At 45.9% G+C, this 40,535-nt stretch carries 39 protein-coding genes; 19 read left to right on the top strand and 20 right to left on the bottom strand.

The features are described from left to right. Nucleotides 1–407: 407 nt before the first annotated feature. Together JGK11_RS24350 and cas6 are read right to left on the bottom strand one after the other, a co-directional pair. The gene (locus JGK11_RS24350; protein WP_293213198.1) at nucleotides 408–2,156 is read right to left on the bottom strand and encodes a HAMP domain-containing sensor histidine kinase; all 1,749 of its coding nucleotides are present in this window, start codon (nucleotides 2,154–2,156) and stop codon (nucleotides 408–410) included. A gap of 351 nt (nucleotides 2,157–2,507) precedes the next feature. After that, a complete protein-coding gene (gene cas6 / locus JGK11_RS24355; protein WP_293213200.1) occupies nucleotides 2,508–3,632 on the bottom strand; it encodes a CRISPR-associated endoribonuclease Cas6 in 1,125 nt (374 codons plus the stop codon). Between the two features lie 299 nt (nucleotides 3,633–3,931). On the opposite strand from cas6, the gene JGK11_RS24360 reads away from it, so the two are divergent. The 7 genes from JGK11_RS24360 (at nucleotide 3,932) to JGK11_RS24390 (ending at nucleotide 9,900) form a co-directional block, all read left to right on the top strand. Continuing rightward, nucleotides 3,932–4,294, top strand: coding sequence for a ferredoxin-thioredoxin reductase catalytic domain-containing protein (locus JGK11_RS24360; RefSeq protein ID WP_293157224.1), 363 nt, complete (start codon nucleotides 3,932–3,934; stop codon nucleotides 4,292–4,294). A 307-nt stretch (nucleotides 4,295–4,601) separates the two neighbouring features. After that, nucleotides 4,602–5,015 (top strand): DUF309 domain-containing protein, encoded by a 414-nt coding sequence (locus JGK11_RS24365; protein WP_293186444.1) that lies wholly within the window; start codon nucleotides 4,602–4,604, stop codon nucleotides 5,013–5,015. A 168-nt stretch (nucleotides 5,016–5,183) separates the two neighbouring features. After that, on the top strand, nucleotides 5,184–5,573 hold the full coding sequence (locus JGK11_RS24370; RefSeq protein ID WP_293186411.1) for a VOC family protein: 390 nt from the start codon (nucleotides 5,184–5,186) through the stop codon (nucleotides 5,571–5,573). A 206-nt stretch (nucleotides 5,574–5,779) separates the two neighbouring features. Beyond that, nucleotides 5,780–6,379: a class I SAM-dependent methyltransferase gene (locus tag JGK11_RS24375; protein ID WP_293186412.1), complete on the top strand. Its 600-nt coding sequence runs from the start codon at nucleotides 5,780–5,782 to the stop codon at nucleotides 6,377–6,379. Between the two features lie 504 nt (nucleotides 6,380–6,883). Beyond that, on the top strand, nucleotides 6,884–7,396 hold the full coding sequence (locus JGK11_RS24380; protein WP_293186414.1) for an LptA/OstA family protein: 513 nt from the start codon (nucleotides 6,884–6,886) through the stop codon (nucleotides 7,394–7,396). A gap of 409 nt (nucleotides 7,397–7,805) precedes the next feature. Further along, nucleotides 7,806–8,534, top strand: a complete 729-nt coding sequence (gene lptB, locus JGK11_RS24385) for an LPS export ABC transporter ATP-binding protein (protein WP_293186416.1) — start codon at nucleotides 7,806–7,808, stop codon at nucleotides 8,532–8,534. A 199-nt stretch (nucleotides 8,535–8,733) separates the two neighbouring features. Beyond that, nucleotides 8,734–9,900: an LptF/LptG family permease gene (locus tag JGK11_RS24390; RefSeq protein WP_293186417.1), complete on the top strand. Its 1,167-nt coding sequence runs from the start codon at nucleotides 8,734–8,736 to the stop codon at nucleotides 9,898–9,900. 445 nt (nucleotides 9,901–10,345) lie between these two features. Here JGK11_RS24390 and JGK11_RS24395 read toward each other — a convergent pair whose 3' ends face one another. The 3 genes from JGK11_RS24395 to tnpB all read right to left on the bottom strand — a co-directional run bounded on the left by JGK11_RS24395 (nucleotide 10,346) and on the right by tnpB (nucleotide 13,384). Further along, a complete protein-coding gene (locus JGK11_RS24395) occupies nucleotides 10,346–10,540 on the bottom strand; it encodes a hypothetical protein (protein ID WP_293213202.1) in 195 nt (64 codons plus the stop codon). Then, a complete protein-coding gene (locus tag JGK11_RS24400; RefSeq protein ID WP_293213204.1) occupies nucleotides 10,541–11,881 on the bottom strand; it encodes a hypothetical protein in 1,341 nt (446 codons plus the stop codon). It lies immediately after the preceding gene. A 327-nt stretch (nucleotides 11,882–12,208) separates the two neighbouring features. Next, the gene (gene tnpB, locus JGK11_RS24405; RefSeq protein WP_293191365.1) at nucleotides 12,209–13,384 is read right to left on the bottom strand and encodes an IS200/IS605 family element RNA-guided endonuclease TnpB; all 1,176 of its coding nucleotides are present in this window, start codon (nucleotides 13,382–13,384) and stop codon (nucleotides 12,209–12,211) included. Nucleotides 13,385–13,605: 221 nt separating this feature from the next. Between tnpB and pgl the strand changes: the two genes are divergently transcribed. From pgl to JGK11_RS24435, 6 genes are all read left to right on the top strand, one after another. Next, the gene (pgl, locus tag JGK11_RS24410; protein ID WP_293186421.1) at nucleotides 13,606–14,325 is read left to right on the top strand and encodes a 6-phosphogluconolactonase; all 720 of its coding nucleotides are present in this window, start codon (nucleotides 13,606–13,608) and stop codon (nucleotides 14,323–14,325) included. Between the two features lie 204 nt (nucleotides 14,326–14,529). Continuing rightward, the gene (locus JGK11_RS24415) at nucleotides 14,530–15,324 is read left to right on the top strand and encodes an FHA domain-containing protein (protein ID WP_293186423.1); all 795 of its coding nucleotides are present in this window, start codon (nucleotides 14,530–14,532) and stop codon (nucleotides 15,322–15,324) included. 82 nt (nucleotides 15,325–15,406) lie between these two features. Next, nucleotides 15,407–15,916, top strand: coding sequence for an FHA domain-containing protein (locus JGK11_RS24420; RefSeq protein WP_293186425.1), 510 nt, complete (start codon nucleotides 15,407–15,409; stop codon nucleotides 15,914–15,916). Nucleotides 15,917–15,973: 57 nt separating this feature from the next. After that, nucleotides 15,974–16,708 (top strand): PRC-barrel domain-containing protein, encoded by a 735-nt coding sequence (locus JGK11_RS24425; protein WP_293186427.1) that lies wholly within the window; start codon nucleotides 15,974–15,976, stop codon nucleotides 16,706–16,708. A gap of 167 nt (nucleotides 16,709–16,875) precedes the next feature. Continuing rightward, a complete protein-coding gene (locus JGK11_RS24430) occupies nucleotides 16,876–17,436 on the top strand; it encodes a hypothetical protein (protein ID WP_293191367.1) in 561 nt (186 codons plus the stop codon). Then, nucleotides 17,433–17,888, top strand: coding sequence for an FHA domain-containing protein (locus JGK11_RS24435; protein ID WP_293186431.1), 456 nt, complete (start codon nucleotides 17,433–17,435; stop codon nucleotides 17,886–17,888). The genes JGK11_RS24430 and JGK11_RS24435 overlap by 4 nt, the downstream gene beginning before the upstream one ends. Before the next feature lie 143 nt (nucleotides 17,889–18,031). Here the strand turns inward: JGK11_RS24435 and JGK11_RS24440 are convergent, their stop codons facing one another. Then, nucleotides 18,032–18,610 carry a DUF1997 domain-containing protein gene (locus JGK11_RS24440; RefSeq protein WP_293191369.1) on the bottom strand — a complete coding sequence of 193 codons (579 nt, stop codon included), beginning with the start codon at nucleotides 18,608–18,610 and terminating at the stop codon, nucleotides 18,032–18,034. A 212-nt stretch (nucleotides 18,611–18,822) separates the two neighbouring features. Here JGK11_RS24440 and pheA point away from each other — a divergent pair, with 212 nt between their 5' ends. Further along, entirely contained in the window at nucleotides 18,823–19,770 is a 948-nt protein-coding gene (pheA, locus tag JGK11_RS24445) for a prephenate dehydratase (protein WP_293208501.1), read from the top strand. A gap of 28 nt (nucleotides 19,771–19,798) precedes the next feature. Continuing rightward, on the top strand, nucleotides 19,799–20,443 hold the full coding sequence (locus JGK11_RS24450; protein WP_293186437.1) for a pentapeptide repeat-containing protein: 645 nt from the start codon (nucleotides 19,799–19,801) through the stop codon (nucleotides 20,441–20,443). A 33-nt stretch (nucleotides 20,444–20,476) separates the two neighbouring features. Here the strand turns inward: JGK11_RS24450 and JGK11_RS24455 are convergent, their stop codons facing one another. The 3 genes from JGK11_RS24455 to JGK11_RS24465 form a co-directional block, all read right to left on the bottom strand. Further along, nucleotides 20,477–21,409: a PspA/IM30 family protein gene (locus JGK11_RS24455; RefSeq protein ID WP_293213207.1), complete on the bottom strand. Its 933-nt coding sequence runs from the start codon at nucleotides 21,407–21,409 to the stop codon at nucleotides 20,477–20,479. Between the two features lie 199 nt (nucleotides 21,410–21,608). Continuing rightward, a complete protein-coding gene (locus JGK11_RS24460; protein WP_293213209.1) occupies nucleotides 21,609–22,250 on the bottom strand; it encodes an LON peptidase substrate-binding domain-containing protein in 642 nt (213 codons plus the stop codon). A 234-nt stretch (nucleotides 22,251–22,484) separates the two neighbouring features. After that, nucleotides 22,485–26,333: a leucine-rich repeat domain-containing protein gene (locus tag JGK11_RS24465; RefSeq protein WP_293186442.1), complete on the bottom strand. Its 3,849-nt coding sequence runs from the start codon at nucleotides 26,331–26,333 to the stop codon at nucleotides 22,485–22,487. Nucleotides 26,334–26,609: 276 nt separating this feature from the next. Here JGK11_RS24465 and JGK11_RS24470 point away from each other — a divergent pair, with 276 nt between their 5' ends. Then, nucleotides 26,610–26,843: a hypothetical protein gene (locus JGK11_RS24470; protein ID WP_293186443.1), complete on the top strand. Its 234-nt coding sequence runs from the start codon at nucleotides 26,610–26,612 to the stop codon at nucleotides 26,841–26,843. A gap of 6 nt (nucleotides 26,844–26,849) precedes the next feature. Beyond that, nucleotides 26,850–27,248, top strand: a complete 399-nt coding sequence (locus JGK11_RS24475; protein ID WP_293191373.1) for a PIN domain-containing protein — start codon at nucleotides 26,850–26,852, stop codon at nucleotides 27,246–27,248. A 170-nt stretch (nucleotides 27,249–27,418) separates the two neighbouring features. On the opposite strand, the gene rpsJ is transcribed toward JGK11_RS24475, so the two are convergent. The 5 genes from rpsJ to rpsL all read right to left on the bottom strand — a co-directional run bounded on the left by rpsJ (nucleotide 27,419) and on the right by rpsL (nucleotide 32,862). After that, nucleotides 27,419–27,727, bottom strand: a complete 309-nt coding sequence (gene rpsJ, locus JGK11_RS24480) for a 30S ribosomal protein S10 (protein WP_202798556.1) — start codon at nucleotides 27,725–27,727, stop codon at nucleotides 27,419–27,421. 268 nt (nucleotides 27,728–27,995) lie between these two features. Then, the gene (tuf, locus tag JGK11_RS24485; protein WP_293186979.1) at nucleotides 27,996–29,225 is read right to left on the bottom strand and encodes an elongation factor Tu; all 1,230 of its coding nucleotides are present in this window, start codon (nucleotides 29,223–29,225) and stop codon (nucleotides 27,996–27,998) included. Between the two features lie 101 nt (nucleotides 29,226–29,326). Beyond that, nucleotides 29,327–31,399 carry an elongation factor G gene (gene fusA / locus JGK11_RS24490; protein WP_293186980.1) on the bottom strand — a complete coding sequence of 691 codons (2,073 nt, stop codon included), beginning with the start codon at nucleotides 31,397–31,399 and terminating at the stop codon, nucleotides 29,327–29,329. A 339-nt stretch (nucleotides 31,400–31,738) separates the two neighbouring features. Continuing rightward, nucleotides 31,739–32,209, bottom strand: a complete 471-nt coding sequence (gene rpsG, locus JGK11_RS24495) for a 30S ribosomal protein S7 (protein WP_006632196.1) — start codon at nucleotides 32,207–32,209, stop codon at nucleotides 31,739–31,741. A 269-nt stretch (nucleotides 32,210–32,478) separates the two neighbouring features. Next, nucleotides 32,479–32,862 (bottom strand): 30S ribosomal protein S12, encoded by a 384-nt coding sequence (gene rpsL / locus JGK11_RS24500; RefSeq protein ID WP_106150480.1) that lies wholly within the window; start codon nucleotides 32,860–32,862, stop codon nucleotides 32,479–32,481. 457 nt (nucleotides 32,863–33,319) lie between these two features. On the opposite strand from rpsL, the gene JGK11_RS24505 reads away from it, so the two are divergent. Continuing rightward, entirely contained in the window at nucleotides 33,320–33,523 is a 204-nt protein-coding gene (locus JGK11_RS24505) for a hypothetical protein (RefSeq protein WP_293153605.1), read from the top strand. A gap of 176 nt (nucleotides 33,524–33,699) precedes the next feature. Next, nucleotides 33,700–34,551, top strand: coding sequence for an Npun_R2479 family HD domain-containing metalloprotein (locus tag JGK11_RS24510; RefSeq protein ID WP_293186982.1), 852 nt, complete (start codon nucleotides 33,700–33,702; stop codon nucleotides 34,549–34,551). Nucleotides 34,552–34,583: 32 nt separating this feature from the next. Here JGK11_RS24510 and JGK11_RS24515 read toward each other — a convergent pair whose 3' ends face one another. The 6 genes from JGK11_RS24515 to JGK11_RS24545 form a co-directional block, all read right to left on the bottom strand. Next, a complete protein-coding gene (locus JGK11_RS24515; RefSeq protein ID WP_293186983.1) occupies nucleotides 34,584–35,099 on the bottom strand; it encodes a transcriptional repressor in 516 nt (171 codons plus the stop codon). A gap of 84 nt (nucleotides 35,100–35,183) precedes the next feature. Beyond that, nucleotides 35,184–35,537 carry a hypothetical protein gene (locus JGK11_RS24520; protein WP_293186984.1) on the bottom strand — a complete coding sequence of 118 codons (354 nt, stop codon included), beginning with the start codon at nucleotides 35,535–35,537 and terminating at the stop codon, nucleotides 35,184–35,186. Nucleotides 35,538–35,643: 106 nt separating this feature from the next. Next, nucleotides 35,644–37,119 (bottom strand): chlorophyll a/b binding light-harvesting protein, encoded by a 1,476-nt coding sequence (locus JGK11_RS24530; protein ID WP_366054019.1) that lies wholly within the window; start codon nucleotides 37,117–37,119, stop codon nucleotides 35,644–35,646. Between the two features lie 129 nt (nucleotides 37,120–37,248). After that, nucleotides 37,249–38,286: a chlorophyll a/b binding light-harvesting protein gene (locus tag JGK11_RS24535; protein WP_293186985.1), complete on the bottom strand. Its 1,038-nt coding sequence runs from the start codon at nucleotides 38,284–38,286 to the stop codon at nucleotides 37,249–37,251. Between the two features lie 537 nt (nucleotides 38,287–38,823). After that, the gene (locus JGK11_RS24540) at nucleotides 38,824–39,576 is read right to left on the bottom strand and encodes a response regulator transcription factor (RefSeq protein WP_293186988.1); all 753 of its coding nucleotides are present in this window, start codon (nucleotides 39,574–39,576) and stop codon (nucleotides 38,824–38,826) included. 718 nt (nucleotides 39,577–40,294) lie between these two features. Further along, nucleotides 40,295–40,432, bottom strand: a complete 138-nt coding sequence (locus JGK11_RS24545) for a hypothetical protein (protein ID WP_293186986.1) — start codon at nucleotides 40,430–40,432, stop codon at nucleotides 40,295–40,297. Nucleotides 40,433–40,535: the final 103 nt, after the last annotated feature.

The following is a 40,535-nucleotide window of genomic DNA, read 5'->3' on the forward strand; positions in this document are numbered from 1 at the left end:
TTTTGGATTTAAAGGCTAATTCGTCAATTTCAACAAAACGATTCTCGGTGGATTTAATGATGTGCCTCTCTGCTAGTTGCATTCAGACTCTCCATTTTTTGACGATCGCAATAATTCTCTTGACGATTTTGACTAGATGATACTACTATTGCTTACTACTGCTTACAAACTTAATAAAGTTTTATAATACCAATTTAATGTGAACTTGCACATATCCCGATCTCCCCTAAGTTCCCCTGAATAAGCAGGCTGATTTTATTGTCATCATAGGTACGTAGTTGCGCTTTAGCGTTCTTTCCTAATATTATAAAGAGCGCTAAAGCGCAACTACGTACCTAATTTGTATTCGGATTCTATGCAGCCTCATAAAAAATTCGTATAACTCTGCTTTTGATTATTCATTAAAATTAACCAATAGGTAACTCAATCACAAACTCCGCTCCCTGTCCAGGTTGGGAATTGCAGTAGAGTTTCCCCCCATGCTTTTCCGTCACAATCTGGTGACTCATTGAGAGTCCTAGCCCGGTGCCTTTCCCGGCATCTTTGGTTGTAAAGAATGACTCAAATAAGCGTAATTTCAACGCTTCATCGATGCCTGAACCATTGTCAGCAATCCTAATTCTGACCCAATTATCTTCGATAATTTCAGTTTGAATTTGAATAGAAGGAATCAGCACGAGTTCAGAATTATCAGAATTTTTACTTCGATCCATTACATCATCTAGGGCATCAATACTATTGCCAATAATGTTCATAAATACTTGATTTAATTGTCCAGCGAAACATTTAATCTTTGGCAACTTGCCGTAATTTTTGGCAACAGTAATTTCCGAATAATTATTATTGGCTTTGAGTCTGTGTTTCAAAATTAATAGCGTGCTGTTGATGCCTTCGTGGATATCGAAAGCAATCTTTTGGGAAGAGTCTGCTCGTGCGAACAACCGCATGGAATAACTGATATCGCGGATACGTTCAGCACTCTGCTGAAGAGATGCCAGCATTAGGGGTATATCTTCTTCTACAAATTCTAGCTCAATGGCTTCAGCGTGTTCGATAATTTCTGACGCAGGTTCGGGGTAATGCTGCTGATAGATGTGCAAATGTTCTAGTAAGTCTTTTAGGTATCTGTCAGTATGGGTTAGGTTGCCGGCTATGGAATTAATTGGATTGTTAATGTCATGGGTTACTCCTGCAATCAACTGTCCCAAAGTCGCCATTTTTTCATGTTGAATTAGGCGTTCTGTGGATGCGGCTTGTTGTTCCTGTAGCAGTTGCTTGACTCGTCGAATCATTTGATTTAGGGCTGTTGCTAATATACCAATTTCATCTTGAGTGGTAACAGCAGCTTGTAAATCAAAATTGCCCGTTTGGGTTGCTTCCTGGGCAATATGGGTGACTTGCTGGAGGGGACGAGCGATCGCCCGACTGGTATAAATCGCGAGGAAAATGGCGATCGCCACTGACAAAATCATGCTCCCAGCAATAACCTGTACTCGTAGCACCTGTACATTTGCAAACTCAGTTTTTGCTTCTTTGTAATCTTTATACGCCCTTACCTTTAATTGCTCTATATCTTGTAAAAATTTCTTCAATTGCAGCGATGTAGGACTGCTACCAAAAGTCAAGAGCTGGCTGCGGAATATCTGAATTTCTGCGGGTGATAATTTAGCGGAATTAATTGCCTTTAATATCGCCTCTGTCTGCTGCAAGTAAGCCTCTGGAATCTCTTCATTGGCTTGCAGAAAACGTCTGACGGTATTTATTTCAGCAGGTGACTCGTCAACCTTATGATTTTTTGTATCCCCTTCCGAAGATTTAAACTCAGACCATTCTTTTTTGAATAGAGCCACATGGTTTAAAAAATAGGAATACTGTTGGTCTAGCAAATCTCGATTTTCCAATAGCATCAGGATCTGCTGTTGGTGGAGGAGAACTTGAACGAGCTGGATCTGCAATTCACTGATGAATTGAGTTTCTTCGATCGCATTTTGTTCGTGTCTAACAGCTTGTTGATGATATTGGTCAGCGATCGAGATTCCTGTAGCGGTTCCCAGAATTGCCACTCCCAGCGCCAGTCCATAGCCCACACTAATCTTTTGTCCTACCTTGAGACAACTGAACCAATGCTTCAGATGACGTAAACGCAACTTTCGCATAAATGAATGCTTTAAGAAATGGCTCTCATATAGATCTAATAAGAGACCAAGTTTAAATCTATTTTTAGGTTCGGGCATAGAACTCATGGTGGACACTGGATATATTATAATCACAATTACTTGTAAAAAACAAAAACCAGGAATGAAAATAAATCAACTAATTCGAGAATTTTCCTCAGGTCTCCTAATAGTAAATAGATCGGGCGCATCTGGCGCAAGGAAGAGGGCGAAGCATGACCGCATATAAGTTATTAGTTATAATCTCCTATTTTCTGCGGTCATGCTTCGCCCCTACAGATATATTTACCTTGCGCCAGATACACCCCTGTGCTTTTTCCTTCTGTGTCTGCTTCAATCCTCAACTTTCAAAGCTCTTCTTGCTAATTTTACATAAGTTTTCACAGTTTCATAAGGCATTTCCAAATCAGCAGCAATATCGAACAAAGATTCCCCCAATTCCCGGCGCGCTAAAATCGTCGCCCAAGTTTCCGCAATCTCACCAGCCCGACTCCCGCCTGTACGCTTTCTGTGCGCCATAAACTTCTCTGTCAATTCATCGATTCGCGCCGCCAATACGCTTTGGATAGAGACTTCGGGTAGGGATTCTGTCAACCATTGCGATCGCGTTTGTCCCAATCCAAAGGTTGTTTTGTGGCCCGTGCCGCAGTAAGGTGCTAATTGCCCCAAGGCATAAAATAATTGTACAAAATCAGGGCGCAATCCGGCCGATCGCCCGATCGCAAATTCCACAGCCCCAGTAAATCCCGTTACCATGCCTTTTTTGCCCGCCGCCACCTTTTGCGACTCCAACTTGTGGCGGCTAATAATTACATTTTCGTCAATCCAATTCAGAAATTCTGCTTGGTCAACATTCATACCCGAAAAGTTATTCCAGCGGCGCAAATAGCTGTGAAAAACATTTTCGGGAACTGGTAGCGGGAAGTGATGCCCTTTGCTGCGAAAGCTTGTAGGAGTTACAAAACTAAGTTTTATGTTTCTAGATAATGGATGTTCTGCTGTTAGCAATTGCTGGTAAGTTGTGGGAGAAAAAGCAATATCCCAAGAGCGAATTACCAGCGGAGCATTTCGCAAATCAATCTCTTGGGGCAAATTTTGCAGCCACTGACTCAGCCATTGTACTACTTGCTGGGACAGTCCTGTGACATACCAGCGGTAAATGCGATCGCCCAAAAGCTGAAATTCCTTACCGGCTGGAAGCAAATCACCCTCCAATCCCGAAATAGTAAAGGCTTTTTCTGACTGCGAGTCGTGCAAAATTTGCGATAATTCCGGGTCAGTTTCCTGAATTTGATGCAAAAACCAAGCGTGCAAACCTATAGCATACTGCGCGTACAGATAGCTAGCTGCGCGGGGGGTCAATTCAAACACTAATCCGACTAACTCGGTGTCAGCGGGCCAAATTAGCTTAGAGGAAGGAACTTTTTTGGTGCGGGTGGGATGCGGGGAAATTGCCATGAGATGCCGGAAACAGGGACAGCGGTCTCATATTTTATCTTTTTTTATCCCCGTTGGGGGATGTTTTTGTCTGGGCGGGCGATCGGTCAAATCTATTAGCAGCTCCAAAAACCGTGTCAACCGCCAGTTTCCCGAAATCGGAGGGATGCAGAAAAATCACCAAAAAACCGACAACCTAAAACTCAATTTTTGTCAAGTTTTTCCTCCTTGTAAGTAAAGAGAAATATCAAGTGTTTAAAATCACATTCTGGGGTACAATTGTCAAAAGCTCGTAGCATCCTCAACTCCGATCCTCAACTATGAACACAACAGAAAAATCCAAACTCTCCAACGAAAAAACTTTGGAGGCGATGAAGAATTTCTCCGAAACCTACGCCAAGCGCACCGGAACTTACTTTTGTTCCGAGCCTTCAGTCACTGCTGTCGTTATAGAAGGACTAGCAAAGCACAAAGATGAACTAGGTGCTCCCCTATGCCCTTGTCGCCATTACGAAGATAAAGAAGCCGAAGTCAAAGCCGCCTACTGGAACTGTCCTTGCATTCCCATGCGCGAGCGGAAAGAATGTCACTGTATGTTATTTCTGACGCCAGATAACGATTTTGCTGGAACTAATCAGGAAATTAGCATGGATCAGATTCAAGCAGTCAGAGAGACCATGTAATCGGTTAAGTAGGCGGTCTTCAGTTGACAGTTGACAGTTGACAGTTGACAGTTGACAGTTGACCGCTTGACAGTTGAGAGCTACCTCTACCTGAAAGAAAGAGGATTGGAGTAATGAATAGTCTTCTTTTAATTTTTCCCGATCGGGCTTGGGGCTTTAAACCAATTCTTTCTGGTAAAATTGGTAATTGTTGTGAAAATAGGTCGTAAATCAGTTGACAATTGACAGTTGACAGTTGACAGCGACCTCAACGATCGCCGCCTACTCTAACACGCATCCCCAATCCAAAATCCCAATCTCCAAGCGAATGACAGAGGAAATGCCGATCGAGTTTTGGCAAGGTATCGAACAGTTTAACAGCCAAGATTTTTACGCTTGTCACGATACCTTAGAGGCTTTGTGGATGGAAGCCGGCGAGCCGGACAAAAGATTTTATCAGGGAATATTGCAAATTTCTGTCGCGCTTTATCACCTAAGCAATCAAAACTGGCGCGGTGCAGTAATCTTGCTGGGAGAAGGCATAAATCGGCTCAATTATTATCAACCGAGTTATGCGGGAATTGCCGTTGAAGATTTGCTCGGACAAAGTGCTAAACTCTTGAGTGCTTTGCAGCAAGCTGGCCCGGAAAAAGTCGCTGAATTTGTACCGTTGTTAACAGGTGCAGAAGTTGCAGGCTTGCGATTGCCGCGAATTATCAAACTAGAACAAACTTCAATATGAGCAGGCTGGTACACCGAACTCGATCGATAAAAGGAGATTGCGATCTGGAGTAAGCAGGGGTTGATATACATGAGCGACCTGCGGTATTTTTATGCCATTTTATGTATTGTACCGCATTTGCTATATAATTAGCAGTTAGCTGGACTAAACCAATGATTAGGAAGACTCATGAGTTTTAGCCGCATTCTTACAAACATTTGCTCCGATCGACTTGCTGAAAGCCGAGATTTTTATGTGACCTTGCTTGGCTTTGATGTGAGCTACGATAGTGATTGGTATGTTCAACTTCGTAGTCCGTCTAATAAAGAACTAGAGTTTGGAATCATTCTTCGTAGTCATAGTTTAGTTCCACAAGAATATCAAACCGCTCCTTCAGGTATGTATGTAACTTTTGTGGTTCCCGAGGTTGATCTAGTCTACGAAAAAGCAGTAGCTATGGGGCTTCGCATAGTTCAAGAACTAAGAAACGAATTTTATGGGCAGCGTCGATTCTTAACTGTTGATCCGAATGGTTGCTTGATAGATATTTGCTCACCATTTAGTGAGTTGGAAAAATGAAGATTACATCTGTATTGAGTTCAAGTAGTTGCAATCAATTTTTTGCTTTGATTTAGGTAATGAGTATGCGCCAGCCAGCTAACAACCCCAATGCACACTGACCGCTGATAGGTTATCAGTTTGAGTTTGAGTGTATCTGCGGCGGGTGATTGGGAACGTTAGGTTGCTTCAGGTTAATGCTGAGACAGTCATAAGTAAGAATAAACATGGATACAGAGGATACAGCAGCCCGATACGATCGTATTGCCCACTGGTGGCAAACTCAGCATCAAGATTCGCTTTATGGTATCCCACAGTTGGAGCGTGCTATTCAATTCACCCATAAAAAGCAGGTAGCTCTTGATATAGGGTGTGGAAGCAGTGGACGCTTTATTAAAGTCCTAAGCGAACATGGATTTCAAGTGGAAGGACTTGATATTTCCTCAGAAATGATTGATTTAGCCAAACAACTGCATCCAAACATCGTCTTCTATCAAGCAGACATCTGCTGTTGGAATCCTCCCAAACCCTACAGCTTGATTGTTGCTTGGGACAGCACATTTCATCTGCCGCTAGATATGCAAGAATCTGTGATGAAAAAGCTATGCAATGCTCTTGAACCTGATGGTGTATTGATGTTCACGTGTGGGGGTGGGCATGAAGCAGGTGAAGTTTCTGGAACATTTCAAGGTCAAGACTTTGAGTACAGCACACTAGGTGTAAATGCTTTCCTAAAGATTCTGAGTGAGTCTCAATTTACATCCCTTCACCTTGAATACGATCAATATCCTGAGAATCATGTTTATATCATTGCTCAAAAGACTTGAGCGACGATTGGAATGGATTTGTACCAGCTTGGGTAGTTAATGTTGCCTATGGAAGTATGATGGCTGCAAAGCGCAGGCTAACAGTGCGTTGGAGCCGGGGCAAGCAATGGGAAATTCACAGCCGCACGCTGGATCGAACGGGACAATGTGGACTAATTGTTTCCAAAGATTCTGACTTTTATCAGCACAGTTGTAAGATTATCTTTTTGCGGACAGCTTATGCAATCTACCTTTGAGACTGCCCGAAACTTCCCGATCGCCCAAACCGTCAAAAAACTTGCTTTCTCCAGTAAATCATCCAAACAGGCGAAGAAAGGGCTATTGTCTTGCTAGGATAATTGGTTGACGCTCTCGGGCAGGTCGATCGACCTTACGGGAATTTTTCACGGCCGTTAAGATAAAATACCTAACCGATCGGGTGTGGTGGATCTAATCTCCATAGAGAAAAATCAGGGGTGAGATAATGCCCTTCAGCAATTTCAAAAATTTTGAGGCTTGCAAGCTATGATGCCCTCCGCTAAACTACTCAATTCCCGCCTATTCAAAGGATTATCGCTGCTGTTGCCGCTGACTCTGGCTGGCGCGATCGCCTCTCCTACCTACCCGCAAGCCGCACCGCCCCGCACTCTTTCCGTGCGATCGGACATCCAAGAAGCCGACTCCAAAACCGGCATCGTGACAGCCCGCGGCAACGTCCAAATCAACTACCCAGCCCGCCAAATACAAGCAACCGCAGCTCAAGCTCAATACTTCAGCCGCGAGCGCCGGATCATTCTCAGCGGTGACGTGTACGTATTGCAGCAGGGAAACAGCCTGCGCGGCGAAACCATCACATACCTGATTGACGAAGGGCGGTTTATTGCGCTCCCAGACAATCCAGGACAAGTAGAATCCGTCTATCTGGTGGCGCCAGAACAAGATGCAGCAGCCCAAAATTCGATCGGGCCCAAACCAGCTCCGGTTAATCCAAATCCCGCTGTTAAACCGCCCGCCCGTTCCCGAACAGCTCCTAAGTAACAGCCCCCGGTAGCAGCAAAATTTCGCATCGGCAAAAACATCAACTGTTGCATATCTACCTAAAACAATAATTTTTATTGCCATTCTTGTGGAACAGGCATCCTGCCTGTTCCGATCTCAAAGCTGAAATGCGCGACAATCGAGAACCCAGAATAGATGCGAATGACAGTTGACAGTTGACAGTTGACCAACTGATGACTGATGACTGATGACTGATGACTGATGACTGATGGGTGCATCTCAGTTTTGCTTTTAATAGTGCGAGCGTCCCCGCTCGCGTATTGTACAATACGCGAGCGGGGACGCTCGCACTCAAAGAAAAATGCTTTTTGCAAAAATGAGATGCTCCCTGACTGATGACTGATGACTAATGACTAATGACTTCTTCTTAAAAGTTGCCTCGACGAGCATGAAAATTGTACTCGAAAATATTCACAAATCCTACGGAAAACGCAATGTAGTCAGTCGCGTCAACCTTTCAGTAGCCCAAGGAGAAATCGTCGGACTCCTCGGCCCCAACGGTGCAGGCAAAACCACAACATTTTACATAGCTACCGGATTAGAAAAACCCAATCAAGGAACTGTTTGGCTCAACGATTTAGACATCACTAAATTGCCGATGCACAAACGAGCGGAGTTGGGAATAGGCTATCTCGCTCAAGAAGCCAGCATTTTTCGCAACATGAGCGTCCGCGACAACATTTTGTTAGTTTTAGAACAAACTCAAGTGCCACGCTGGGAATGGAAGCAGCGAGTCGATTTCCTGTTGCAAGAATTTCGCTTAGAAAAAATAGCATCCAGTTTGGGAATTCAAATCTCCGGGGGAGAAAGACGGCGGACTGAGCTAGCAAGAGCCTTAGCTGCTGGGCGAGACGGGCCGATGTTTCTATTTTTAGACGAACCGTTTGCAGGCGTCGATCCGATCGCAGTTGACGAAATTCAGACGATAATTGCCAAACTGCGCGATCGTAAAATCGGCATCCTGATCACCGATCACAACGTCCGAGAAACCCTCGAAATTACCGATCGAGCCTACATCATGCGAGACGGCCAAATTTTAGCCTCCGGGGCTGAAGAAGAACTCTACAGCAACCCTTTAGTGCGGCAGTATTACCTAGGCGACAACTTCGTGCGATAGTCTTTTAAAAGCACAAGACAGAAACAGGACTTACGCATTCAAAGTCCAAGAAACCGGGTTTTTTAGTTAATCTTTGGAATATAACGAAGGATTTTCGTAAAAAAACCCGGTTTCTGACCACCCCTGCGTAACTCCCAAGAAATTTAGAATTGAGAATTTAAATTTTAACTTAAGGAGCGATCGGCAAAAACGCCAAAGTATGAAAATAGCAACGTCCAAATCCTTCAATCCCCTCAACTGGCTGCCGAGAATTTCAGTAATGGACTGGTACATTACCAAAGAACTAATCGGCCCATTTCTGTTTGGCGTCGGACTATTTACATCAGTCGCCGTCACCGTGGGAGCGTTATTTGAATTAGTCCGCAGAGTAGCAGAATCAGGCCTCCCCTACGGCGCCGCCCTGGAAATTTTTCTGCTGCAAATTCCGTACTTTGTAGTATTAGCTTTCCCCATGTCAATGCTGCTAGCAACCTTAATGAGCTACAGCCGACTCTCCAGCGACAGCGAACTCATCGCCCTCCGCAGTTGCGGAGTTAGCGTTTACCGATTGATAATGCCCGCAGTCATTATGAGTTTAATCGTTGCCGGCTTCACCTTTGCTTTGCAAGAATTAGTTGTACCCGCCGCCAGTTACAGAGCCACTTTAACTTTAGACAGAGCCCTGAAGCGAGAAAAACCGACGTTTCAAGATCGAAATATTATCTACACAGAATTTCGCAAACCCGAAAAAGGTGGCGAAGAAATCCTGTCCCGCTTTTTTTATGCAGAACAGTTTGACGGCCAGCAAATGAAAGGTTTAACAATTATCGATCGCTCCGCCCCAGGCCTCAATCAAATTGTTTCTTCAGAATCAGCGACTTGGAATCCCTCAGAAAACACCTGGGATTTTTTCAACGGCACCGCTTATATAGTAGCTCCAGACGGCTCTTACCGTAATATAGTTAGGTTTCAACACCAGCAATTGCAACTCCCCCGCACGCCCTTAGATTTAGCTGCGAGAGTGCGAGATTTCAAGGAAATGAATATTGCTCAAGCTTTAGAGCGTTTGGAAATCATTAAAAACAGCGGCGATGCACCGCAAATTCGCAAACTCCGGGTGCGAATTCAAGAAAAATATGCTTTTCCCTTCGTGTGCTTGGTATTTGGTTTAGTGGGAGCCGCTTTGGGAACTCAACCGCGGCGATCGGGCAAAGGCACGAGTTTTGGTATTAGCGTAGTGGTGATTTTTACTTACTATGTATTTTCTTTCGTCACCAGTTCGATGGGCGTGAAAGCTGTTTTAACACCGATTCTATCGGCTTGGTTGCCGATCGCCTTTGGCTTAGGAATCGGCGGATTGTTGTTGGGAAGAGCCGCCTCTAGGTAAGTTTTACCAATCAAATTGGGAATTGAGAATTGGAAAAATTAACAGTCGTAGGGTGCGTCGCTCAAGAAAAATCTCTAACTCAATATCGACAATCTCATGGCGACGCACCTTATACCATTTCTCCAAATTTTTACTACAAAAAAGTGTTAGGTTTGTTTCTTCCATCCGTGTTTTTCAGGTGCGGATCTGTAAAAATGTCTGTCAAATTCCGGCATTGTCAAGGGCGACACACCCTACAATTCAACCGGGTTTTTCAGGTGCGGATCTGTAAAAATGTCTGTCAAATTCCGGCATTGTCAAGGGCGACACACCCTACAATTCAACCGGGTTTTTCAGGTGCGGATATGTGAAATTTTCTGTCAACTTCAGGGATTCTCAAGGGCGACACACCCTACAATTCAACTTCTTCCTTCGGGAGCATCTCATTTTTGCAAAAAACATTTTTTTACAGTGCGAGCTCGTATAGCTCGCGAGCGGGGACAGCACTACAGATGCAAAACTGAGATGCTCCCCTTCCTTCTTCCTTCTTCCTTCTTCCTTCTTCCTTCTTCCTTCTTCCTTCTTCCTTCTTCCTTCTTCCTTCTTCCTTCTTCCTTCTTCCTTCTTCCTTCTCCTTCTTCCTTCTTCCTTCTTCCTTCATTTAAGGATTAGCAAAAGTATTAATTTCGCCGCCACCAATATAGCGTCCCGGAGTCAAAGAGCGAGGTGTAGAAAAAGGTTGCGGTTGAATTGGCTGCCCGCCCTGATTGGTGTTTTGAGGAACTGCTCCAAAGTTAGGCTGGCTTGGCAAATTAATCTGACTTGGTTGAGGTTGTTGAAATTGAGAATTCGCTGAATTGGGAGAGAATTGAGGATTAATGATCTTGTTTACTCCCGTGCTAGGGGATTGCCCGAAATTCGGAATTAGCGGTATTGGTGAAGGTGTGGCGACAGGAAGCGCCACAGGTTGAACTTCCGGTATCAAGCCCGAGTCGGATAAATTAGTTTGATAGGGATTTTTGGGCAAAGCCACCGTTGGAACCTGTGGAGTAATTGTGGGGATGACTGATGCTTTGGAATTTAACCCGGTAAATGATTCAGGAAGTGTAGCTGCCGGGTTTAAAAATTGTTGAGAGTCGCTAATAATTGTATTAGTAGAAGCCGGAAGTGGGGAGATTGTCGCAGGAACATTCCCAGGATTTGCTTTTCCTTGAGCTGTAGCGACCGTTGGCAACAAATTTGCCGGATTTGTCCCAGATCCAAGGGAAGCCGGTCGATCGAGCAATTTAGGGGTGTTTGCACTTTTCAGAGCCGCCACCGTTGCTGAAGTATTAGCAGCGATGTATTTTTTCATGGCTGCTTGCAGCGGACTCAAAGGCAGAGGATTGTCGTTTTGTTTGCTGGAATTACCGCTACCTGATGCTTCCGGTGCACCCGCAGACTCAGGCTCGATCGCTCTTATGCCGGAAATGGTCGTCCCACTGCCAGATAAACTCAAATCAGATGTCGGGTTTGAACTTGGTAAGCTGGAATTTTGCGGGTTATTGTTGACTGTCCCAATCGCAGGATTTTGTAAATTTGACAGCGACACAAATGTGTTGATTGCCGCCGACTTTGGCTCTGAAGATGGCTTAGGCTTTTCTAAGCCGCGAGTGCGAATTTCGTCGAATAAACCTTTGCCTTTGACTGCTGATGAATTGAACAAGTTCAGTTCAGAATTGGAGCGATTGAACTGATTGACTAGCACCGGCAAGCTGTCGATTTCAGCAGCAATGGCACTATCTTCAGCAGACAGTCCGGGAATCGCATCTGGATTGTTTGAGTTTGCTGCTTCTTCTTCGCCATCTATGCTCAACCTTTCTGGATGTACGGAGACTTCCCAGATAAATAACCCCCCCGCACACAGCACGGCTAGCGGAGCCCAAACCGACGGTTGCGTCCAGTGGCGGAAACGCGCTATTAGATAGCGGACAGATGTAGGGAATTTCTTGAAATTTGACATAGTTTTGCTTCCATCCGAGCCTCGGGACCTAAAACTATTTTCCATAGTCTACCACATCAATCTTGATGATTTTTGCTGTCCCCAGGTAAGTGCGATCGCGATTTTGATTGCAAGTTGCGAAAAACATAATAGCAGAAGCAAGAACTATGAAGGAAGTTCCATTATATATATCTTGTGAAAAGTGCAATTAAGAACGTCCCTAACTCTCGGAAACGGTTGCTACAGATGTATCCAACAGGTGAAGCTCGATTGAGTACCGACCGAAATAAGTTTTGCCCAGCAAAATAAAGCAGACATAAGAATGTTGACACTCCCCGCCGTAAACGGCTAGGATTCTTCATTCACAGGGAGATGCCTTGTAAAAGCAGTGCCTTTACTCGGTCTTACTCTCCCTCCTGAAGCAGTAACGGTATGCCCTACCGCCAAAATTCGTAAACCTTCATCCCGAATATTCTTAGCAGCATTAATATCTCTATCATGGTTTTCTCCACATTTAGGACATTGCCAACTACGAATATCCAAACTCAAGCTATCCACGCGATTTAAACAGTTATTACAAGTCTTAGAACTGGGATAGAACCTATCTACTTCGATGTAGATTTTTCCTTCCCATTCCGACTTGTATTTCAGCATGGTACAAAAATCTCCCCAACCAGCATCACTAATTGATTTAGCTAGTTTGTGGTTTTTCACCATGTTTCTAACTGCTAGATTCTCTACAACTATGACTTGATTTTCGTCAACTAATTTACGACTTAGTTTGTGTATAAAATCTTCGCGACATCGGACAATCTTAGTGTGAACCTTGGCAACTTTAATCCTAGCTTTATGACGGTTATTAGAACCTTTAAGCTTACGGCTTAGTTGCTTTTGTCTCTTAGCTAACTTCTTTTCATATTTTCGATAATATTTAGGATTCCCATGCTTGGTTCCATCGGATGTAATAGCGTAATGGGTTAAACCAACGTCTATCCCAATCGCCTTTCCTTCTGATGATTTTTCAGGTAAATCTTTACCATCATCATAGAGGCAGGCTGCAAAATATTCCCCCGATGGATTAACTGAAACCGTGACAGATTTTAGAGTCCCTTCTGGTTGCCTTGAAACTTTACAATGAACATCACCAATTTTAGGCAATCTCAATATATCGTCTTTTAATTTACATCCTTGAGGAAATCTAATAGATTGTCTATTCCGCTTTTTCTTAAAGTTAGGATATTTAGCCCTACCTTCAAAAAAGTTAAGGAAAGCACTAGAAAGATTTAAGGCTGCTTGCTGCAGGGCTTGTGATGGTGCTTCTGTCAGCCATTCGTACTCTTTCTTAAGAGAAGGTAGAAGATTGATTATTTCATTTCTACTTAATCCTTTCCCTGTTTGCTTATAGGTTTCAGACGTTAGATTGAGCGTGTAGTTGTAAAACCATCTTGCACAGCCAAACGACTTCGCAAGCAAAATGGATTGCTCACTGGTAGGATATATTCTGTACTTGAAGGCTTTTAGCATTTTGCTTACCAAACTACTAATACTATGGTAACATAGAAAAAAATTAAATACAAAGCTGTCTTAAAAGACGGGGTTTAAAACCCATTCTTCTGATAAAATCTGACTTGACGCTGTGTAGAGCCTTCCAAGCGTATCAGCCGATCGACCTCAAAGCAAAATGTCAAGGCCGAATTTGGGTAATTGCCCAGCTCCAGACGAAGAGAAAAGTTGAGAGGAAATTAATGAAAAAAGTAGTAGAAGTATTAGCAAATCGGGAAGAACTCATAGAGCGATCGCTCGCGGTTGTCCTGTCCAAAATCCCAGCAGCGATCGCAGAACGTGGAGTTTGCACGATCGCCTTGGCGGGTGGCAGCACACCAGAACCGCTCTACAGAGCGATCGCCACCCAAGACCTGCCTTGGGACAAAATTCACGTTTTCTGGGGTGACGAACGCTACGTTGCGCCAGATCACCCGGACAGCAATCAAAAAATGGCGCGCCTCGCTTGGCTCGATCGAGTAAACATCCCCGCCAGCAACATCCACCCCATGCCCACAGGCGCGGCTGACCCCGCAGCCGACGCCTCGACGCACCAAACCGAATTGCAGCAATTCTTCAAAATATCCGACGGCGAGTTTCCCGCTTTCGACATCATCCTATTGGGCATAGGAGACGACGCCCACACAGCCTCTCTATTCCCCGGCACACCAGCCTTACAAGTCCGTGACTCCCTAATAACCGTCGGCAACAAAGACGGTCAACCCCGCATCACCTTTACATTCCCCTTAATCAACCGCGCCCGGTGCGTCATCTTCATGGTGGCAGGAGCCAGCAAACAACCCGCCCTCAGTCAAATTTTTGCCCCCGCAGCCGACTCCATGACCTATCCAGCCAGACTCATTCAACCAGAAGGCGAACTTTGGTGGCTGCTCGATGCTGCGGCAGGCGTTGCAGTAAAATAGCTGAGAGAGCCTCCAGAGTCAGCACTGTCAGCAGTATTACTAACTCAATCTTTTCCTTCGTTCCGAATGTCACGGCGCGAACTCAGTTGCTAGTATTAGCGAAGCAATATAAGAATTGTGGCGGTTAAAGTTAAAATTTGACCATATACACAACTATTTTTACGAGGCTGATTGGAAAATCTGGCCGATAGCAAGGAGAAATCGATGATTGTCTGTCCCAATTGCAATCACCAGAACCCCGACGGGGCCAGCCAGTGCGAGTCTTGTTACACGCCTTTACCCGTTACCGCCAGTTGCTCAAACTGCGGTGCAGCGGTTCAGACAGATGCAGCATTTTGCGGTCAGTGTGGCTTTAATTTGCGTCCTGGTTCCTACGTTCCAGAAGTTGAGGCGACAGTACCGTCCGTCTCGCCTGTGGGCCCCACAGTGGTATCGCCACTGGTGCCGGACTTAGGATCAACCGAACCGCCGACGATCGCAATGGAACCTCTAGTTACCCCACATCAGGGGCCGAACTTGGAAAAAACTCCCGCCAGCATTCCGACGATTCCAGATCCCTCGCCGTCGCTCTCGGTTCCTGTTACAACAGAATCGGTGACAACAGCACCAAATACCTCTCCCCCGGTTCCCGACCCACAGCCAGCGGGTGTGGCTAAAACTCAACTGCAACAGCAGTCGGCGCGACTGATACACGTTCAGACAAATACGCCGATGGAATTGCCTCACAATCTCGCTGTGATTCACATTGGCAAGCCAAATGACTTGGTGCCGCCAGATATTGATGTTTCGGGATTTGCTAATTCTGAGATAGTTTCTCGGGTACACGCAAATCTCCGGGTGGAGGGAGATGCTTGCTACCTAGAAGATGTAGGCAGTTCTAACGGCACTTACGTCAACAATACTCCCCTGCCCAAGGGAAACCGACATCGGTTGCGACCGGGAGACCGCATCTCTCTGGGAAAAGGAGACCTGGTTACGTTTCTATTTCAAATCTCTTAGATCGAGTTTGGATTGGGCGATCGAAAGTCTAAAATCTAAAATCGCATCTTGAGGCGCTCTACCAAAACTCAATGCTGCCAATGTGATTAAGCTGACCTTGCTACATCCACTCCAGTCTATTCCCGTCCGCAGTTGGATCTTTGAAGACGAAGAGGTCGTCCGGATCGGGCGATCGACGGAAAACCACGTCGTTCTTTTTAGCGCTGTGGTTTCTCGTCGCCACATCGAATTGCGACGCAGCGGCATTAATTGGGAACTGATCAATTTAGGTACCAACGGTACTTACCTCGATGGTAAGCCGATCGCTAAGGTTCCCGTTGTGGACGGTCTGATCGTTCACTTGGCTCGCTCGGGCCCGAAAATTCAAATCAACGTCGGTGGGAATCAGTCCTCAGCCCAGTTAGCACAAACTAGCGTCAAGTCAAGGGATGCTAAGGCAATTCACGCTCCCTCCGGGGGCGCACTGCTTAGCACGATTCCTATTCCCAGCCAAAAAGAAATTGGCACTTCCAGGGAAGAAGACGAGTTAACTGAGGCAGAAAATACTCCCCATTATTCGGAAGAAAAAGAAGAAGAAGAAGAAGAATATTAAATCGACATCTTTGGACGATCGACATTTTTCTTGCAGGCGGCACTCAGGAGTTTATTTATGAGTACATCACAACAGATTGTTAAGCGCAGCGAACTGATCAACCGCCGCACGATCGACCGCCGCACGGCGGAAGAGGTCGGCAGGGTAGATCGGCTTTGGCTCGATCCTCACTCCCAGCGGGCGATCGGCTTTACTTGCAAGTCGGGACTTTTGGGCAACAAAAAACGCTGGTTCGCTTGGGCGCAAGTTGATACGGTGGGCGAAAATGTTTTGGTGACGATTAACCCGGAACTTCCGGAATTGCATCAGCCGGAACAAGCTGTTTGTCCGATCGGCCTTGAGGTACTTACGGACGCAGGAAATAAGGCAGGTACGGTGGTTGACTACCTATTTGATGTCCGGACTGGTTCTGTTAGGGATTACCTGTTTAAATCTAGCGGCTGGCGCGGCGTTTTAGACGGGATTTACTTGTTGCCGGTGCAGGCGATTTCGACGATCGGCAGCAAGCGGGCGATCGTCTCTGAGGCTGCTGTATCCGAACCCGTGCAGTACGCGGAGGGACTGCACCATAAAGTCGGCATGGTAGCCGAGTTTTTACAGGAAGATCTTGACAGAACTCTTAAAAATGTGGCTGGCGTGAAGCGGAACGCTCAAAATCTGGCGGAAAAACTTCAAGATAAAGCTATAGAAGTCAGGGATGTAGCTCAAGAAAAAGTCGCAGAGTTGAAGCGCCAAAGGGATGAATCTGTACCGCCCGATCCGGTGGAACCGCCAGAGTCGGATTTGCCCTGAAGTGCGGCTTTCCCGATCGAGAAAGTAGCTGCTTGCCGATCGCATTTTTGGGGTGGCCGGCACCCGAAAGCTCGATCGGTACAGAGTACGCGAAATAGAGGCTTTCTGGGCGAGGAATTCTAGTGCTCAAAGCATTGTATTTTAAAGGTATCGCATCAATACGAAAAATGTTAGCAACCCTAAAAGACCTATGCTGTTTGAGAGAACCAACTCCTATTTTATCTAGAACCCGCAGCCTTAATAATTGGTTAACTTCTGTAGGGGCAAACAGCAATTCGCCGATCGTCGCAGACTGTCGCCCGATCGACAACTCGAATCAGCGGTGCAACCAGCACTCGTCTGAGTTGAATTCTCCGATCGATCTGTGGGAAAATGGTCACTCCACCGATCGATCGGCCCAGATGGGCGATCGGCCGGGTAGCTCCATCCGAGATTCAATCGATCGAGAACTTCGCACTGCTGTCAATCGCGGCCAAGTTCACCAGATTAATATCGTGTTTGGTGGCGATCGAGGACAGGCAAAGTTCGCACTTGGAGTCCAAGCCAACAATCAAAAGTTTGTTCAAATGCCTCAAGCAGTCAAAACTTCAACTTTTACGGCAAAGCGAGGGAGTAGCGGCGCACTGACAACGCCTTTAAGCATCAAATCTTTTGCGGTTTTATCGCAAAAATTGGTTCTTGAAGCATCCCCGTTTCAGTCATGCGGGGGAGTGTCAAAACATCAGTGATTACCTTAACTCTGCTACATCCTATTCAGTCTGTCCCAGTTCAAAGTTGGTGTTTTGAATCCGAATCTGTGGTTCGGATCGGTCGATCGAACGACAATGATGTAATTATTTACAGCGCTGTAGTTTCCCGCCACCACGTAGAGCTGTGGAATCATTCTTATGGCTGGGAAATTATTAATTTTGGCGCTAACGGCACTTATGTAGATGATAAACCGATCGCTCAGGTGTCAGTAGCGGACGGGATGACAATTCGCTTGGGCAATTCCGGACCAAAAATCCGAATCCGGGTGGGGGCGACGAATGTGCAACCGAGCCCAAAAACTCGGCCACCACAGCGCGAACTCACCGACAAAAAGGCCGAAGTTTCACAAGACAAATCAACAGCTTGGTCTGGGCCTAGGAGAATCATGGAAGACGATGATGGAGCGCTGACTCACATCGATTTTGAATGACCCGCTGCTATCTATGGGAGCTAGCAAATTTCAACAAAATTCAGGCTGCATTGCATTCGATCGTCTAGTCAGTTAATATAGCTGAATTTTCAAGTTACCCATTTTCATACCCTGATTAAGCAACGTCATTCTCTAATACCCGCTCAACCTTCAACCGATAAGATTTGAGGGATATCGCTCGATATTACTTCTGTTTCGCTGCTTGCCCAGCGGCGGTAATCTAAGAGCAATTGATACATCAATCGCTGTTTGACGCTTAGCAGTACACTCTTGAGCAAGCCGTTGCCCGTTGCTTCTAAAATTGGTTTGGGCGTCAGCCAAAACGGTGGCGGTAACTCGACTTGCACCTCTAAATCCGCTTTTCCCTTCAAGTACGCTACCCCACTATTTTGATGTACGTAAAGCTTTCCTTTAAGATTGAGAGCAAAGCGATCGTTTATATAATCCACACCAAGAATCGAGCAGGCGACTGACTCCAAATTGATTGCGCCCTCCGACTGCGCCCATACCCTCATGTCTACTGTGGGTTGAATGCTGAGCATCATAAATTGTAACGGTCGCATTTTCAGGCGGAAACAGTCATCGCTTAGTTGCTCTGTGCGAGTACGATCGACTAAAGCGTTTACCAATCGCCTCGGCTGGCGCAGATAATGTTGAATGGGAACCCGTTCATCTGGTACGGCGATCTCAACGGATTGGGAAGCATTAAAACGGGTATACATGAGAATATGTCAATATGTGGGATTCGTAAGGATATCTTAATAAACTATAACTTTTTTAAGGTGATTTGAGTCGCGCACTAACTCGCCCACTCGCCCCATCTCATCCGAGAAATAACGGATAAAAGCTTTTGGGACTCAGGCTAATTTTTTCATCATACTTGCTGGCTGATGAGAGTAAAGCAAACATTTGTAACGCAAAATTGCCGATTATTATGAAAATTTCCTTAGCAAAGCCCTCGAAGAGGATCGCACATCTCGGCCCTGTAGGTACCAATGCAGAAACAGCGGCTCAGGCTTATGTCAATTGGTTGAGCCGGGAAACTAACTCCGAATGCACCCTGTATCCTTATTCCACCATTTCTCAGGCACTAGAGGCATCTGCCTCCGGGCTGGTTGATTACTCAATTGTGCCGGTAGAAAATTCCATAGAAGGTAGCGTCACTGTCACCCTAGATACCCTGTGGCGGCTGGATGCACTGCGAATTAAACACGCCCTGGTTTTGCCGATTTCCCACGCACTGCTGTCAAATGCTCAAAATTTTAACCAGATTCAAAAAGTTTACTCTCACCCGCAAGCCCTAGCTCAGTGTCAATTGTGGTTGGCCGAGTTTATCCCACAGGCTCAGTTGATTCCGGCTAATTCAACGACGGAAGCGTTGCACTATCTAGAAGATAGCAGTATAGCGGCAATCTCTTCGCCAAGAGCCGCCGAACTCTACAAATTGCCCGTGCTAGCGAGCCCGATTAATGATTATCCCGACAATTACACTCGATTTTGGGTACTTGGCTCCGATGCAGGAAAATTAGGAAACTTCGCAGAATCCCACGAGTCATCAATGACATCCGGCACCACACTAGCGGCTAACTCGCACCTAGATTCAACTTCGGCGAATTGTACTCACACGTCACTAGCTTTTAGCGTACCTGCTAATATGCCCGGAACATTGGTAAAACCTTTGCAAGTATTTGCCAGTCGCGGTATTAACCTAAGTCGCATTGAATCTCGGCCGACTAAGCGATCGCTCGGAGAATATATCTTCTTTATGGACGTGGAAGCCGATGCTTGTTCTACATTAGTGCGATCGGCACTAGAAGAGTTAAAAAAACACACGGAAACTTTAAAAATCTTTGGTTGCTACACTGTACTGTCAGTAGTATGATTGTATTAATACTTAGGGGGCTAGCGAGATGAATGCTGATGAACTTCTCAAGCGATATGCAGCCGGAGAAAGAGATTTTCACGAATCCAACTTAATAGGTGCTTCCCTGTCACAAGCTTCCCTACTTCATATTTGCCTCGCCTGTGCCAATTTAAAGGACATAATTCTAGCTGAAGCAGACCTAAGTGGGGCTAACTTAATTGGTGCAAACCTCGAAAATGCTTGTCTGATCATGGCGGATCTGAATGGGGCAGATCTCAGGGGATCGAAGCTAACTCGTGCCAGATTAACAGGGGCTGAGCTGATTAATGCAAACCTGGAAAACGCCAACTTGGGAGACACGAAAATGATTGGTGTCAACTTAACCGGGGCAAACTTGTATAAAGCGAACTTGATGGAAGCCAACCTGATAGATGCTTGCTTAGATGAAGCCAATCTCGAAGGAGCAAATCTCAGTGAGGTAAAACTGCGGGGAGCAAGTCTCAGAAGAGCCAACTTGAGAGGAGCATTTTTGTCTGAAAGTAACCTTCAGGATGCGGATTTGAGAGAAGCTGATTTGCGCGGTGCTAATTTGAGCGGGGCATTTTTGTGCGGCGCTAACCGCGAAGGCGCTAAGTTAGATGAGGCTACAAATTTAAGCAGGGCAATTCAGTTTTGCATCAGACAAGTCTGAAATCAGGCAATATATCCGCACATAATCCGACAGCTAAGGACTAAAAAATATAGTATTCATTTGGCTAAAAGTGCAGTTAATTTGCTCCTGTACCTTAGAAAAATGAACCTGCATCTTTAGTATTTCTTTCTTAGAATTAGCTTCGGCAATCTTACTTTCCAAAGCTAGCAAGTTGCGATTGAGAGTTTCTACTCGTACAGTTTGGTCGTCTAAATCTATCTTCACTTTTGCTACCTTATCCAACTCTATTTGCTTGCGAACCCAGGCTTGTCGAACGGAGTTCTCATCGCCTTTCTGAAGAGCTAGCAAAGCTCGCTGCTGCCACTGATTGGCTTGGGATTCAGATTGATTGTACTGCCACTGAATCCGCAGTTGGGCTGAAATCGCGCTGCCAACAGCCTGACGAAGTTCTTTGAGAGGTTCCTGAATTTCTAAGATTAATAAATCCCAAAAATTCATCAGTTCGCTGGTAAAGCCTTCGCGTTCTACAGAGGCTACTAATGCTTCTAAGAGCAACAAATTGGGTTCCATCTGCTGCACAGTTGTCTCAAATATTAACTGTGCTTCTGATAACTGCCGATCGCCTTTTTCTGAGACTGTACTGGCTGAGTTCTTTAAGATTTTTTGAGTCCTGTCTGTCGCTGTTTCTGAATCTAAACTTGCAGGTACGAAGGCTTGTAATTTTTCGCGGGCGATCGCGCTCAGCGTTTCTCGCAGCAAATCGCAAGCCGCCCGCTGCACAGGCCCTGTTTCGCTTTGACAAATCTTAATGACTATTTTTAAGCCTGCATCGCCGTAATTGAAGGCTTCCTTTAGGGCTGCAATCCGATGTTCGCTGACTGAACTAGACAGTCGGTGTCTGACTCCTGCTAGTCCGCCGAGTACCACACCGCCCACCGGAGGCGGCAGTTGACCGCCTCTAACTGCATCGTAGGGTTTCGGTTCGAGATTTTCTAACACAAGCATTTATAGCAGTTGACAGTTGACAGTTGACAGTTGACAGTTATAGCACTATCCACTGCTAACAGTTCCCAGCCATTCCCTTTGCTTTTCGGAACAAAAAGTTTAAAATCGGTGTTTTTCCGATGGAACAATGTTTGGGACGGTTGCCTCGGAGTTGTTATCCGAGGCAGAACTGAGGATGCTTCAGTTCTGTGAAAATTGACTACTTGAGCGTATCTTTGAGTACAGTCCTTGCTGCCAAGTGATTGCGAGTGGAAGTTAAAATTTCGGTTTCGCGTTCCAATCTCGCAGCAGTATCTTGCAATTCTAAAAGAGTTTGCTGTTCTGTAGCTGCACCGTAAAGGTAGCTGGCTACCCAGTAGGATAGTTCTGTGGGCAAACTGGGAATGTCTTCGGGTAGGTCGATCGGCTGATCCATCAATTTGCTAGAGAGGCGAACTACATCGCGAAGCAGTTGTTCGACTTCTTTGCCCAAAGATCGGAGGTCTTTTTGTGGCGGTTCGTCTTCAATCCATTCTACTAAACCGACTAAATAGGGTTTTTCCCGAACAGCGTCGAGGACTCGGAACCGTTGCTGTCCGAGAGTCATGATTTTCATGCGATCGTCCGGGAGGCGCTGACAGTGAATGACTTCGGCGCAACAGCCAACGGCAGAGACTTTGTTTTGGTTCGGGTCCCACATGAGCACACCGAAACGGCGATCGCCCTCCAGAATCGTGTTCATCATAATTCGATAGCGAAACTCGAAAATTTGCAGTGGCAGCGGTCTACCTGGAAATAGAACCACTTCCGGCAAAGGAAATAAGGGGAGTTCGCGAACTGCTACAGAGGAGGAGGATGCCATTGTCGCTCAAAGGTGACGGTACTTGCGCTTCTTTTTCTTACTTTAACTGATTTGAGTAATTCCGGGCGGGGGTGAGGGGCGATCGGCGGAAAATGCGGTTAAGGGCGATCGGCCCTTTAGGCTGATGCGTAGGGTCAGAAACCGGGTTTTTCCGCAAAATCCTGGTTTTTTACCCACAGATTAGATAAAAAACCCGGTTTATTTCGGCTGATGCGTCAGCCTTGCATAACTTATTTACCGCGCCCAAGGTACTTGAATTTCAATACCTACTTTTTCACCGAGGTCGATCGTACTATTAGCCAAATCAACAGCACCAGAGATCCCAACTCCGATCGCAGCCGCCCCCGCTACAATACCTTTTAAACATTTCTTTAATCTCGGTCTATCCCATTGATCTTTCGGTTTATTAATTTCAGTTTCGACATCTTGAATATCGATAATTATATCCTCTCGAATATCTTCAGGAAACTGCATTGCGGTTTCTCGCATGGATGAAATTAGTTTGAGAAGTTCTACTGTATTGGCGTTATCGATATGAATACCACCAGAGGCTGTTTGTTGGGCGCTGTCTTTGACTTCGTTAGCGATAGCTACGCTGCCGATTTGTGCGCCAGGAAAGTTGTTATTTTGAGGATAATTTTGAGTCATTTTTTTATTGTCGATGTTGATGTTTAATTGAATGCTAGAAGTATCTCCAGAGTCAAGTTGATTGATTCCAGAAATTCGCTCTTTCTCTTCCCATTGTTGCAAATTATCCGGGAAATCTTCCATCAAGCGCCGCACCTGAACCATTTGATAAGATTTTTCGCATTCGACTTCGTAGCGGTGGTTTGCCAAACGGCGGCGCAGCTTTTCAAAATCGTAGAGGTGAGGGTCTTGGCTGCCTTTGCATTCAGAACAGTTGCAGGGGATGAATTCTTGGTATTTTAGGCGATCGTCATAAGTAGCATGAATTTTCCAGAGTTCGTGGCGGATGCGGTCTAAAAGAGATTTTTTGTGGTTGCCAGAAACTCGAATGCGGATTTCTCGTTGGTGGTAATTCTCGATAACTTCGGCTTTGGCGTAATTGTCGGCGAGGATGACTCCATCGCGCCAGACAATATCCCCCCTACCCTTTGGTAAATCGGATTGAGGGCGGTAGATTAACAAGTGCATTTCTACGATGAAGCGGGTAATGATGCCTTTGGGCATGAAGTCGTATTCGTAACGCAAAATCAAGTTATCGCTGTCGTCCCATTCGTAATCTGGTGTTTCGAGGGGGAGAAGTTGCGGGGCGATGTATTGTCGGGGTTTGCTGGGGATTTCGTAACACAGTTTGAAGTGTTTCATCAAGTGCAGCAGTTCGTCGTGCAAGTCTCGGTATTGTGTGTCGCCCCAGATTTGCTTGAGATTTTCTCGGGTGAAATACCCGCAGTTGGCGATGATTTCTGCGTTATCTGTGACTTCTCCATTGTCGGTGACTTTTTTGTTGCCGATGAGTTTGTAAACAGCGTTGGTTGCCAATTCGGGACGCAAGATGACTATGTTTTTGAGGATGGGATCTTTTTGGAAATGCAGGATGATGCCCAAGTCGTGGAGGTATTTACTGAGACTCAACATCGCTGTTTTATCGGACTTTTTGAAGCCTTGGCTGACGCAAATGTTGAAAAATTCACCGACTTCGATATGGGTTTGGCGTTGGGAATAGTTTTCCAAAACATAGCGGACGTTTGCCCAGCGTTTGGGGATGGGCGTGCTGATGTGTTCGAGGGTGGCGATGCGGTTTTGCAGGGCGCGTTGGAGGTCTGCGAGTCCGCGATTGGTGGCGAGATTGGTAGGGAAATCTTTTTCTAGGTTGCGAAAGTCACGCCGTTGTTGGGAGAGGCTGATTTCGCAGCGGATGTCTTGTTTTTCGTTTTGGACGAGGAAGACGGGACTGCCCTTGCTGAGGAGTTCGATGATACTCAGCCAGTAGCAGAGGTTGGGGTTTTGGCGGCGGTTATCGACGAGGAGGACATATAGAGAACGTTCGGTGAGGAAAAATTGGTGGGTGGCGTGGTAGATTTCCTGTCCGCCAAAGTCCCAGAGGTGAACGCGGAAAGGTTTGCCGTTGGGTTGTGGGAATTCCCAGCGCATCACATCGATGCCTTCGGTGGAGGGTTCTCGTTCTTTGAGTTCGTAGTTGGGGTTGAGGAGTTTGTTGGCTAGGGTGGTTTTGCCCGCTTCGCCTTCGCCGACAATCAAAAGTTTGGCTTCGTTGAGTTCTTCGGTAGCATTGGGGTCACGAGTTTGGAAGTAGAAATCGAGAATGTTACGCACATCCCTAGGATTTCCAGATAATTTATTTTTCCCTAGGATTTCCGGCGGAATTGGTATCGGATTACCCCGCAAATCCAATTTTTGCAGCTTGTCCATTTTGCGCAGAGATTCGGGAATTTCTGCTATCTGATTGTTAGTGAGGTCAAGCTCTGTCAAATTCGACAGTTGCCCCAGAGCTTCGGGAATTTTTACTATCCTATTGTTACTGAGGTAAAGGTGTGTCAAATTCGACAGTTGCCCCAGAGCTTCGGGAATTTCTGCTATCTGATTGCTACTGAGGTAAAGCTCTGTCAAATGCGACATTTTCTCCAGAACATCTGGAATTTCTGCTATCTGATTTTCCCAGAGGTAAAGCTGTGTCAAATTCGACAGTTGACCCAGAGCTTCGGGAATTTCTGCTATCCGATTGCTCCAGAGGTAAAGCTGTGTCAAATTCGACAGTTGACCCAGAGCTTCGGGAATTTCTGCTATCCTATTGTTACTGAGGTAAAGCTGTGTCAAATTCGACAGTTGCCCCAGAGCTTCAGGAATTTCTGCTATCCGGTTTTCACCGAGGCTAAGCTGTGTCAAATTCGACAGTTGCCCCAGAACAGCGGGAATTTCTGCTATTTGATTGCTATTGAGATCGAGTTGTGTCAAATGCGACATTTCTCCAAAAAATTCTGGAATTTCTTCTATCCAGTTGCCACTGAGATAAAGCTGTGTCAAATTCGACAATTTTCCGAAGAATTCTGGAATTTCTTCTATTTGATTTTCACTGAGATCTAGATGTGTCAAATTCGACATTTTCCCCAAAATCTCTGGAATTTCTTCTATCTGATTGCCATTGAGATCGAGTTCTGTCAAATTTGACAGTTGCCCCAGAACATCTGGAATTTCTGCTATCTCATTGCCACTGAGGCTAAGCCGTGTCAAATTCGACATTTTTCCCAAAATTTCTGGAATTTCTGCTATATCATTGAAACGGAGGTCAAGCTGTGTTAAATTTGACAGTTGCCCCAGAACTTCTGGAATTTTTGCTATCTGTGAATCCCAAATCTGCAAACATCGCAATTTAGAGAATTTACCAATTAATTCGGGAATCTCTGGCAGCGCCGTTTCGGACAAAGAGAAAGTCCTAATGTTCTCCAATTTGCCGAGACTTTCAGGTAGGGATTCTATAGGATTTGCCCACAGGTAAAAACCTTTCAGATGTTGAAGTATTTCGATTTCATCTGGCAAAAAATTAAGTTTATTTCCACCAATTTTCAGGGTTTCGAGTAGCTTAAGATTTTTAATCTGTGGGGGTACGATCGCAATTCCATTTTCCCGACAATCCAGATAAACAAGCTGATGTAGCTGAAAAATACAATCGGGCAGTTGGGTAAACCGATTTTTAGGCAAATGCAACGCCTTGAGATTCACCAGTTGACTCATTTCATCAGGCAAACTGGATAAGGCATTAAAACCAAGTTGTAAGATTTTGAGATTGGTAAGCTTACCAATTTCAGGAGGCAATGCCGTTAATTTGTTGCCCAAGCCTTCATATTCATCAATCCACTTCCCCAAAATCAAACGCTGAAGCTGCGTGCACTTGCCAATCTCCGGCGGCAATTCCTCCAACCCCAACCCCGACAAATCCAATACTTTGGAGCCCTCTGAGGCGGCTTTATCGATTAACTGCAACAACTCCTCTCTCGTCATACCCTCGATCTCTCCGTAGTCTTCATTTATTGTGACAGTATTTTTTGTTTGGTGGGGACTTATAGCAGTTGACAGTTGACCGTTGACAGTTACTTTGGCCACCCGTGAGGAATCTAAGAAACCGGGTTTTTATGGGTTTCTGCGCTGTTACCAACAATTTTCGTAAAAACCCGGTTTCTGGCCACCCGCGCGTCATCTAAGAAACCGGGTTTTTTTGAGTTTCTACGACTTTAACGCGTCTTCTCTGCAAAAACCCGGTTTCTGGCGATCCGTGCATAATCTGGAGACGAAAAAAGCTCGGAGTGTGGAAAATTTGTTAGACTGGAATTGTTAGCTAACGAGTCGATCGACCGTACTTTGCACGCAAGGTGAATCATTATGCTCCAAGCATTTGAAGGGATTTACAGAAATGGAGTCATCGAACTTTTAGAATTTCCGGAAAACATTTATGAAAGCCGCGTGCTAATTACTTTTCTAGCTGCGCCATCCATACCCAAATCGCCTACATTTATCCAGTTTGGAATGTTTGCAGGCCCTGGGCAATCCACCGAAGCGGATTTCGAGATTGCACAGTTTCAAGGGGATGCAGGCGATGAATTGGATTGGTCGTAGCTGCCAATGAAATATGTCATCGATACCCACGCATTGATTTGGTTTCTCGAAGGAAATCAAAGATTGGGGACTCAAGCCCAAGCCATTCTTTCTAATTTGGACAGTCAGCTTGTTCTACCCGCGATCGCTCTTGCTGAAGCTGCATGGATTGTAGAGCGGGGAAAAACATCAATTCCATCTGTAAATGCCTTGTTTAATGTGATTAATAGCGATTCCAGAATCACAGTTTATCCACTCGATCGAACTATCGTCGATCGAACGCTCAGCTTATTGAACATTAATGAAATGCACGATCGCCAAATTGTCGCAACCGCAATGATTTTGCAAGAGCGAGGTGAAACTGTTGCGTTGTTGACGTGCGATCGAAATATTACGGCTTCAGGTGTCATCTCTATTATCTGGTGATGGGATTTATAATAAAATAACGGTTACAAAGCATTGCGCCGGAATTCTCCAGAAATGAATTCTGCTTTGGTGAATCAATACTGAGGATTGTAACTTAAAGAATTTGATAAAAAAAAGGAACAATGTATTTTTCCATTGTTCCTTCTCTTGTTATTTCCCAAACTGTCAATCTACAGCTTGACTTCAATATCTACGCCGGCTGGCAAATCCAATTTCATCAAAGCGTCAATTGTTTTAGCAGAAGGCTGGTGAATGTCGATAATGCGACGGTGCGTGCGGGTTTCAAAGTGTTCGCGAGAATCTTTGTCTACGTGGGGCGATCGCAGCAAGCAATAAATCCGTCGTTTTGTCGGTAGGGGAATCGGGCCGATCGCAGTAGCTGCTGTCCGATTTGCTGTATCTACAATCTTTTCACAAGATGCGTCGAGAATTCGGCGATCGAAAGCTTTGAGGCGAATGCGAATTTTTTGTTGTTGGATAGCTGCCATTTTGGTTTCTTTAATTTTCTAGGTTCTGTTTATTTTTTGTTCTTTGTTATTTGTTCTTTGTTACTTGTTATTTGTTCTTTGTTACTTGTTATTTGTTCTTTATTATCGAATATTTAATCAATAACTACCAACCAATAACTACTAACCACTAACTACTAACCAATAACTACTAACCAATAACTACTAACTACTCACTAAATAGCAGAAAAGCCTATTGACATTTGGTGGCTTTTCTGCTATCAGGGCTGTTAGCGGATTCCTACTTGAGGATTTTGGAAACAACGCCGGCGCCGACGGTGCGGCCGCCTTCGCGAATTGCGAAGCGCATTCCTTGTTCGATCGCGATCGGGTGAATCAGATCTACAGTCATTTTGATCCGGTCACCAGGCATCACCATTTCAGCTTCCGAACCGTCATCAGCAGTGAACTGCATGATTGTACCGGTTACGTCAGTTGTACGGACGTAGAATTGAGGGCGGTAGCCAGAGAAAAATGGCGTGTGACGGCCGCCTTCTTCCTTCTTCAGAATGTAAACTTCAGATTCAAACTGAGTGTGAGGACTGATGGATTTTGGCTTGGCAATTACCATGCCTCTTTCAATATCAGCCTTCAAAATACCCCGGAGGAGTAGACCCACGTTGTCGCCGGCCAAGCCTTCATCCAAGGACTTAGTGAACATTTCCACACCAGTCACCGTAGTGCTGCGAGTGTCCTTAAGACCAATCACTTCGACAGTTTCGCCTACTTTGACACTGCCGCGCTCAATCCGACCAGTAGCCACAGTACCCCGACCAGTAATCGAGAATACGTCTTCAACTGCCATCAAGAAAGGCTTGTCAATTTCGCGTTCTGGAGTAGGGATGTAAGCATCTACTGCTTCCATCAGCTTGTAAATCTTGTCAATCCACTCATTTTCGCCCTGCTTGGTTTTGGGGTTAGCAAGCATCGCTTCGAGAGCTTTCAAGCCAGAACCAGTCACGATGGGAATGTCATCGCCAGGAAAATCGTAAGAGCTCAAAAGTTCGCGAACTTCCAGTTCTACCAGTTCCAACAGTTCAGCGTCATCCACCATGTCTTCCTTGTTCAAGAAGACAACCAAGCTGGGAACACCAACTTGCTTAGCTAGCAGGATGTGTTCGCGAGTTTGAGGCATGGGGCCGTCTGCCGCTGACACTACTAGGATGCCGCCGTCCATTTGAGCAGCACCGGTGATCATGTTTTTCACATAGTCAGCGTGTCCGGGGCAATCCACGTGGGCGTAGTGACGACCTGTGGTTTCGTATTCTACGTGAGCGGTATTAATCGTAATACCCCGTGCTTTTTCTTCGGGCGCAGCGTCGATGTCGGCGTAGTTCTTAGCCTTTGCTTGACCTAGTGCAGAGAGAGTCATCGTAATCGCCGCGGTCAAAGTTGTTTTGCCGTGGTCAACGTGACCGATTGTGCCGATGTTTACGTGGGGTTTAGTCCGTTCAAATTTTGCGCGTGCCATTCTCGATTTGTTCCTTGTTTTTTTTAGCGATTTTAGACTTGAGATTTTAGATTCTAGATTTTGGATTCAATCCAAAATCCAAAATCTAAAACCTTAAATCATTAGTTCCCTTTGTTCTTAGCGATAATGGCTTCAGCCACATTTCGCGGCACTTCTTCGTAATGGCTGAATTCCATTGTGAAGATGCCTCGACCTTGGGTTTTGGAGCGGATGTCAGTAGCGTAACCGAACATTTCTGCTAGTGGAACCTTTACAGAAACTTTGGCAATTCCCTGATCCGTCTCTTGACCTTCGATCTGACCCCGACGCGAGTTGAGGTCTCCGATGACGTTCCCGATGTAATCTTCGGGAACTTCAACCTCTACCTTCATCATAGGCTCTAGCAGCACAGGCGACGCCTTCATCACGGCTTCTTTGATTGCCATTGAACCGGCGATCTTGAATGCCATTTCTGAAGAGTCTACATCGTGGAAAGACCCGTCTACCATAGTAGCTCTGAGGTCGATCACGGGATATCCTGCTAGAATACCTGATTCGCAGGCTTCTTTCATCCCTTGTGCTGCCGGATTGATGTACTCTTTCGGTACAGTGCCACCGACAATTTTGGAGACAAATTCAAAGCCGGTTCCCTCTTCAGCAGGTTCTAGTTCGATCACCACGTGACCGTACTGACCTTTACCGCCGCTTTGGCGGATAAATTTACCTTCGGCGCGGACGGATTTGCGAATGGTTTCGCGGTAGGCTACTTGCGGCTGACCGACGTTGGCTTCTACTTTGAATTCGCGCAGCATCCTGTCTACCAAAATTTCCAAGTGCAGTTCTCCCATGCCGGCGATGACTGTCTGATTGGTTTCTGGGTCAACGTTGACTCGGAAGGTGGGGTCTTCTTCGGAGAGTGACTGGAGGGCTTTGGAGAGCTTCTCCATGTCTTGTTTGGTTTTGGGTTCCACCGCTACCGAGATGACTGGTTCTGGAATAAACAGGGACTCCAGAATCACTTCGGAGCCTTCTTCACAGATGGTATCGCCTGTGAAGGTGTCTTTCAGACCCAAGGCTGCTCCCAAGTCTCCGGCGCGGAGTTCTTCTACGTCTATCCGATCGTCCGCTTTGAGTACAATTAGGCGAGAAACCCGCTCTTTTTTGTCTTTGGTGGAGTTGAGGACGTAGCTACCTTTTTTGAGGACACCGGAGTAAACGCGGAGGAAGGTCAGGCGACCGTAGGGGTCTGCCATGATTTTGAATGCCAGAGCTGACAGCGGGGCGTTGTCGTCGGCAAAGCGCTCTGCGGTGTCGCCGTTGGGTAAGAGTCCTTGAATTGGGGGAACTTCCAAGGGCGACGGCAGATAGTCGATGACTGCATCCAACAACAACTGAACGCCTTTGTTTTTGAATGCCGAACCGCACAGCATGGGGACGATCGTACCTTGGACAGTACCGTGGCGCAGGGCCAAACGGATTTCGTCTTCGGTTAGTTCTACACCTTCGAGGTATTTCTCGGTAAGGGCGTCGCTGGTTTCTGCTACGGATTCGATCAGCTTGGTGCGATATTGGGCCGCTAGCTCTTGGACTTCATCGGGGATTTCTACTTCCTCGATATCAGTGCCCGTGTTGTTCTTGTAGATATAGGCTTTCATTTGCACTATGTCTACAATTCCCCGGAAGTTTTCCTCACTGCCGATCGGGATTTGGATGGGTACAGCGTTCGCTCTCATCCGATCGCAAATTTGAGCATAGACTTTGTAGAAGTTCGCGCCCATCCGATCCATTTTGTTGACAAACACGATTCGCGGTACTTTATACCGATCGGCTTGTCGCCAAACTGTTTCCGATTGTGGTTGCACTCCACCTACCGAGCAGAATACTGCGATCACTCCGTCAAGCACTCGCATGGAACGTTCTACTTCGATAGTGAAGTCTACGTGTCCGGGAGTGTCGATGATGTTGATTTTGTGCTCTTTCCAAGTGGTGGTGATAGCGGCAGCAGTAATCGTAATTCCCCGCTCTCGCTCTTGCGCCATCGTGTCCATAATTGTTGTTCCATCGTGCACTTCACCCATTTTGTGAACCATGCCAGAATAGAACAGAATTCTTTCTGTTGTTGTTGTTTTGCCCGCGTCAATGTGGGCGGCGATGCCGATGTTGCGAGTTTTCTCTAGCGGGACGATACGTGCCACAGCTACCTCCTTGGAGTTTGTGTTGCTATAATACAACTATACTACATAATAACTTTGTTTGCCATCGCTACCGACTTAGAACATAAGTATATGGAGCGTATTGTTACATTTTAATATTTTTTGCAACATTTGTTTACAAAAATATTAAGGATGCGACATGGAGGATTCAGAGACCGGGTGAATTTTTACTTTGGGAGTTTTGAGTTTGCTTCACGAATGGCCGGCAGCATTGTCCCTGGAGAAGCAATCTCAATACTCAAAATTTACACTTTTCAATTGATCGCCCGATGCTTTTATGCCGCGCGATCGACCTCTTCTCCATGCCCGACGATTTGGCAATTAGTAACGGTAGTGAGCAAAAGCCTTGTTAGCTTCTGCCATACGGTGTGTTTCTTCGCGCTTGCGAATAGCACTGCCTGTTTCGTTGGCTGCATCCATCAGTTCGTTAGCCAGCTTGGCAGCCATCGAGCGGCCTGTGCGGGCGCGGGCAAATCTGATCAGCCAACGGAGTGCGAGGGTGGTTCCGCGATCGGAACGTACTTCCATCGGCACTTGGTATGTAGCGCCACCTACCCGGCGGGCTTTGACTTCTACCAGGGGTGTAGCGTTTTTGACTGCTTTTTCAAACAAGTCTAACGGTTCAGCTCCTGTGCGTTCTTGGATGGTTTTCAGGGCGTCGTAGACTATGCTGGAGGCCACGGATTTTTTGCCGTGCTGCATGATCCGTCTCACCATCATGCTTACCAACCGGCTGTTGTAGGTTGGATCTGGAGGAACTGGACGTTTTTGAATAACTGTGCGGCGAGACATAGTTCTATTTGGGATTTTTGATTTTGAATGATTGAATTTGGGGTTTTGAACTCAGATATTATCGATCGCGGACGATCGAAAGTTTGGCTTTTCCACCCCTCAAGGATGCGAGTTACCAGAAAGAATTGGTTGAAAGCCGGAACACGAGTGAGGGAGAAGTTAAAATCAGACTATTCATTACTCCAATCCTCTTCCTTCTAGGTAGAGGTCGCTCTTAAACTGTCAACTGTCAACTGTCAACTGTCAACTGTCAACTGTCTGTTGAAGTCTTATTTCTTCGCTGCTTTAGGACGCTTCGCCCCATATTTTGAACGACCTTGCTTGCGGTCTTTCACGCCGGCAGTGTCTAATGTACCGCGAATGATGTGGTATCTAACTCCAGGTAAATCTTTTACCCGACCGCCTCGAATCATTACTACCGAATGTTCTTGCAAGTTGTGACCGATGCCGGGGATGTAGGCTGTCACTTCAAAACCAGAGGTCAGCCGTACCCGAGCCACTTTCCGCAGCGCCGAGTTGGGTTTTTTCGGGGTGGTCGTGTACACTCTGGTGCAAACTCCGCGGCGCTGGGGGCAACTCTTGAGAGCTGGCGATTTGGTTTTTTTCTGCGTTTGTTCCCGTGCTGAACGGATGAGTTGCTGAATAGTGGGCATGAGTTACGGCATTTCTAGCTTTTTGCTGAATATAGTGATTTGGCGGCATCCGCACTGAAAGTCCCTTCCCCTGTGTGGGGACGGGATAAATGAAAATAATTATGGGTAAGTGAGGATACCAGACTCTATATAGTACACGACTCGAGTTTTTTTGGCAAGAAATTTCCACGGCGGGCGAACTTTCTTGCTTGTTTGCTCGAAGTTGGGATGCGGCGATCGCCCGTCGTACCAATACATATGTGGCATTATATATTGAAGCCCAACTTTGAAGAGGGTCACAGCAGTGGTGCAAAATCGATCGCGCGAAATATCGAACCACCATTTTTCGGAGACGCCCATCAACTCTACCGTGCGATCGCATCACAGCCGCTCGCATCACAGCCTCAGAGAGATCGACATCACATAAAGTTATATAAAATTACCTGATAATAAGCAATATACATTTAGTTGAGCGCAGATGAAAACCAAAACTTATATTCCTGAAAGTACAATTTCCGAACTTTACTTGAATATTTGGAAATCCGGTAAGATAGATCGGACGGTGTTCCACCAAATTCAATACGAAATTAATTCTGAGACTTTAAAAAGTTCAGACGAGCTAAAAATTGTTAGCAGACTGCTCTATGCAGTCCGACGGGGATGGCTTTTAGTCATGGACTAAGTGGCGTTTGGAGTGTTGATATTACCTCCAAAGGCAAGCGCCAACAACGCAGGTGAGTGAGTTTTCAGTTTTGAGTTAAAATCTCATCCATAAAATCATATATAAATTATATTATATAGAGACTCAAATAAGACTCACCACACTTGACAGGCAATATTCAAGGAAAAGGACAGGGTATGTTTAATTCTACAGAACTGCTGATCGAAGCTTTCATCAAACAACTAGAAAATGGATATAGTCGCACTTACGGAGGCTACAAATCCGACTATGCCGACATTATTGCCTGGGTGGGGGCAATGGCGTTAGAAAACATTGCCAGCAGCGACGCTCTTTATCACAATACAGAACACGCCATTTGTATTACCTTGGTCGGTCAAGAAATTTTGCGGGGAAAACACATTCGCAAGGGCGGAGTCTCGTGTGAAAATTGGCTGCACTTCATCATTTCTTTGCTGTGCCAAGATATCGGATATGTCAAAGGAGTTTGCCGAGAAGACCAAGCATCAGCAGGATTGTATGCTACCGGAAAAGATGGCATGAGAATTGCACTTGCTCCTGGTGCAACAGCGGCTAGTTTATCTCCTTACCGAGTTGACAGAGCAAAACTATTCATTGACGAGCGCTTCGGCAACCACAAGCTAATTAATGCTGAGATAATCAAGCAGAACATAGAACAGACTCGTTTCTCGGTGCTTGACGGCAACATTGACCAAGATGCAGGTAATTATTCTAGTTTAGTTCGCGGTGCTGACTTGATAGGTCAGCTCAGCAACCCACAATATTTACAAAAAATTGGCGCGCTGTTTTACGAATTGGAAGAAAGCGGTGCTACTAAAGTTTTGGGATACCGACATCCGGGCGACTTGCTCCAAAGCTACTCTAAGTTTTACTGGAGTGGAATTTATCCTCACATTAGCGAATCTCTCGGTTATTTGCAGTTGACCCAGGAAGGCAAACAGATTGTTGCTAGTTTGTACGCCAACGTATTTCGGATGGAACACCAACGTTTCGATTCAGAGGTTGCTTGATTGCCAAGGGCGGGAGCTCACAGCCACCGCCCCTAAAGAACTTCACTCTCCATTTCCGAATGGTATTGAGGACATAACCAATTGCTAGGTATCAAAGAAGGCCATCCCTCCCGCAGCGCTTCAAAACAAACAGCACGCACAGTTAACTGACAATCCAGCAATTCTACACCAGCTTTTTCAACTTGCTTTTTCCCAATTTTAAAAATCGATTCATCGCTAAATTCAAAAGTCTTGTGACACTGAATGCAAACCAGGTGATGATGGTGGTGTAATTCAGGCAAATTTAGTTCATAATGTTTGTGTCCTTCTGCTAATTCTAGTTCGCGCAAAATCCCTATTCTGGCTAATAAATGCAATGTTCTATATACAGTAGATAAGCCAATTTTTTCTCCTTGACTCTGTAAAGTTTTATATAACTCTTCTGCACTCAAATGATTGCCTTGCCGTAGATTTTGAAAGACGCTTAAAATAGTTTCTCGCTGGGGAGTCAGGCGACAGCCCCTCTGGTTGAGTTCGACTTTGAGTGAGTTAGCACTGTATAAATTCATATTTGTGAAGGCAGAAGGATTTAGTTATCTAGGAGAGGAGAGGAGGGTAGGCACGGGGCACTACCCCTACAAATTGTTCGCAATTCATAATTGAGGGCTATAGCCGCTTTTCCCTCTTGCTAAAGGTGTAACTGAAGGATTAGTTGTCGGTATTTCTGTGTAAGGTTTATGAAGCTTAGAGCAATGTTGTTGACAAGAATTGGCAAAACAAGTTTTCGGTTCAAAGTCGGTACAGCCGATCGCATCTTCAGTACAAGCAACACACGGCCGCACGGTACACTTGAGACGGTAGTCATTAGTAAAAAACTCGCAATCCGAACACGGAATTTGATGCAGTCGCCGAATTTGATAGAATCCTTCTCGCAGCGCTACCGAAATACTCCACAAAAACAGAACCATCAAAGTCCCGATACAGAAACAGCAAATAAAAACAGTCATAGGGTGATTTTCTCAACAGTACACACAAATCCAGAAATGAGCCAATTTAAGCAAGAAACAAAGTTCTAATTTCTTGCTTAAATTCGATTCAGATTCTATTTTGAGTTCAGTTCACAACACCTCGGAAAATTGCATCAATGCCAGCAAAATTGTCTAGCAGCAAATAAGCAAGGAAAGCTCCGCTCGTACCTCCGATCACAAAACCGCCCCGGAATAAACTCCAATCTTCCGGCGTTTTGTGCCAGTAAAGAACTTTACCTGCTTCGATGTTCCGATTCTCGTAAATCGAGAGGCCTATTGCCAAAATCAAGACTAATGCCAGAGTTGCCAGCAATCCTGCCAGAGGTGCTAAACCTTTTTCTTGTAAAGGCAGCAATACTGCAAAAGCTCCTACCAGGAAATAGCCGTGAGCCAAGCTAACTTCTAATCCCCTGACTATGGGAGACAATCCCTTGCGGTAAATCGGCAAATTCCGCAAAAAAGTTACAGTCGTGTCAGAAAAACTTACGGTTGTCGTTGCACTTGCAACTGGAACCATAGCAGGAGTTGCCGTTACAAATTCGCCCGATCGAAAATCAAATCCTGCTGCTTTTGTCCGTACCCGCAGGGCGTGCCAAATATGACCGGAAAGCGCCAAAATCGCTAAGATAAAGTGGCTTGTTGCCTGCCAAGTCCGCGAAGAAACTACTGTGGCTTCCGGGCCGGTTAAACCCACAGGGCCGTAGAAAACCTCTGGATAAACAGTGTCGTTTACTGTCACAAAGTAGGCAGCCAAAAAGCCCATGTAAGCCAAAGCGCCCAAACTGTAAGAAAGGTAAGCTTCTCCCGACCAAAACAACACTCGCTGGGCCCAGGCAAAAGGCTTGGTGAAGATATGCCAGAAACCGCCAATGATGCAGAGCAAGCCGACATAAATGTGACCGCCCACAACATCTTCTAAGTTGTCAACTGCTGCCATTCCTTCCGGGCCTTGTACGGGCAAGAGATAGCTAAAAATGCGGGCGGGATTGAGGGTTGGTTCGCTAATTATTCGTACATCTGCGACGTGGGGATCGTAAAGACCTCCCCAAAATAAGGCTTTTGCGACTAGCAGCCAAGCACCAGCACCTAATAGTAATAGGTGAATGCCGATGATGCTGGTCATCTTATCTTTGTCTTCCCAGTCGTAGCCGAAGGAACCAAAGAAAGTGTTGTTTTGTGGCAATACTTTCGGGCCGAGCAAGGAATGATAAAGGCCGCCGGCACCAAGAACTGCGGAGCTAATTAAATGCACAACTCCGATCGCAAAATAGGGATAGACATCAACAATTTGACCACCTTTACCTACTCCCAAACCCAAACTTGCCAAATGTGGCAGCAGGATTAAACCTTGGTCGTACATGGGTTGTTGCGGGTTGAAATTGGAAATTTCAAACAGAGTCATCGCCCCGGCCCAGAGTACAATCAAACCTGCGTGAGCGACGTGAGCTCCTAAAATTCGTCCTGAAAATTCTGTGAAACGGGCGTTACCAGCCCACCAGCCGTACTCGTTTTCTGGCTTTTCCGGTTCTGGTTTTAAATTCGGTTCAGCTATTGCTTGCATTTTCGCTTTCCTCTAATTTCGGTGAATTGGAGTTGCCCAAAAAACCCGGTTTCTCACAAAAGTCGTCGCTTTTTTCGAGAAATGTTGGTGCAGAAACCGGGTTTTTGACCCCCGCGCGTAAATTCTGGGTTAACTCGCTGCATTCGCTGCAACTTGGTTGACGACTTCGCCTTTGCGGAAGTCAAATCCCGCTGCTCGGAGGGCGTGCCAAATATGTCCTTGCAAGAAGAAGAAGGCTAACCAGAAGTGAGAATTTGCCAGCCAAGTTCGAGAAGTCAAAACTTCTCCACTATCGAAATAGGGATATTGCTGGATGCCAATTTTTAAGGCTGGGCCGAAGAATTCTACTGGGTAAACCAGGGTGTTGACTGAGACAAAGTAGGCGGCGATGAAACCCATTAAGGCTAAAGCGCCAAGACTGTAGGAGAGATAAGCTTCTCCTGACCAGACGAACAGGTTTTCTGTCCAAGCAAAAGGCTGAGTGCGAATGTGCCACAACCCGCCGATTATGCAGAGAATTCCTACCCACATATGGCCGCCGACAACATCTTCGAGGTTGTTGACGGAGGCAATCCAGTTTTTGCCACCTGCGCCGAATAGGTAGCCGAAAATCACAGTTGGGTCGAATGTGGGTTCCGAAATCACCCGCACTTGCCCGATCGTGGTATCATACAAACCACCGAAATACATTGCTTTGGCCACCAATAAGAAGGCTCCGATACCTAACAAAACTAGGTGGATGCCTAAAATTGTGGTCATTTTTTCTTTGTCTTCCCATTTGTAGCCGAAGAAAGGAGTTCTTTCTTCGAGGGTGGCTTCTCCTTTGAGGGAGTGGAAGATGCCACCGAAGCCGAGAAAGGCTGAGCTGATTAGATGAATGACACCAATCTGAAAGTACGGATAGGTATCAACAATTTTGCCTCCGGCTCCGACACCCAAGCCAAGTCTGGCTAGGTTGGGCAGCAGAATTAAGCCTTGTTCGTACATGGGCAATTCTGGGTTGAAGCGGGAAAGCTCAAACAGGGTATAGGCTCCCGCCCAGAGGACGATGAGGCCGGCTTGGGCGACGTGAGCACCTAGCAAACGACCCGAAAGGTTGATTAAGCGGGCGTTGCCGGCCCACCAGGGATAGGTTTCTCCTTGGGCTGGGAAGGATTTTTTGGCCATGCTTGTCACGGCGAGTTACCTCTTGAGAAAGATGTCAATTGAGTCTTAAGCTTGTGCAGCTTATTGATATAGATAATCAACAATTTTAGAAGTTTCGTCAAGGGCTATTTGATAAAGTTTTTCACTTATTTTAGTTAAGATATGTAACACAGCCGTTTAAAATATCGTAAAACCAAGTCTACAATTGGTTTTGAGCTACAATAAGAACTTTTCCTCCGGTTGGGCAGAATAAAATTTAGAGCAAGATTTATAAATTTATTGACAAATAGTCTTAGTAAAGGTAGAGTTTTGTTTAAGTAGCTATCTAATCCTCTCGGAAAAGACAAGGTGGCAAAAGAAATTCGGTACTTTCTTCTGGGCAAGCTTGATAAAAGTGGGGCTAGAAGGGGTGCGGGATTGTTTTTTTCTGAATCAAGAGAGTTAATCGCTACTTGTTGGCATATTCATCTCAAACTCTAAACAACAAAGCCTGAGAGCGTTTGCTCTCAGGCTTTTCTAGTTAGATTTTTAACTGCTTGTGGCATCGGACACGCTAGCTCAAGCAGATGATTTGCTTTCCGATGATCTGCTTTCCTCGGCTACTTGCTCGTTGCTGGGCAACTCCAGGCAATAACCCGCGCCGTATACGGTTTTGATGTACCGAGGATGGCGGGGATCGGGTTCCATCTTGGTTCTCAGGTGTCTGATGTGTACGCGAATTGTTTCGATATCGTCATCGGGGTCGTAACCCCAGACTTCTTTGAGAATTTCGCTGGGAGAGACTGTCTGACCGTGGCGCTGGAGCAAGCAGTGCAACAACTCGAACTCTAGGTGAGTCAGTTTGACGGTATTAACGTACCAAACAGCTTCAAACCTTTCGGGGACAAGAGTTAGCGGGCCGTAATTCAGGATTTCTGAGTGTTTGGCAGCTTGGGGGATGCGGTCTGTGCGCCTCAGCAAGGCTCGCACTCGTGCCAGCATTTCTTCTAGTTCAAAGGGTTTGGTCAGGTAATCGTCGGCGCCGGAGTTGAAGCCTTCTACTTTATCTTGAGTTTGACTTAAGGCTGTCAACATCAAGACGGGTATGTCGGCGGTGCGATCGTCACGCCGCAATCGCTGACACACTGTGAATCCGTCTACTCTAGGCAGCATCAGGTCTAGCATGATCAGGTCGGGGAGCATTTGTATTGCTAGTGCCTGACCTTTGATGCCGTCTTCTGCCTGGGTGACTTCGTAGCCAGCCATTTCTAGGTTGACGGCTACGAGTTCGGCGATCGCCGCGTCATCATCAATAACAAGTATCCGAGGCATCATCATTTATCTCACCGCTAACCAGATGGCGGAGGCTACAGCCTTCTGGGGGTTCCAGGTAACTTTAAGGAGCAATTTTTTAATTTTAAGCTTCATAAAAAAACTCGGTAAGTGGGAAACTCAGGGTATGAAAGACCTGAGAGGAAAATGACCAGGCGATTTCAACCGCCTTGAATCTTTACCATTACCGCCTTGGAGTTGCAAGAGTCTGGTGTACTTTTGTAATGTACTTTCAATGGGACAATTACCATCTCAAATCTTGCAACCCTGTACGCATAATGTTCGCTCCTGATGGAGCCTCCCTTCCGGGGTAATGTTCGCCTCGACCTGGTTATAAAGGCTTGTTAGACCTGCGACACTGTTTCAGTGACTTTAAAACTGTTTAATCGCAGGTGACAGAGCGGAAAACTGGCGTCGCATTCGCCGGTGTCGTGACCTAAATAACGTCTCCTCCCAAGAGGGGTCTGGTCAGAACAGCTTGCAATTTCTTACAAGCTCAGTGGCTTGAGCCTCGGAGTTCCTGACTAAGGATTATAAGGTTCATTAAGAACTTTTAGGGTTCTGTAAATATTCTTGTACTAATTATAAGCCCTCTTGAGCGCATATCAGAAAACTGTTCGCCAAAAATCTTGCTGGGAGTCGATTTTTTGCCGGCAAGAACAGCTTCCTGTTTCTTCTGGGTTTGCCTGCGACTTCAGGCAATGGCGCTAAGGGTAAGCTACTGCGGGTGCCAGAGATTGTCTGTGGCGATCGAGCCATATAGGGGAATTCGGATAGAGGATTTGGCGACTCGATAACGGGTCATTGAAATATACTGCTTAAATGCTGTACCACTTAAGCCCGGTCTTTGAGACATCTGTTAAGGGGCTTGCAATTAAATATAACCCCAGTTATCCTAGAAGAGTAGGAACCAAAAAATCTGACATAAGTGGTTGTGACTTCTGTAAGTGGGATGCTAA

The sequence above is a fragment of the Microcoleus sp. PH2017_34_RAT_O_A genome (genome assembly GCF_020737885.1).
Lineage (GTDB): Bacteria > Cyanobacteriota > Cyanobacteriia > Cyanobacteriales > Microcoleaceae > Microcoleus.

Coding starts and splice junctions, on each gene's coding strand:
- JGK11_RS24475 (WP_293191373.1), top strand. CDS start 26,850: ATGAAATATGTCATCGATACCCACGCATTGATTTGGTTTCTCGAAGGA.
- JGK11_RS24440 (WP_293191369.1), bottom strand. CDS start 18,610: ATGTATACCCGTTTTAATGCTTCCCAATCCGTTGAGATCGCCGTACCA.
- JGK11_RS24540 (WP_293186988.1), bottom strand. CDS start 39,576: ATGCCTCGGATACTTGTTATTGATGATGACGCGGCGATCGCCGAACTC.
- cas6 (WP_293213200.1), bottom strand. CDS start 3,632: ATGGCAATTTCCCCGCATCCCACCCGCACCAAAAAAGTTCCTTCCTCT.
- pheA (WP_293208501.1), top strand. CDS start 18,823: ATGAAAATTTCCTTAGCAAAGCCCTCGAAGAGGATCGCACATCTCGGC.
- tuf (WP_293186979.1), bottom strand. CDS start 29,225: ATGGCACGCGCAAAATTTGAACGGACTAAACCCCACGTAAACATCGGC.
- JGK11_RS24545 (WP_293186986.1), bottom strand. CDS start 40,432: ATGTCTCAAAGACCGGGCTTAAGTGGTACAGCATTTAAGCAGTATATT.
- JGK11_RS24505 (WP_293153605.1), top strand. CDS start 33,320: ATGAAAACCAAAACTTATATTCCTGAAAGTACAATTTCCGAACTTTAC.
- JGK11_RS24365 (WP_293186444.1), top strand. CDS start 4,602: ATGACAGAGGAAATGCCGATCGAGTTTTGGCAAGGTATCGAACAGTTT.
- JGK11_RS24430 (WP_293191367.1), top strand. CDS start 16,876: ATGTTAGCAACCCTAAAAGACCTATGCTGTTTGAGAGAACCAACTCCT.
- JGK11_RS24530 (WP_366054019.1), bottom strand. CDS start 37,119: ATGCAAGCAATAGCTGAACCGAATTTAAAACCAGAACCGGAAAAGCCA.
- JGK11_RS24360 (WP_293157224.1), top strand. CDS start 3,932: ATGAACACAACAGAAAAATCCAAACTCTCCAACGAAAAAACTTTGGAG.
- JGK11_RS24370 (WP_293186411.1), top strand. CDS start 5,184: ATGAGTTTTAGCCGCATTCTTACAAACATTTGCTCCGATCGACTTGCT.
- JGK11_RS24425 (WP_293186427.1), top strand. CDS start 15,974: ATGAGTACATCACAACAGATTGTTAAGCGCAGCGAACTGATCAACCGC.
- JGK11_RS24375 (WP_293186412.1), top strand. CDS start 5,780: ATGGATACAGAGGATACAGCAGCCCGATACGATCGTATTGCCCACTGG.
- JGK11_RS24455 (WP_293213207.1), bottom strand. CDS start 21,409: ATGCTTGTGTTAGAAAATCTCGAACCGAAACCCTACGATGCAGTTAGA.
- pgl (WP_293186421.1), top strand. CDS start 13,606: ATGAAAAAAGTAGTAGAAGTATTAGCAAATCGGGAAGAACTCATAGAG.
- rpsL (WP_106150480.1), bottom strand. CDS start 32,862: ATGCCCACTATTCAGCAACTCATCCGTTCAGCACGGGAACAAACGCAG.
- JGK11_RS24515 (WP_293186983.1), bottom strand. CDS start 35,099: ATGAATTTATACAGTGCTAACTCACTCAAAGTCGAACTCAACCAGAGG.
- JGK11_RS24350 (WP_293213198.1), bottom strand. CDS start 2,156: ATGCGAAAGTTGCGTTTACGTCATCTGAAGCATTGGTTCAGTTGTCTC.
- JGK11_RS24510 (WP_293186982.1), top strand. CDS start 33,700: ATGTTTAATTCTACAGAACTGCTGATCGAAGCTTTCATCAAACAACTA.
- JGK11_RS24395 (WP_293213202.1), bottom strand. CDS start 10,540: ATGAAGGAAGAAGGAAGAAGGAAGAAGGAGAAGGAAGAAGGAAGAAGG.
- tnpB (WP_293191365.1), bottom strand. CDS start 13,384: ATGCTAAAAGCCTTCAAGTACAGAATATATCCTACCAGTGAGCAATCC.
- JGK11_RS24390 (WP_293186417.1), top strand. CDS start 8,734: ATGAAAATAGCAACGTCCAAATCCTTCAATCCCCTCAACTGGCTGCCG.
- lptB (WP_293186416.1), top strand. CDS start 7,806: ATGAAAATTGTACTCGAAAATATTCACAAATCCTACGGAAAACGCAAT.
- JGK11_RS24520 (WP_293186984.1), bottom strand. CDS start 35,537: ATGACTGTTTTTATTTGCTGTTTCTGTATCGGGACTTTGATGGTTCTG.
- rpsG (WP_006632196.1), bottom strand. CDS start 32,209: ATGTCTCGCCGCACAGTTATTCAAAAACGTCCAGTTCCTCCAGATCCA.
- JGK11_RS24400 (WP_293213204.1), bottom strand. CDS start 11,881: ATGTCAAATTTCAAGAAATTCCCTACATCTGTCCGCTATCTAATAGCG.
- JGK11_RS24470 (WP_293186443.1), top strand. CDS start 26,610: ATGCTCCAAGCATTTGAAGGGATTTACAGAAATGGAGTCATCGAACTT.
- JGK11_RS24380 (WP_293186414.1), top strand. CDS start 6,884: ATGATGCCCTCCGCTAAACTACTCAATTCCCGCCTATTCAAAGGATTA.
- JGK11_RS24415 (WP_293186423.1), top strand. CDS start 14,530: ATGATTGTCTGTCCCAATTGCAATCACCAGAACCCCGACGGGGCCAGC.
- JGK11_RS24535 (WP_293186985.1), bottom strand. CDS start 38,286: ATGGCCAAAAAATCCTTCCCAGCCCAAGGAGAAACCTATCCCTGGTGG.
- JGK11_RS24450 (WP_293186437.1), top strand. CDS start 19,799: ATGAATGCTGATGAACTTCTCAAGCGATATGCAGCCGGAGAAAGAGAT.
- JGK11_RS24460 (WP_293213209.1), bottom strand. CDS start 22,250: ATGGCATCCTCCTCCTCTGTAGCAGTTCGCGAACTCCCCTTATTTCCT.